General features: G+C 61.9%; 50 protein-coding genes (2 of these 50 cut by a window edge). 22 read left to right on the top strand and 28 right to left on the bottom strand.

Annotation, left to right across the window (positions count from 1 at the left end; genetic code table 11):
* The 7 genes from NTD81_RS18970 to NTD81_RS18940 form a co-directional block, all read left to right on the top strand.
* Positions 1-1,348: the 3' portion of an aconitase family protein gene (locus NTD81_RS18970; RefSeq protein ID WP_262184298.1), read on the top strand. 401 nt of this gene lie to the left of the window's left edge; 1,348 of the gene's 1,749 nt are visible here — the last part of the coding sequence; its start codon lies off the left edge, out of view; its stop codon occupies positions 1,346-1,348.
* A 3-nt stretch (positions 1,349-1,351) separates the two neighbouring features.
* On the top strand, positions 1,352-2,017 hold the full coding sequence (locus tag NTD81_RS18965) for an amino acid ABC transporter permease (protein WP_262184297.1): 666 nt from the start codon (positions 1,352-1,354) through the stop codon (positions 2,015-2,017).
* A gap of 13 nt (positions 2,018-2,030) precedes the next feature.
* The gene (locus NTD81_RS18960; protein ID WP_262184296.1) at positions 2,031-2,681 is read left to right on the top strand and encodes an amino acid ABC transporter permease; all 651 of its coding nucleotides are present in this window, start codon (positions 2,031-2,033) and stop codon (positions 2,679-2,681) included.
* Entirely contained in the window at positions 2,674-3,396 is a 723-nt protein-coding gene (locus tag NTD81_RS18955; RefSeq protein WP_262184295.1) for an amino acid ABC transporter ATP-binding protein, read from the top strand. Before NTD81_RS18960 ends, NTD81_RS18955 begins: the two co-directional genes overlap by 8 nt.
* 9 nt (positions 3,397-3,405) lie before the next feature.
* A complete protein-coding gene (locus NTD81_RS18950; protein ID WP_262184294.1) occupies positions 3,406-4,434 on the top strand; it encodes a trans-3-hydroxy-L-proline dehydratase in 1,029 nt (342 codons plus the stop codon).
* A 99-nt stretch (positions 4,435-4,533) separates the two neighbouring features.
* A complete protein-coding gene (locus tag NTD81_RS18945; protein ID WP_262184293.1) occupies positions 4,534-5,451 on the top strand; it encodes a dihydrodipicolinate synthase family protein in 918 nt (305 codons plus the stop codon).
* Positions 5,452-5,603: 152 nt separating this feature from the next.
* Entirely contained in the window at positions 5,604-7,187 is a 1,584-nt protein-coding gene (locus tag NTD81_RS18940) for an aldehyde dehydrogenase (NADP(+)) (RefSeq protein WP_262184292.1), read from the top strand.
* A 71-nt stretch (positions 7,188-7,258) separates the two neighbouring features.
* Here NTD81_RS18940 and NTD81_RS18935 read toward each other — a convergent pair whose 3' ends face one another.
* The 3 genes from NTD81_RS18935 to hexR all read right to left on the bottom strand — a co-directional run bounded on the left by NTD81_RS18935 (position 7,259) and on the right by hexR (position 9,543).
* The gene (locus tag NTD81_RS18935) at positions 7,259-8,266 is read right to left on the bottom strand and encodes an Ldh family oxidoreductase (RefSeq protein ID WP_262184291.1); all 1,008 of its coding nucleotides are present in this window, start codon (positions 8,264-8,266) and stop codon (positions 7,259-7,261) included.
* Positions 8,267-8,365: 99 nt separating this feature from the next.
* Positions 8,366-8,578 (bottom strand): PA3496 family putative envelope integrity protein, encoded by a 213-nt coding sequence (locus tag NTD81_RS18930; protein ID WP_262184290.1) that lies wholly within the window; start codon positions 8,576-8,578, stop codon positions 8,366-8,368.
* A gap of 98 nt (positions 8,579-8,676) precedes the next feature.
* A complete protein-coding gene (gene hexR / locus NTD81_RS18925; protein WP_262184289.1) occupies positions 8,677-9,543 on the bottom strand; it encodes a transcriptional regulator HexR in 867 nt (288 codons plus the stop codon).
* A gap of 195 nt (positions 9,544-9,738) precedes the next feature.
* Between hexR and zwf the strand changes: the two genes are divergently transcribed.
* Complete coding sequence (gene zwf, locus NTD81_RS18920) at positions 9,739-11,181, top strand: glucose-6-phosphate dehydrogenase (protein WP_262184374.1); 1,443 nt, start codon at positions 9,739-9,741, stop codon at positions 11,179-11,181.
* Positions 11,182-11,248: 67 nt separating this feature from the next.
* On the opposite strand, the gene NTD81_RS18915 is transcribed toward zwf, so the two are convergent.
* Both NTD81_RS18915 and NTD81_RS18910 read right to left on the bottom strand, forming a co-directional pair.
* Positions 11,249-12,499 (bottom strand): MFS transporter, encoded by a 1,251-nt coding sequence (locus NTD81_RS18915; protein ID WP_262184288.1) that lies wholly within the window; start codon positions 12,497-12,499, stop codon positions 11,249-11,251.
* 67 nt (positions 12,500-12,566) lie between these two features.
* The gene (locus tag NTD81_RS18910; RefSeq protein WP_262184287.1) at positions 12,567-15,452 is read right to left on the bottom strand and encodes a GGDEF domain-containing phosphodiesterase; all 2,886 of its coding nucleotides are present in this window, start codon (positions 15,450-15,452) and stop codon (positions 12,567-12,569) included.
* 219 nt (positions 15,453-15,671) lie between these two features.
* On the opposite strand from NTD81_RS18910, the gene uvrD reads away from it, so the two are divergent.
* From uvrD to NTD81_RS18895, 3 genes are all read left to right on the top strand, one after another.
* On the top strand, positions 15,672-17,867 hold the full coding sequence (gene uvrD / locus NTD81_RS18905; RefSeq protein ID WP_262184286.1) for a DNA helicase II: 2,196 nt from the start codon (positions 15,672-15,674) through the stop codon (positions 17,865-17,867).
* A 36-nt stretch (positions 17,868-17,903) separates the two neighbouring features.
* On the top strand, positions 17,904-18,956 hold the full coding sequence (locus tag NTD81_RS18900) for an ABC transporter substrate-binding protein (RefSeq protein ID WP_262184285.1): 1,053 nt from the start codon (positions 17,904-17,906) through the stop codon (positions 18,954-18,956).
* A gap of 205 nt (positions 18,957-19,161) precedes the next feature.
* The gene (locus tag NTD81_RS18895) at positions 19,162-20,046 is read left to right on the top strand and encodes a Tim44 domain-containing protein (protein ID WP_262184284.1); all 885 of its coding nucleotides are present in this window, start codon (positions 19,162-19,164) and stop codon (positions 20,044-20,046) included.
* Between the two features lie 80 nt (positions 20,047-20,126).
* On the opposite strand, the gene NTD81_RS18890 is transcribed toward NTD81_RS18895, so the two are convergent.
* Positions 20,127-20,675, bottom strand: coding sequence for a hypothetical protein (locus tag NTD81_RS18890; protein WP_262184283.1), 549 nt, complete (start codon positions 20,673-20,675; stop codon positions 20,127-20,129).
* 124 nt (positions 20,676-20,799) lie between these two features.
* Here NTD81_RS18890 and NTD81_RS18885 point away from each other — a divergent pair, with 124 nt between their 5' ends.
* Positions 20,800-21,210, top strand: a complete 411-nt coding sequence (locus tag NTD81_RS18885) for an SMI1/KNR4 family protein (protein WP_262184282.1) — start codon at positions 20,800-20,802, stop codon at positions 21,208-21,210.
* A 46-nt stretch (positions 21,211-21,256) separates the two neighbouring features.
* Here NTD81_RS18885 and NTD81_RS18880 read toward each other — a convergent pair whose 3' ends face one another.
* Together NTD81_RS18880 and NTD81_RS18875 are read right to left on the bottom strand one after the other, a co-directional pair.
* Positions 21,257-21,901, bottom strand: a complete 645-nt coding sequence (locus NTD81_RS18880; RefSeq protein ID WP_262184281.1) for a GntR family transcriptional regulator — start codon at positions 21,899-21,901, stop codon at positions 21,257-21,259.
* 145 nt (positions 21,902-22,046) lie between these two features.
* Complete coding sequence (locus NTD81_RS18875) at positions 22,047-22,814, bottom strand: SDR family NAD(P)-dependent oxidoreductase (RefSeq protein ID WP_262184280.1); 768 nt, start codon at positions 22,812-22,814, stop codon at positions 22,047-22,049.
* A 92-nt stretch (positions 22,815-22,906) separates the two neighbouring features.
* Between NTD81_RS18875 and NTD81_RS18870 the strand changes: the two genes are divergently transcribed.
* The 5 genes from NTD81_RS18870 to NTD81_RS18850 all read left to right on the top strand — a co-directional run bounded on the left by NTD81_RS18870 (position 22,907) and on the right by NTD81_RS18850 (position 27,490).
* Complete coding sequence (locus tag NTD81_RS18870; protein WP_262184279.1) at positions 22,907-24,292, top strand: aspartate aminotransferase family protein; 1,386 nt, start codon at positions 22,907-22,909, stop codon at positions 24,290-24,292.
* An 18-nt stretch (positions 24,293-24,310) separates the two neighbouring features.
* A complete protein-coding gene (locus tag NTD81_RS18865; protein WP_262184278.1) occupies positions 24,311-24,685 on the top strand; it encodes a hypothetical protein in 375 nt (124 codons plus the stop codon).
* Between the two features lie 303 nt (positions 24,686-24,988).
* The gene (locus tag NTD81_RS18860) at positions 24,989-26,356 is read left to right on the top strand and encodes a glutamine synthetase family protein (RefSeq protein WP_262184277.1); all 1,368 of its coding nucleotides are present in this window, start codon (positions 24,989-24,991) and stop codon (positions 26,354-26,356) included.
* Between the two features lie 113 nt (positions 26,357-26,469).
* Entirely contained in the window at positions 26,470-26,946 is a 477-nt protein-coding gene (locus NTD81_RS18855) for an acyl-CoA thioesterase (protein ID WP_262184276.1), read from the top strand.
* Between the two features lie 76 nt (positions 26,947-27,022).
* A complete protein-coding gene (locus NTD81_RS18850; protein WP_262184275.1) occupies positions 27,023-27,490 on the top strand; it encodes a DUF3301 domain-containing protein in 468 nt (155 codons plus the stop codon).
* Positions 27,491-27,651: 161 nt separating this feature from the next.
* On the opposite strand, the gene blaOXA is transcribed toward NTD81_RS18850, so the two are convergent.
* The gene (gene blaOXA / locus NTD81_RS18845) at positions 27,652-28,413 is read right to left on the bottom strand and encodes a class D beta-lactamase (protein ID WP_410017183.1); all 762 of its coding nucleotides are present in this window, start codon (positions 28,411-28,413) and stop codon (positions 27,652-27,654) included.
* Positions 28,414-28,483: 70 nt separating this feature from the next.
* On the bottom strand, positions 28,484-29,446 hold the full coding sequence (locus NTD81_RS18840) for a CobW family GTP-binding protein (protein ID WP_262184273.1): 963 nt from the start codon (positions 29,444-29,446) through the stop codon (positions 28,484-28,486).
* 111 nt (positions 29,447-29,557) lie between these two features.
* On the opposite strand from NTD81_RS18840, the gene NTD81_RS18835 reads away from it, so the two are divergent.
* Positions 29,558-29,932, top strand: coding sequence for an NADH:ubiquinone oxidoreductase (locus NTD81_RS18835; protein ID WP_262184272.1), 375 nt, complete (start codon positions 29,558-29,560; stop codon positions 29,930-29,932).
* Between the two features lie 150 nt (positions 29,933-30,082).
* Here NTD81_RS18835 and NTD81_RS18830 read toward each other — a convergent pair whose 3' ends face one another.
* From NTD81_RS18830 to dksA, 3 genes are read right to left on the bottom strand one after another with little or no spacing between them, the layout of a single operon-like run.
* On the bottom strand, positions 30,083-30,736 hold the full coding sequence (locus NTD81_RS18830; protein WP_262184271.1) for a DUF1826 domain-containing protein: 654 nt from the start codon (positions 30,734-30,736) through the stop codon (positions 30,083-30,085).
* Positions 30,736-31,941, bottom strand: coding sequence for a zinc metallochaperone GTPase ZigA (gene zigA / locus NTD81_RS18825; protein WP_262184270.1), 1,206 nt, complete (start codon positions 31,939-31,941; stop codon positions 30,736-30,738). Before zigA ends, NTD81_RS18830 begins: the two co-directional genes overlap by 1 nt.
* Positions 31,942-31,954: 13 nt before the next feature.
* On the bottom strand, positions 31,955-32,377 hold the full coding sequence (gene dksA / locus NTD81_RS18820) for an RNA polymerase-binding protein DksA (RefSeq protein WP_262184269.1): 423 nt from the start codon (positions 32,375-32,377) through the stop codon (positions 31,955-31,957).
* 72 nt (positions 32,378-32,449) lie between these two features.
* Between dksA and folE2 the strand changes: the two genes are divergently transcribed.
* Positions 32,450-33,373: a GTP cyclohydrolase FolE2 gene (folE2, locus tag NTD81_RS18815; protein ID WP_262184268.1), complete on the top strand. Its 924-nt coding sequence runs from the start codon at positions 32,450-32,452 to the stop codon at positions 33,371-33,373.
* On the opposite strand, the gene NTD81_RS18810 is transcribed toward folE2, so the two are convergent.
* A complete protein-coding gene (locus NTD81_RS18810) occupies positions 33,374-35,293 on the bottom strand; it encodes a DUF2207 domain-containing protein (RefSeq protein ID WP_262184267.1) in 1,920 nt (639 codons plus the stop codon).
* 1 nt (position 35,294) lies between these two features.
* Complete coding sequence (locus NTD81_RS18805; protein WP_262184266.1) at positions 35,295-35,855, bottom strand: LemA family protein; 561 nt, start codon at positions 35,853-35,855, stop codon at positions 35,295-35,297.
* Between the two features lie 123 nt (positions 35,856-35,978).
* Here NTD81_RS18805 and NTD81_RS18800 point away from each other — a divergent pair, with 123 nt between their 5' ends.
* Both NTD81_RS18800 and NTD81_RS18795 read left to right on the top strand, forming a co-directional pair.
* Positions 35,979-37,853: a DUF294 nucleotidyltransferase-like domain-containing protein gene (locus NTD81_RS18800; protein WP_262184265.1), complete on the top strand. Its 1,875-nt coding sequence runs from the start codon at positions 35,979-35,981 to the stop codon at positions 37,851-37,853.
* A complete protein-coding gene (locus NTD81_RS18795) occupies positions 37,850-38,572 on the top strand; it encodes a 3'-5' exonuclease (RefSeq protein ID WP_262184264.1) in 723 nt (240 codons plus the stop codon). The genes NTD81_RS18800 and NTD81_RS18795 overlap by 4 nt, the downstream gene beginning before the upstream one ends.
* A gap of 36 nt (positions 38,573-38,608) precedes the next feature.
* Here NTD81_RS18795 and NTD81_RS18790 read toward each other — a convergent pair whose 3' ends face one another.
* From NTD81_RS18790 to NTD81_RS18750, 9 genes are all read right to left on the bottom strand, one after another.
* Positions 38,609-39,910 carry a cytochrome c gene (locus NTD81_RS18790; RefSeq protein ID WP_262184263.1) on the bottom strand — a complete coding sequence of 434 codons (1,302 nt, stop codon included), beginning with the start codon at positions 39,908-39,910 and terminating at the stop codon, positions 38,609-38,611.
* Complete coding sequence (locus NTD81_RS18785) at positions 39,907-40,380, bottom strand: (2Fe-2S)-binding protein (protein WP_262184262.1); 474 nt, start codon at positions 40,378-40,380, stop codon at positions 39,907-39,909. The genes NTD81_RS18790 and NTD81_RS18785 overlap by 4 nt, the downstream gene beginning before the upstream one ends.
* A gap of 9 nt (positions 40,381-40,389) precedes the next feature.
* Positions 40,390-42,576, bottom strand: coding sequence for a xanthine dehydrogenase family protein molybdopterin-binding subunit (locus NTD81_RS18780; protein WP_262184261.1), 2,187 nt, complete (start codon positions 42,574-42,576; stop codon positions 40,390-40,392).
* A gap of 323 nt (positions 42,577-42,899) precedes the next feature.
* Positions 42,900-43,067 (bottom strand): hypothetical protein, encoded by a 168-nt coding sequence (locus NTD81_RS18775; RefSeq protein ID WP_262184260.1) that lies wholly within the window; start codon positions 43,065-43,067, stop codon positions 42,900-42,902.
* Positions 43,068-43,198: 131 nt separating this feature from the next.
* The gene (locus NTD81_RS18770) at positions 43,199-44,860 is read right to left on the bottom strand and encodes a BCCT family transporter (protein WP_262184258.1); all 1,662 of its coding nucleotides are present in this window, start codon (positions 44,858-44,860) and stop codon (positions 43,199-43,201) included.
* Between the two features lie 300 nt (positions 44,861-45,160).
* The gene (locus NTD81_RS18765) at positions 45,161-45,661 is read right to left on the bottom strand and encodes a GNAT family N-acetyltransferase (protein ID WP_262184257.1); all 501 of its coding nucleotides are present in this window, start codon (positions 45,659-45,661) and stop codon (positions 45,161-45,163) included.
* Positions 45,662-45,766: 105 nt separating this feature from the next.
* The gene (locus NTD81_RS18760; protein WP_262184256.1) at positions 45,767-48,037 is read right to left on the bottom strand and encodes a TonB-dependent receptor; all 2,271 of its coding nucleotides are present in this window, start codon (positions 48,035-48,037) and stop codon (positions 45,767-45,769) included.
* A complete protein-coding gene (locus NTD81_RS18755) occupies positions 48,034-49,278 on the bottom strand; it encodes an MFS transporter (protein WP_262184255.1) in 1,245 nt (414 codons plus the stop codon). Before NTD81_RS18755 ends, NTD81_RS18760 begins: the two co-directional genes overlap by 4 nt.
* Positions 49,265-49,654, bottom strand: a complete 390-nt coding sequence (locus NTD81_RS18750; RefSeq protein ID WP_262184254.1) for a hypothetical protein — start codon at positions 49,652-49,654, stop codon at positions 49,265-49,267. The genes NTD81_RS18755 and NTD81_RS18750 overlap by 14 nt, the downstream gene beginning before the upstream one ends.
* A 152-nt stretch (positions 49,655-49,806) precedes the next feature.
* Between NTD81_RS18750 and NTD81_RS18745 the strand changes: the two genes are divergently transcribed.
* Entirely contained in the window at positions 49,807-50,757 is a 951-nt protein-coding gene (locus NTD81_RS18745) for a helix-turn-helix transcriptional regulator (protein WP_262184253.1), read from the top strand.
* A gap of 6 nt (positions 50,758-50,763) precedes the next feature.
* On the opposite strand, the gene NTD81_RS18740 is transcribed toward NTD81_RS18745, so the two are convergent.
* From NTD81_RS18740 to NTD81_RS18725, 4 genes are all read right to left on the bottom strand, one after another.
* The gene (locus NTD81_RS18740; RefSeq protein WP_262184252.1) at positions 50,764-52,170 is read right to left on the bottom strand and encodes a TolC family protein; all 1,407 of its coding nucleotides are present in this window, start codon (positions 52,168-52,170) and stop codon (positions 50,764-50,766) included.
* Between the two features lie 28 nt (positions 52,171-52,198).
* The gene (locus NTD81_RS18735) at positions 52,199-54,343 is read right to left on the bottom strand and encodes a peptidase domain-containing ABC transporter (protein ID WP_262184251.1); all 2,145 of its coding nucleotides are present in this window, start codon (positions 54,341-54,343) and stop codon (positions 52,199-52,201) included.
* A gap of 10 nt (positions 54,344-54,353) precedes the next feature.
* Positions 54,354-55,622, bottom strand: a complete 1,269-nt coding sequence (locus NTD81_RS18730) for an HlyD family secretion protein (RefSeq protein ID WP_262184250.1) — start codon at positions 55,620-55,622, stop codon at positions 54,354-54,356.
* An 88-nt stretch (positions 55,623-55,710) separates the two neighbouring features.
* Positions 55,711-57,054, bottom strand: partial view of a calcium-binding protein gene (locus NTD81_RS18725; RefSeq protein WP_262184249.1) — the 3' portion only. 123 nt of this gene lie beyond the right edge of the window; the window shows 1,344 of its 1,467 coding nt (coding positions 124-1,467); the start codon falls outside the window, past its right edge; it ends in the stop codon at positions 55,711-55,713.

The raw sequence follows: 57,054 nt of genomic DNA, 5'->3' as shown, positions 1-57,054 counted from the left end.
CTGCCTGCTGCTCGACCCGCAACTGGCGGTGCCAGCGGCCCCTAACAGCCAGCCCGTGGCAGCCCTGACACTCAGCGCTGCCGACCACGCCATGCTCGCCGGCGAGCAGGGCCGCGCCAAACAGGTGGCGATGCAGCTGGTGGTGAAGATGGCCGAGCTGTACGACGCCGAACAGTTGCTGGATGTCAGCCAGGCGCATATCGACGGCTGCATCTATACCGGCGCGGCCAGCGTGCGCTTCGCCCAGCAGTTGGTCGACTGGGGCGCCAAGGTCTGCGTGCCGACCACGCTTAACTCGATTTCCGTGGATCAGCGGCAGTGGCGCAGCCTCGGCATCGCCGCCGAGTTCGGCGAGCCGGCCAGCACCTTGGGCGATCTGTATATGGCCATGGGCGCGAGCTTAAGCTTCACCTGCGCGCCCTATCTGCTCGACAGCGCGCCAGCCTTTGGCGAGCAGATCGTCTGGGCCGAATCCAACGCAGTGACCTACGCCAACAGCGTGCTCGGCGCACGCACCCTGAAGTACCCGGACTTTCTCGATATCTGCATCGCCATCTGTGGCCGCGCGCCGGATACCGGCAGCCATCAGGCCGCCGGACGCCACGCCACGGTGCTGATCGAAGTACAGCTGGACGAAGCCATCGACGACAGCTTCTGGCCGCTGCTCGGCTACCACGTGGGCCTGCTCAGCAATATCGACATTCCGCTGCTCATGGGCCTGGCGCACAGCGCGCCGAGCCTGGATGACCTGAAAGCCTTTAGCGCGGCGTTCGCCACCACCTCGGCGGCGCCGATGTTCCATATCCACGGCGTCACCCCGGAGGCTCCCGACGCGCCCAGCGCCTTGGGCGGCCAGGCGCCGCTGCGCCATTACCGCCTTAGCAGCGGCGACCTGCTGCCCAGTTGGCAGGAGCTCAATAGCGCGCGCAGCAGCGACGTCAGTTTGGTCGCCATCGGCAACCCGCATTGCTCGCTGAGCGAATTAGGCCAACTGGCCCAGCTCTGTCAGGGCCGCCGTTGCCACCCCGACAGTGCCTTAGTCATCACCTGCGGGCGCACGGTGTATCAACAGGCCGAAGCCGCCGGTTATATCGCCACCCTGCAAGCCTTCGGCGCTTGCCTGATCAACGACACCTGCTGGTGCATGTTGGGGGAACCGGTGGTGCCCGTGGGCAGCCGCAACCTGATGACCAACTCCGGCAAATACGCCCATTACGCCCCCGGCCTGGCCGGGCGCGCGGTGCACTTTGGCCACTTAGCTGCCTGTATCGAAGCGGCCTGTAGCGGCCACAACCACGCCCAACCGCCAGCCTGGCTGGTGCAACCTCAATCCTTAGGAGATCGCTAAGCGATGCTTGATTACTCCTTCCACTGGCGCCAGGCATTCCGAGCCTTGCCCGAGATGCTCTCCGGGGCCTGGGTGACTCTGGAGACCGCCGCGCTGACGATGATCTTAGGCACTCTGATTGCCTTACTGCTGACGGTCATGCGCCAGTTGCGTAACCCATTCTTACGTCACTTCGCCAACACCTGGGTATCGATTGCCCGCAACACGCCTTCGCTGTTTCAGATTTACATCCTCTACTTTGGCCTTGGCACCTTGGGCCTGCATGTCAGCTCGTGGTTTGCCCTGGTCGCCGGGATCACTTTTAACAACGCCGGTTACCTGGCCGAGAACTTCCGTGGTGGCCTTAAAGCCGTGCCGGACACGCAGATGCGCGCCGCCCGCTCACTGGGCATGAGCGCCTTCCAGGCCTACCGCATGATCATCTTTCCGCAACTGCTGCGCATCGTCTTCCACCCGCTCTCCAACCAGATGGTCTGGGCGGTGCTGATGACCTCCCTGGGCGTAGTCGTGGGCCTCAACAACGACCTCACCGGTGTCACCCAAGAGCTCAATGTGAAGACCTTCCGCACCTTTGAATTCTTCGCCATTGCGGCGGTGCTGTACTACCTGATCTCCAAAACCATCGTCATCGTCGCCCGGCTCCTGGCCTGGCGCCTGTTCCGTTACTAAGGGAGGACTGACCATGTTCGAAACCAGCTTCTCTTATAACGACCTGCTGTTCATGCTCAAGGGCGCTTGGGTCACCCTCCAGCTCACCGCCGGCGCCATGCTGATTGGCACCCTGGCCGGGGTGGTGTTAGGCGTACTGCGGGCCATTTGGCCACGCGCCACCTTGCCCGTGGCGTGGGTGCTGGATGTGTTTCGCAGCGTGCCGCTGCTGATTCAATTCGTCCTGTTCAACGCCCTGAACAGCATCATTGGCTTGGGCTTTAGCGCCTTCACCGTCGGCTGCGTCGTGCTGGGGGTTTACGCCACCGCGTTCTGCACCGAGATCGTCTTAAGCGGCGTCTTGGCAGTGCCGCCTAACCTGCGCCGCGCTTCCCGTTCGCTGGGCATGAGCTACCTGCAGGACCTGCGTTATATCGTCCTGCCGATGGCCTCGCGCGTGGCCTTCCCCGGCTGGCTCAACCTGGTGTTGTCGGTGATGAAGGACAGCGCCCTGGTCATGTGGATCGGCATCGTCGAGCTGCTGCGCGCCTCGCAAACCATCGTCACACGCATTCAAGAGCCGCTGCTGGTGCTGTGCATTGCCGGCCTTATTTACTACGTCATGAGTCTGGTGGTGGCCCAACTGGGTGATCGCCTGGAGAAAAGGTGGCAGGAAAATGATTGAGATTAACAACGTCCATAAATCCTTCGGCGACCTCGAGGTCATCAAGGGCGTTAGCCTGACGGTGAACAAGGGCGAAGTGGTGTCGATCATCGGCGGCTCGGGCTCGGGCAAATCCACCTTGCTGATGTGCATCAACGGCCTCGAGTCGATCCAGCAAGGCAGCATCCGCGTCGATGGCCAGGAAGTGCACTCCAGCAGCACCGACCTGAACAAACTGCGGCAGAAAATCGGCATCGTGTTCCAGCAGTGGAATGCCTTCCCGCACCTCACCGTGCTGGAAAACGTCATGCTCGCGCCGCGCAAAGTGCTCGGCTTAAGCAAGCAGGAAGCCGAAGCCATCGCCGTCACGCAGCTGCAACACGTAGGCCTGGGCGACAAGCTCAAAGTGTTCCCCGGCAAGCTCTCCGGCGGCCAGCAACAGCGCATGGCGATTGCCCGCGCGCTGGCGATGAACCCCGACTACATGCTGTTTGACGAGGCCACCAGCGCCCTCGATCCGCAGCTGGTGGGCGAGGTACTGGACACCATGCGCAAACTCGCCGAAGACGGCATGACCATGGTTCTGGTGACCCACGAAATCCGCTTTGCCCGCGATGTTTCGGACCGCGTGGCGTTCTTCCGCAACGGTCTGGTGCACGAAATCGGCGCGCCGGAACAAGTCATCGGCAATCCGCAAAAAGCGGAAACCGCCGACTTCTTAAAGTCTGTGCTGTAGGGACTGGCCATGCGCTCAAGCAAGCTTATTCATGTAGTCAGTTGCCATGCCGAAGGCGAAGTCGGCGACGTGATTGTCGGCGGTGTGCTGCCGCCACCGGGCGACAGTCTGTGGCAGCAATCACGCTGGATCGCCGAAGATCAGCAACTGCGCAACTTTATCCTGAATGAGCCACGCGGCGGCGTGTTCCGTCACGTCAACCTGCTGGTGCCGGCGAAAGATCCACGGGCGCAGATGGGCTGGATCATCATGGAGCCAGCCGACACGCCGCCGATGTCCGGCTCTAACTCGTTATGCGTGAGCACCGTGCTGCTGGAAAGCGGTTTGATCGCCATGACCGAGCCACAAACCCATATGGTCCTGGAAGCACCCGGCGGCCTGGTCGAGGTCATCGCCCAGTGTAAAGACGGCAAGGTGCTCAGCGTGGAGGTACAGAACGTGCCGTCCTTCGCTGACCAGTTGGACGTCATGCTGGAGGTCGAAGGTCTCGGCAGCATCAAGGTGGACACCGCCTACGGTGGCGACAGCTTCGTCATCGCCGATGCCCAGGCGTTGGGCTTTAGCCTGAGCGCCGATGAGGCGGCGGATTTAGTCGACGTCGGCATGCGCATCACCCAGGCGGCCAACCAGCAGTTGGGCTTTGTCCATCCGCTCAATCCAGACTGGGATCATCTGTCGTTCTGCCAGATCGCCGCGCCCGTGAGCCGCGTCGATGGCGTGCTGAGCGCAGCCAATGCGGTGGTCATCCGCCCCGGCAAGATCGACCGCTCGCCGTGCGGCACCGGCTGCTCAGCGCGCATGGCGGTGCTGCATGCCAAGGGCCAGATGCGCGCCGACGAGCGCTTTATTGGCCGCTCGATCATTGGCTCGGAGTTTCATTGCCGCATCGCCGGCCTGACCGAAGTCGCCGGGCGCCCAGCCATTCACCCTTGTCTGTCCGGCCGGGCGTGGATCACCGGCACCCATCAACACATGCTCGACCCTAGCGATCCGTGGCCGCAAGGCTATCGCCTGGCCGATACCTGGCCTAACGGTTAAGCCCAACCCAAGACTGATTAGCCGTACTGAAGTTTTTTAATCGGGCGCAGTTTGCCCACCACCAAGCGTATACGAAATACCTTTAACCTGGAGGTTTCCATGAGCAAACGAGTTAATTGGAGCGGTGTATTCCCCGCCGTTACCACCCAGTTCAACGCTGACTTCTCGATCAACCTGGAAGAGACCCACAAGGTCATCTCCAACGTCATCCGCGATGGCGTCTCGGGCCTGGTGGTCTGCGGCTCGGTGGGCGAAAACACTTCGCTGACCACCGAAGAAAAAATCGCCGTGACCGAAGTCGCTGTCGACGCTGCCAAAGGCCGCGTCCCGGTGATCTGCGGGGTGGCTGAGTTCACCAGCGTGGCCGCCGCGAAAACCGCCAACGCGGTGCGTAAAGTCGGGGTCGACGGCGTCATGCTGATGCCAGCCCTGGTGTACGGCTCCAAGCCTTACGAAACCGCCGAGCACTACCGCTACGTGGCGAAAAACGCCGACGTGCCGTTGATGGTGTACAACAACCCGCCAATCTACAAAAACGATGTCACCCCGGACATCCTCATCTCCCTGGCCGACTGCGACAACGTGGTGTGCTTCAAGGACAGCTCCGGCGACACCCGCCGCTTTATCGATGTGCGCAACGAAGTGGGCGACCGCTTTGTGCTGTTCGCCGGCCTCGATGACGTGGTGCTGGAAAGCCTGGCCGTGGGCGCCGAAGGTTGGGTCTCGGGGATGAGCAACGTGTTCCCCAAAGAAGGCGAAACCATCTTCCGTCTGTGCAAGGCCGGGCGCTTCGCCGAAGCCATGCCGATCTACGAATGGCTGATGCCGATCCTACACCTCGATGCCCGCGCCGACCTGGTGCAGTGCATCAAGCTGTGTGAAGCCATCGCCGGTCGCGGCAGCGAGCTGACCCGTCCGCCGCGCCTGCTGCTGCGTGGCGATGATCGGGCGCACGTCGAGGCGATCATGGCCAAGGCCCTGGCCAACCGTCCGCACCTGCCGGATGTCGGTCTGTAATGCCCCGTCTGGCCATGGGCAGGCGGCATAAGCCAGCCCATGGCCAATGATCTACCCGGCCTGCCGCGCTGCCTCGGTGTTGAGTCAGCGCGGGCGGGCCGTTGTTGTTTACCCCGCCAGGCCAGCCTGCCTGGTACGCACAGGAGCCCAGCATGTCCACCGACATCGGCCAGAACATTATCGCCGGGCGTTACAGCCCTAACGCCGGCGCCCTGCTTCAAAGTCTCGACGCCAGCAGCGGCGAAGCCTTGCCCTTCACTTTCGGCCAAGCCAGCGCCGCCCAGGTCGATGATGCCGCGCAAGCCGCAGCCGCCGCTTACCCGCTGTTTCGCAGCCTGAGCAGCACCCGCCGCGCTGAATTTCTTGACGCCGTGGCCGCGCAAATCGATGCCTTAGGCGATGACTTTGTCGCCATCGTCTGCCGCGAAACCGCCCTGCCCGCCGCCCGCATCCAAGGTGAACGGGGCCGCACCAGTGGCCAGATGCGTTTGTTCGCCCAGGTGCTGCGCCGTGGCGATTTCTACGGCGCACGCATCGACCGCGCCCTGCCTGAACGCCAGCCACTGCCGCGGCCGGATTTGCGCCAGTGCAGCATGGGCGTCGGCCCGGTGGCCGTATTTGGCGCCAGCAACTTCCCGCTGGCCTTCTCCACCGCCGGTGGCGACACCGCCGCGGCCTTTGCTGCCGGCTGCCCGGTGGTATTTAAGGCCCACAGCGGCCATATGGCCACCGCGGCTCTGGTGGCTGCCGCAATTCTGCGCGCCGCCGAGCAAACCGGCATGCCGGCTGGGGTGTTCAACATGATTTATGGTGCTGGCGTCGGTGAGGCGCTGGTCAAGCACCCGGCGATTCAGGCCGTGGGCTTTACCGGCTCGCTCAAAGGCGGCCGCGCCCTCTGTGACATGGCTGCGGCGCGGCCACAGCCGATCCCGGTATTTGCCGAGATGAGCTCGATCAACCCGGTGCTGGTGCTGCCCGCTGCGCTGCGCAGCCGTGGCGAGAAAATCGCCCGCGAACTGGCCGACTCGGTGGTGCAAGGCTGCGGCCAGTTCTGCACCAATCCAGGCCTGGTGCTGGGCATCAGCTCGCCCCAATTCAGCCTGTTTACCGCCAACCTGATCCACGAAATCAGCCAGCGCCCACCACAAACCATGCTCAATGCCGGCACCCTGAAGAGCTACGAAAAAGGCCTGGCGGCGCTGCACGCCCATGCCCAGGTCAAACACCTGGCCGGCCAAGCGCAAGAGGGCCAACAAGCGCGGCCGCAACTGTTCCAGGCCAATGTGCAGATGCTGATCGACGCCGATGAGTTGCTGCAGGAGGAAGTGTTTGGCCCGGTCACCGTGATCGTTGAAGTGGCCGATAAAGCCGAGCTGCTCAAGGCCCTAAGCGGTCTGCGCGGACAACTGACCGCCACCTTTACCGCCGATGCCGAGGACTTAAGCGAGTTCGCCGAAGTGCTGCCACTGCTCGAACAAAAGGTTGGCCGCGTGCTGTTTAACGGCTACCCGACCGGGGTTGAGGTGTGTGATGCAATGGTTCACGGCGGGCCTTATCCGGCGACTTCCGACGCCCGTGGCACCTCGGTGGGCAGCCTGGCCATCGCGCGTTTTCTGCGCCCGGTGTGCTACCAGAACTGCCCGGATGAGCTGCTCCCCGATGCCCTGAAAAACGCCAACCCGCTGGGCATTGCCCGTCTGGTCGATGGTCAGAGCAGTCGTGAGGCGCTGAGCTAAGCCTAGGATTAGGCCTCTGTCATAGGCGGCATAAGGCTCATAGCGCTTACGCCGCCTATGATTTATCAGCCTTAGCCGCGCAGGGCCAGCAGGTCCTGATAGAGGCTGTCGGCGATCTCCACCCCTTCCTGCAACGTCTTGGCGCGGGCGCTGTAACGGCGCTGCGACGGCAAGCGTGCGCCCTGGCCTTGGATGGCGGTAAACAACTGCTCCGCACGCTCTAGATGTTCATCCACCGCCGCGCCCAAAAAGCGTTGCGGGTCCAGCGCGATGATGAGTTCGCCGTGGTACGGCAAGGCCTTGCAGCCTTCATCCACGACACTGGACTCCAGACTGGTGAGGTCACCAATCAACGGCCCGGCGATCAGTTCGATCATCGCCGACAGCGCCGAGCCCTTGTGCCCGCCGAAGGTCAGCATGGCGCCGTGATCGAGCACCTCAGTGGCGTCGTTGCTTGGCTGACCAACACGGTCGACCCCCCAGCCGTCCGGCAGGGCTTTGCCCGAGCGCCGATGCAGCTCGATTTCGCCACGGGCCACGGCGCTGGTGGCGAAGTCGAAAATAAACGGCTGGCTGCCCTTGCGCGGCCAGCCAAAGGCCAACGGGTTGGTGCCGAACAACGGCCGGCTGCCGCCGGTGGGGGCCACGTAGGCTTGGGTCGGATTACAGGCCACGGCCACCAGACCTAAGTCGGTCAGGGCTTCCATCTCCACCCATAGCGCGGAGAAGTGCACACAGCGGTTGATCGCCATGGCGGCGATGCCATTGGCCTTGGCCTTCTCGGCCAACAGCGGCAAACCCACGTTAAAGGCTAATTGGGAGAAACCGCCACGGGCATCGACGCGCACGATGGACGGCGCCTGGTCGATCACCTCCGGGTCGGCGTCGGCGACCACCTTGCCTGCGCGCAAGGTCGCCACGATGCCCAGCAGGCGCCACAGCCCGTGGGAGGTACAGCCGTCGCGCTCGCCGGCGACCACGGTGGTGGCGATGGCTTGGACAAAGGCTTCGCTAAAGCCGGCGTGGCGCAGAATATCGCCGGCCAGTTGGTGCGCTTCGGGCAGAGACAAACGGGTCATAACAGGCTCCTTGCATTCGACCCGTTACAGTGCCGCGCCTGCTGCCCCTAGGCTTGATCACTTTGCCCGCTAGTTATGACGAATTCGGCATAACCCCGTTCAGTTCGCCAACCCCTCTAGGCGGCTGGACCCTGCACTGATTTTGCCGCCAATCAGCTCCGGGAAATCCCACAAATGCTCCTGCAAGCGGCGCTGCTCGGCATAGGTTTCAATCGCCCGGCGGTATTCCATGCGGCGTTGATCAATGACTTTACGGCGGTTTTGCTTAGCACTGGGGATGAATGCTTGGGTGTTTTCGGAGGAAACAGACATCGCGGCGACTCCCAACAGGTTGTAGGAGCCACAGCATCGACGCTGTAGATGACGGTTTGATTGCTGAGCAATACCGCTCAGCCAACCGCCTGCGCGGGTCAGTCTTCCGTGGTTTTGTGCGCTTTGGGCGACAGACGCAGGCTGCGCAAGCTGCGTTTAACGCTCTTGAGGTGATTGACCAAGCCCGGGCCACGGGCCATGGCCACGCCCATGGCGAGCACGTCGATCACCACCAAGTGAGCAATACGCGAGGTGAGCGGCGTATAGATCTCGGTATCTTCCTGCACGTCGATGGCCAGGTTGACCGTAGCCAGGTCGGCCAGCGGGGTTTGGCTCGGGCACAGGGTAATCAGCGTCGCGCCCGTTTCACGGACCAAGTTGGCGGTGATCAGCAGGTCCTTGGAGCGCCCCGACTGGGAAATGCAAATCGCCACGTCGGTGGGCTTCAGGGTCACCGCGCTCATGGCCTGCATATGCGGGTCGGAGTAAGCCGCAGCGGTGAGCAGCAAGCGGAAGAACTTGTGCTGGGCATCCGCCGCCACCGCGCCGGAGGCACCAAAGCCGTAGAACTCCACACGCTGGGCATTGGCGATGGCGCCAATGGCTTGCTGCAGGGCTTGGGTGTCAAGCTTCTCGCGCACTTCCATGAGGGTGTGCAAGGTGGTGTCGAAGATCTTCAGGCTGAAGTCAGCCACCGAATCATCTTCGTGGATCGCAAACTGACCGAAGCTGGCACCAGCGGCCAGGCTTTGCGCCAGCTTGAGCTTGAGATCCTGAAAACCACTGCAACCAATCGCCCGACAAAAACGCACGATGGTCGGCTCGCTGATGCCGACACTGTGGGCCAGCTCCGCCATGGAGCTGTGCATAACCGCAGCCGGATCAAGCAGCACGTGATCAGCGACTTTCAACTCAGATTTTCGCAGCAGGCTTCGCGATTGGGCGATGTGTTGCAACAGATTCACAAATTTAAGCTCTACATAAGTCAGACGAATGTCTGACAAGGTCAGACGAAACCCTCAAGCGTGCCGCATGGCTCACCTATCTGGGCTATGATCGGCGCACCACGGGATGTAGTGACTTTGTAGTTATACTACAAGGACGCGCGCCCCGCACGGCTAAACCGAGTTGGAGTTGTGCTCTTGAGTATCCCTTGCGACATGCTGGTGTTTGGCGGTACCGGCGATTTAGCCCTACATAAACTGCTGCCGGCGCTCTACCACCTGCATCGTGCCGGACGTCTGCATGCCGACACCCGCATACTTGCCCTGGCTCGCAGTCAGCAGAGCCGTAGCACCTACCAAGCACTGGCCGAACGCCACTGCCGCGCGCAAGTCGCTCGCAGCGAGTTCGACACTGACACCTGGGCCAGGTTCGCTGAGCGTTTGGATTATTTACCCATGGACGCCAGCCAAAGTGCCGACTTTGGCCGCTTGGGCAAGCACCTGGGGACGGCCCAAGACCGCGTGCGCATCTACTACTTGGCCACCGCGCCGAGCCTGTTTGAAGACATCGCCTCGCACCTGAAGATCGCCGGTCTGGCCGGGCCCAAAGCGCGCATCGTGCTGGAAAAGCCCATCGGCCATTCGCTGCAATCGGCGCAAGCGATCAATGCCGCCATCGGCGCGGTGTTTGATGAGTCGCGGGTGTTTCGCATCGATCACTACCTAGGCAAAGAGACGGTGCAGAACCTTATGGCCCTGCGCTTTGCCAATGCCCTGTTTGAGCCAGTGTGGCGCACCGGGCATATCGACCATGTGCAGATCAGCGTCGGCGAAACCCTAGGCGTGGAAAACCGTGGCAGCTATTACGACCAAGCCGGGGCGATGCGCGACATGGTGCAAAACCACCTGCTGCAACTGCTCTGTCTGGTGGCGATGGAAGCGCCAGTACGCTTTGATGCCGAGTCGGTGCGCAACGAGAAGGTGAAGATCCTCGAGGCGCTCAAGCCGATCACCGGCCTCGATGTGCAGGACCAGACCGTGCGCGGCCAATACACCGCCGGCAAGATCGGCGGTCAGGAAGTGCCGGCCTATTACTTCGAGCGCAACGTCGATAACGACAGCGACACCGAGACCTTTGTCGCGATCCAGGCGCAGATCAACAACTGGCGCTGGGCCGGCGTGCCGTTTTACCTGCGCACCGGCAAACGCCTGGCGCGCAAAACCTCGGAAATCCTGATCCAGTTCAAGCCCGTGCCGCACCAGTTATTCGGCAATGGCGAAGCCAACCGCCTGCTGATTCGCCTGCAACCGGAGGAGCGCATCAGCCTGCAACTGATGGGCAAAAGTCCGGGCAAGGGCATGCGCTTGCAGCCGGTGGAGCTGGATCTGAATCTGGCCGATGCGTTCCAGCAACAACGGCGCTGGGATGCTTACGAGCGCTTGCTGCTGGACGTGATTGAAGGCGACTCGACGCTGTTTATGCGCCGTGATGAAGTGGAGGCCGCGTGGCGTTGGGTCGATCCGATTATCCAGGGCTGGCACGACCACTACCAAAGCCCCCGGCCTTATGCCGCCGGCAGCAATGGCCCGGAACAGGCCGATAACTTGCTCGAGCGCCATGAACGGCATTGGGCTGAGCCGCAAGATCCGCAGTACTAAGCCAGGCCAGGCGGGTGCGGCGCTGCCCCGTCCAGCGGCGCGCGCCCATGCCGGTTTGAGCAAACGGCTAAACGCCGCCGCGCTTACGGAAATAACCCCACACCAGTAGCAACGCCAGGGCGCCCAATAGCCCCGCCGCGCTAAACAGCGCCTCGTACCCCAAGCTCTTGGCCAGCACCCCGCTGGTCGCGCCGACCAGGCCGGCCAACAGCAACTGCACGCTGGCTTGCAGGGTAAAGTCGGCGCCTTCGTGCTCACGCCGGCACTGCTGCATCATCACGGCAAACAGAGCGACGCTGGACATCCCATCCGCCGCCTGCTCAAACAGGGTCACGGCGTAGACCAAGGTCACGTCGCTGGCCTGATTGACCAACAGCGCCATGGCGCCGATGCCCAGCGCTTGCAGCAGGCCAAAGCCAAGCAACGCCCGCTGCGCACCGATACGCGCATACAGCAAGCCGCCGAGCAGCGCGCCAGCGATGCCAGCCAGGGTGGTGAGCAGCGTCAGCTGGCCCAAGGCCGCGCTGCCCCACTGACCATCCACCAGCATCGGTTTGATCATCGGCGAGCCCAGCGCGTCGCCTAACTTAAAGCTCAGCAGCACCAGTAGCCACAGGCCCATGCCGGGCTGACGCAGCAGGCCGCGGTAATGCTGCCAAAGCAGTGCCGGGCCAGCGTTGCTCTCTGCGGCTGAGGCATTAAAGGGCAGCTCGCGGGGCTCGTTAAAGCGCGCAATCGGCACCGTCATCAGCACCAGCAGCAACGCCACGATGGTCAAACTCAAATGCCAACCGAGCGGTTCGATCAGCAGCAAGAGGCCACTACCGCTGACCAACATGCCGACCTTATAGCCGCCCACTTGCAGACTATTGCCCAGGCCGCGCCAGCGCTCCGGCAGCAAGCGCACGGCCAGGCCATCGGTGGCGATGTCCTGGGTCGCGGCGGTGAGATTGATCAGCAGCAAGAGGCCCAGCAGCAACCCTATCTGCTGGCCGAATAAATACTGTGGATTCAATAGCGCCAAGGCCGCGACCAGGCTGACCACCGTCAGCTGCAACGGCACGATCCAGCCCCGCCGATGACCCAGCCGGCGGCTGGCCAGGCGATCCACCCAAGGCGCCCACAGCACCTTGAGCAGCCAAGGCAAGGCCAGCAGTTTGAGCAGGCTGATCAGGGCCAGGTCGACGCCATGTTGGCGCAGCAGCACCGGCAAGGAATGGGCAATCAGCCCCGAGGGCAAACCCTGGGCGCAATACAGTGAGGCCAACAGCACGATGCTGCTGCGGCTAAGCGAGCTGGGCGCGGCGGAGGTCGACATAACAGTACTGGCCTTGGGCGAAACGGCGACAGTAACGGCAGCTTAGGCGGCAAACAAGCGCCTGGCCCTACACCTCTTGCTCCGTTTGTTGGGCAAGCAGACGGGCAAACTGCTCGGCCTCCAGCGGTTTGCTGATCAGATAGCCCTGAACCTCATCGCAGCCCTGGGCCTTGAGGAAGTCCATTTGTGTCTGATTCTCCACGCCTTCGGCCACCACCTTCAGCTCCAGGCTGTGGGCCATGGCGATAATGGCCCGGGTGATCGCCGCATCTTCGCCACCGGGCGTGAGGTCGCGGATAAAGCTCTGGTCGATCTTCAGATAGTCCACGCGGAAGCGCTTCAAATAGCTCAGCGACGAATAACCGGTACCAAAGTCATCAATCGCCAGCTTCACCCCCAGCTCGCGCAGCTGACGGAACGCGCTGATCAGGCTGTCGACGTTATCCAGCAACTGGCTTTCGGTCAGCTCCAACTCCAGGTAATGCGGCGCCAGACCGGTTTCCTCCAGCACCTGACGGACCAGACTGAGCAGATTGCCCTGACGCAACTGATGCACCGACAAATTCACCGACACGCGAATCTGGCTTAAGCCCTGGCGCTGCCATTCACAGACCTGCAAACAGGCCTGGCGCAGGACGAATTCGCCGAGGGCGCTGATCAGCCCGGTCTCTTCCGCCAGGCCGATAAACTCCCGCGGCGGCACCAAGCCCAGTTGCGGATGCCGCCAGCGGACCAAAGCTTCGGCGGCGTCCAGGCTGTCGTTGGCGAGGTTCAGCTTGGGCTGGTAGAACACCTCTAACTGGCCTTCGGTGATGCCTTTACGCAGTTGGTTTTCCAGCTGCAGGCGTTGCAGGCTAAAGGCTTGCAGGTTGTCGGTGAAGAACTGGAAGCAGTTACCGCCCAAGTGTTTGGCGTGCTGCATGGCCATATTCGCCTGGATCACCAAGGCCGAGATTTCCCGGGCGTTATCCGGCAGCAGGCTAATGCCCAAGGATGCGCTGATCACCAGCTCATGGCCTTCGATCTGCATCGGTGCGCGCAGCTTGCTCAGCAGGTGGCTAGCCAAGCGCGTAAGGCTGGCGATGCTGGCGTTGGTATCGATCAGAATGACAAATTCATCGCCGGACAAGCGCGCCAGGGTATCGGCCTCGGGCAGCGCCTTGGTCAGGCGGCGACTGACCTTACGCAGCAGCTGGTCGGCAACTTCATGGCCGAGGCTCTCGTTGAGCAGCTTGAAGCGATCCAAATCGATATGCAGCAAGGCGATGCTGCGCCCGTTTTGCCGCGAACGCTGGCTGGCCTCGTGCAGCCGCTCGCGGAACAGGCTGCGGTTGGCCAGGCCGGTGAGCTCGTCGTAGTGCGACAGGTATCGCAGGCGCTCTTCCACTTCCCGGCGCTGCGACAGGTCGGTAAAGAAGCAGACGATATGGCTCAGTTGCGAAGCGCTGTCGTGGACCATCTGTACTTGCAGCCACTGCGGGAACAGCTCACCGCTCTTGCGCGCCTCGATCAGCTCGCCGCGCCAGGCGCCGCTGCTCTCTAATTCCTCGCGGATCTGCTGGTACTGGCGCAGGCTGGCGGTGCTGCCAAACAGCTTAAGCACGCTTTTGCCCAGCACCTCTTCCCTGCCGTAGCCAGTCACTTCGCTGAAGGCCTGATTAACCGACAGCACCCGGTAATCCGGGCCCAAGATAAGGATGCCATCGCTGGTCGCCTCAAACACCGTGGCGGCCAACTGCTGCTGTTGCTCCTGCAACTTGCGCGCGCTGATATCGCGACGCGTGCCGAGCATGCGCAGCACCCGCCCGTTGTCGTCGCGCTCAATGGCGCGGCCACGGTCCTCGACCCACACCCAATGGCCTTGGGCATGCTTGACCCGGTACTCGACCTGATAGTCGTCGCTGTGGCCCTTCATATGATCGACCAAGGCCCGTAGCAGCAGGTTGCGGTCCTCAGGGTGCAGACGCGGCTTGAGATCGCGCAGCATATGCTGCACCTCGCTGGACTCCAGGCCGAAAATTTCCAGCAGGCGCGAGTGATGCACTTCATCGCTGCGCAGGTCCCAGTCCCACAGCCCCAGCTCGCTGGCTTCGATGGCCAGGGCTAAGCGCTCACGGCTTTTGCTTAAGGCATTGCTGGTTTTATCCAGCTTAAGGGTGCGCTCCACCACCCGCGCCTCAAGGTCGGCATGGGCCTCACGCAGTTCAGCTTCGGCGCGCCGGCGCTGACCGACTTCGCGGGCCAACTCGCTGTTCAGCGCATCCGCTGCCGCCTTAGCCTGCTGCAGGTTGGCGATCAGCGCCTGGTTGTGGAAACGCTGCAACAGAGTGTTTTGCACCAGCTGATTGACCTGCCAGGTGATCACCAGCAACGCCAGCAACAGCACGGCCGCCAGAATCCCCCAACTCAGCGCCAAGGCTTCATCGCCCAGCAGCAGATAAGCCAGCACCGGCAATAAACAGGGCAAGACAAAGGTCAGAAAAGCGCTGTAACTCACGGCGTAGGCGACACTGGCCGACAGCACGGCGGCAGCGATCAGGCTATAGACCAAGGACTGCTGGAACAGGTCTTGCGACGGCACCAACACCACGGCGGCAAAGCCCAGGGTCAGCCCCGAGGCCGCCGCACCGAGCAATAACAGCAGATGCCAACGGGCGTGGGCCTGGTGGCTGAGCGCCGCCTGACTGAAGGCGCGCACCTGAATCACCCGCACCATGGCCAGGATCAGCAACCACAATGACCAGCAGAACAACGCCCACAGCGGTAATTCATTGCTCAGCAACACGCTACAGAGCATGCCGCTTAGGAACATAAAGAAGGTGGGCACCAGCGAGCCCTGATGCAGCATGCGCGTGCGTTCAGCGGCGATCTCGGTGGCGAAAAATTGCTCCGCCTCGCGGCCAGAAGTGGCCCGCAGCGCAGAGCTAACAACGGGTGGTGTCGCAACAGGCATAGGCGATTTTCTTGTAATGGGTGCCTAATCGTCGACGCAGAGTAATCGAGCCAGCGCTCTAGCCCAAGCCTTCCAAGCAAAAAATCTAGCCCGGCAATGGCTTTACCTCGCATACCTGAACGCAATCTACCGCGCAGCGATAGCACTTAACAATTACCTGGGCGAAATTCGCCGATCAGCTGGTTTGCCCTGCCCGGCCCCTCCCCCTAGAATGCGGCGATGCAAAATAGCCCAGAACTTCTCCTCGCTTCCCTCAACGACGCCCAGATCCAGGCCGTGGCCGCGCCACTTGGCCGCCAGTTGGTCTTGGCCGGTGCCGGCTCGGGTAAAACCCGCGTGTTGGTGCACCGTATCGCCTGGCTGATCCAGACCGAAGATGCCTCGCCGCATTCGATTCTGTCGGTGACCTTTACCAACAAGGCCGCCGCCGAGATGCGTCACCGTATCGAACAGATGCTCGGCCACAGCCCGGCCGGGATGTGGGTCGGCACCTTCCACGGCCTGGCCCACCGCCTGCTGCGTGCGCACTGGCAAGAGGCCGGCCTTGTGGAAAACTTCCAGATTCTCGACTCCGACGACCAGCAGCGCTTGGTCAAACGGGTGATCCGCGAGCTGGGGCTGGATGAGCAGCGCTGGCCGCCGCGCCAGGCGCAGTGGTTTATCAGCGCGCAAAAAGACGAAGGCCTGCGCCCGCAACATATCCAGCCCGGTGGCGATTTGTTCTTGGCCACCATGCTGAAGATTTACGAGGCCTACGAGGCGGCCTGCGCCCGCGCCGGGGTCATCGACTTCTCCGAGTTGCTGCTGCGCGCGCTGGACTTGTGGCGCGACAAGCCGGGCCTGCTGGAGCACTACCAGCGGCGCTTTAAGCACATTCTGGTGGACGAGTTCCAGGACACCAACGCCGTGCAATACGCCTGGCTGCGCCTGCTCGCCAAGGGCGGCGAGAGCCTGATGGTGGTTGGCGATGACGATCAGTCGATCTACGGCTGGCGCGGCGCGAAAATCGAGAACATCCGCGAGTTCAGCGACGACTTTGCCGATGCCCAGATCATTCGCCTGGAGCAGAACTACCGCTCCACCGCCGGCATCCTCAAGGCGGCCAACGCCCTCATCGCCAATAACCAGGGGCGCCTGGGCAAAGAACTGTGGACCGAAGACGACGACGGCGAGCCGCTGAATCTGTACGCCGCGTTTAACGAGCAGGACGAAGCCCGCTACGTGGTCGAGTCGATCGAGGATGCGCTGCGCAAAGACGGCCTCAAGCGCAGCGAAATCGCCATTCTGTACCGCTCCAACGCCCAATCGCGGGTGCTCGAAGAAGCCCTGCTGCGGGAGAAAGTGCCGTACCGCATCTATGGCGGCCAGCGCTTCTTCGAGCGCGCCGAAATCAAGAACGCCATGGCCTATTTGCGCCTGCTCGACGGCCGCGGCAACGACGCGGCGCTGGAACGGGTGATCAACGTCCCGGCGCGCGGCATCGGGGAGAAAACCGTCGAGGCGATCCGCGACTTTGCCCGCCAGCACGAGCAATCGATGTGGCAGGCGATCATCCTCATGCTGGCCAACAAGGCCCTGCCGGGCCGCGCCTCCGGAGCGCTGGCCGGGTTTATCGAGCTGATCGAAAACCTCGCCGCCAAGACCCAGGACATGGCCCTGCACCTGATGACCCAAACGGTGATCGAGCAGAGCGGCCTGATCGCCTATCACCAGGCGGAAAAAGGCGAGAAAGCCCAAGCCCGTATCGAAAACCTGGAGGAGCTGGTCAGCGCCGCGCGCGCCTTCGATAACGAAGAAGACGACGAGCTCAGCCCACTGCAAGCCTTCCTCACCCATGCGTCGCTGGAAGCCGGCGATACCCAGGCGGCGGAGAACGAGGACAGCATCCAGCTGATGACCCTGCACAGCGCCAAAGGCCTGGAGTTCCCCCTGGTGTTTTTGGTCGGCATGGAAGAAGGCCTGTTCCCGCACAAGATGAGCCTGGAAGAGCCCGGCCGCTTGGAAGAAGAACGCCGCCTGGCTTACGTGGGCATCACCCGGGCCATGCGCAAACTCTTTATCACCTACGCGGAAACCCGCCGCCTGTACGGCGCCGAGACCTACAACAAGGTGTCGCGCTTCGTCCGCGAGATTCCGCCGCAGTTGATTCAGGAAGTGCGTTTGTCCAATAGCGTCAGCCGGCCTTTTGGTGGTGTCAGCCGCAATACCAGCACCAGCAGCAGTTCGATGTTTGCCGGCAGTGCCGTACCAGATACGCCGTACAGCCTGGGCCAACGCGTGCAGCATGCGCTGTTCGGTGAAGGCACTATCCTCAATTTCGAAGGCGCAGGCGCCCAAGCGCGGGTGCAGGTCAACTTTGAGAACGAAGGCAGCAAGTGGTTGATGCTTAGCTACGCCAAGCTTGAGGCGCTGTAAGCCCTGGCCTGCCTGACCTAACAGAGGAGCGCCGGGATGCGCCGCTGCTTACTGCTACCTAGCCTGCTACTGCTCCTGTGGGGTTTGAGCGCCTGCGATAAACCACCGGCACCCGCCCAACAGTGGCACTGGCAGATGCTCAGTGCCTGGCCGGCGCATTCCGCTGAGTTCGCCGCAGCCGAGCGTTTGGTCGCGCAGGTGGCGCTGATGAGCGCCCAGCGCCTGCAGATCAGCGTCGTCCCGGCCAGCGATGAAGTAACGCCCCGGCAAATTCTCGCCACACTAGCCAACGGCACGGTCCAGCTGACTTACGGCAGCCCAAACGCCTGGCAGACGGATGCACCTGGCACAGCCTTTAGCAACGCCATCCCCTTTGATCTGAGCGTGCCACAACTCAATGCCTGGCTGAGCCAAGGCGGTGGTCAGGCGCTGTGGGCGGCGAGCTATCAAGACCCGCAGATTAAGCCGCTAACCGTGGCCAGCGCCCCGCCCACAGGCGGCTGGAGCAAGGTTGAGATCAAGTACCTGGGCGACCTTCACGGCCTAAGGATTGCCAGCACCGGTAACACGGCCGAACTGTGGCGCCGCCTGGGTGCCAACAGCAGCCAGCACAGCGACCTACAACGGCTCAATGGCCTGCGCAGAGGCGAGTTAGAGGCCAGCAGCGGCGGCGGTTTAGTCCATGATCAAGCCTTGGGCCTTGGCCAAGTGGCCGCTTACTTCTACCTCGACTGGCCAAATCCACCGGCGCTGCTGGAGCTGCTGGCCAATCAAGCCGCCTTCGCCGATTTGCCGGAGGATCTGCAAGCCATTTTGCTGCAGGCCAGTCGTGCCACGAACCAAGAGCTGCTGGACGGCGCCACCTACAGCAACGCCATCGCCCTGGATGAGCTGAGTAAGAGTGGCAGCCAGATTAAGCAGTTGCCCGCCGCGGTACGTGCCGCCTTGCAACGGCACAGCAGCCAATTGCTGAGCGAGCAGGCGGCGCAAAGTGAACTCAACGGGCGCCTATGGGCCTCTCTGCTGGCCTTCCAGGCGCTACTGCGGCCGGGCATGCCAGCGCAAGCGCCAACGGCCCTGCAACCCTGAGGCTAAAGCGCCGGGCACTGGCGACCAACGGCGTTAAAATGCCCCGTTGGTCGTTTTATTCAGCCCCCCAGCTGTGCCCATATGTGCCCAGCCACGGGCTTTGCGCCGAGCTAAAGCAAAAGGTCGAAACATTCTATTGCTGGCCAGCCACTTGACTGCCGGGCAAGATGTCCGACGAAGATCCAATAACCAAGAGACAGCTACTATGCAGCGTTTCCTCACTTTGGCCATGGCCCTGTTCCTCAGCCTTGGCATGATGACCGTCAGTTTCGATGCCGAAGCCAAACGTATGGGCGGCGGCAAATCCTTTGGCGCCGCACCTAGCCATCAAACCCGGCAACAAGCCCCGAGCACGCCGAGCGCGGCGCAAGCTGCGGGTCGTGCGCCGGCGGCTGCCAGCGGTGCTTCGCGTTGGTTAGGCCCACTGGCCGGCCTGGCTGCCGGTGGTCTGCTGGCGTCGATGTTTATGGGCGATGGCTTTAGCGGCCTGCAGTTTATGGACATCCTGATTTTCGGCGTGATCGCCTTCTTGCTGTTCCGCTTCCTCGCGGCGCGTCGGCAGAAAGCCGCTGCCTCGGCCAACCCACTGCGCACTGCAGGCCCCGTCGCGGCCAATGGTGCACCGATGGAGCGGGAAATCCCGAATAACGCCGGTAACAGCAATATCTTCGGCAACAGCATCCCAGCCAGCAGCGCGCTGATCAAACCTGTGATCAACGCTCCGGCTTGGTTCAACGAAGAAAACTTTATCAATGCCGGTCGCGAGCACTTCCTGAGCTTGCAGCAGCATTGGGATGCCAACGAGATGGACAAGATTGCCGAGTTCGTCACCCCGCAACTGCTCGAATTCCTGCGCCGCGAGCGCACCGATCTGGGTGATGGCTTCCAGTCCACCTACATCGAAAACCTTGAAGTGCAGCTCGACGGCGTGGATGACAACAGCGACAAAACCGTTGCCACCCTGACCTTCAGCGGTATCTCCAAGACTTCGCGCTTCGACCAAGGCGAGCACTTCAGCGAAAGCTGGCGTCTGGAGCGTGCGGTCGGTGACAACCAGCCATGGCTGGTGGCCGGTATCCGCCAAAACTAAGGCGTATCGCACAGCTAAAAACGCCGCTGGGTGCCCCCCAGCGGCGTTTTTTTATGCCCGGCGGTTGGCTAGCGACTCGGTTATTTAACGGCCTTCTCGCCCCAGGCCTTGATCGCTGCGCTGCGTTTTTTGCTGCTGGCTTGGGCGCGGTCGATCACCTCCGTGTAATCCGCCAGCCAACTGCGCGAACCGGCCAGCATATTGGCCAGGTCGCGCATGCCCAAGCGCAGACCATCCAACACCTGCTGGTAGTCCTGCTCTTGGGCCTGCAAGACCTGGCTGACTTGCGCGATGGTGTCGGGGTTCTCCAGCTTGAACAGCTGCGCTTCTACTTGCCGCGCCTGCTGGCTGGCGGCTAATTGCTCTTGATGAGTCAGCGCCAGTTGTTGCTCGACCAGCTGATGCTCCAGACGCTGCACCTGCTGCTGCAAACTGTGCAGTTGCGCACCTTCATCGGCGCGCCACAGGTGGTAAAAATTAAAGCCGACGCTGACTAACATCAGGCTGCCCAAGGCCACACTTAGGCCGAGGATAAAACGGCGATTACGCTGGCCAGCAGCGGTGAGCAGATCAAGACGTTGCTGCTCACTAAGCTCCCCATCCTGAGGCTGTTGTTCTCGGCTATTCATGCCAATTCCCTATGAATTAACTGACTAAGCATCAAAGGCGTCGATGGTAGCACTGAGACAGCTGTTTTACTGAGCCCGGTCTAGGGTATAAATCGCTCCCGAATCAGTCGTACAGAGGCATCCCGTGGAAGAAGTCATCGAACAGTTGCGCGAACTCAACGAGCCGGTGCCCGTACCGTTGGATTTGCCGGACGAAGAAACCTTGGTGGAGATCCAGGAGCAGATCCTGATCCACCTGCCCTATGACCTGCGCGAGTACCTGCTGCAAGTCAGCGACGTGGTCTATGGCCGCTACGAGCCGGTCACCGCCAGCGACCCGCAATCGCACACCTACCTGCCGGAAGTGGCCGCCACAGCCTGGTCCTTAGGCGTACCGCGCGAGCTGGTGCCGCTGTGTGAAGACCAAGGCGACTACTACGTGGTCGAGGAAGACGGCACCGTGCTGCTGTGGGAAGCCGACACCGGCGAGATCAGCGAAGACGAGACCTGGGAGTCGGTGTGGCACTGGATTCGTGACGTCTGGCTGGAAAGCTAAGCCGCTGCCCCTGAGCGCCAGGCGCGCTCAGGGCCGCTACAGTCAGTTATTGCTCATGCTCGAGTCGCTTCAGCAGAAAGCGGGTGAAATAAATCAGGTCCTGCTCCATGGCCTGGCGCGCACCTTGGGCATCGCCACGGTGAATGGCGGCCAAGCATTGCCCGTGAAAATCATTGAGCTGCGTATCCAACTGGGCTGCATTAAACAGCCGGGTAAAAAACGGTCCGACTTGTAGCCACAGGGTTTCGATACTGCGCAGCAGCACCGGATTGCCGCAGGCGCGGTACAGGCTCAGATGAAACTCGCTGTTGGCTTGCAGATAAGCCGCCAACTGGCGCTGGGCGATGGCCTCCTGCATGCGTTCCAAGCACTGCGCCAACTGGCTTAGCTGCGCACTGTGCAGGCGCGGCGTGGCTAACTCCACGGCCAGCCCCTCTAGGCTTATGCGCACTTGGGCGATGTGCTGATAGCGCTCGGCGGTCATCAACGGCACCCGTACCGAGCGCTGCGGCGCGCCTTCCAGCGCACCTTCGGCGACTAAGCGCTGCAACACGGCGCGCACCGGCATGGCACTGGTGCCCCACTGCGCGGCTAGGTCGCGAATTTTCAAGCGCTCGCCAGGCACATACACGCCACTTAACAACGCTTGGCAAAGCCCTTGGTAGAGCGGCTCCTGCAAATTATCGGGCATGATCTCAACGTCCTGTCGCTGGTGGGGCAGGCAGTTGTGCGAGGGTGAGGGAACAATTACGCATGGCATCTCCAAAAATGTCTTATTTGCATCATCTGCCGGCGCCTGGTGGCCGCCGCGCAGGTCTTCAATCACGGGCGCACAGCTAAGGCGCCTTGTTCTCGATCAGCGAGTTGCCGCCATCCACCACCAGCACTTCGCCGGTGATATAGCTGGCCTCGGCTGAGGCTAAAAAACCGACCAGCGCCGCCACTTCCGCCGGCCGCCCGGCACGGCCCATGGGCGTGTACTCGGCGGCGCGCAGCTCATGCTCGGTACTTGAGGCGGTGGCAATCCAGCCCGGCGCCACGCTGTTAACCGTGATGCCCTGCTTGGCTACTTCAAGCGCCAAGCCCATACTCATGCCCAACATACCGGCCTTGGCCGGGGCATAGGCGGCCTCGCCGGGATTGGCACCACGGCTACCGGTGGTGGAGCTGATATTGACGATGCGTCCATAGCCGCGTGCCTGCATGCCCGGCAGCACGGCGCGGGTAAGCAGAAAGGCGCTGCTGAGGTTGCGCGCGATGGACAGGTTCCACGTCGCCAGGTCCATCTGCGCCAGCTCGGCAAACGGCTCCGGACTGCCCTGCATGGCCATGCCGGCGTTATTCACCAGCACATCCACCCGCCCCCACTGCTCGACGGCCCAGCTAGCCAAGGCGGCGACTTGCTGTTCAGCGGTCAAATCGGCACATACAGCCCGCGCCTCGATGCCAGCGGCGCTCAGCTCCTGCGCCCGCTGCAGGACCCGTTCACTGCTGGCCGTGAGTAAGACGCGCAGGCCCATTTGCCCCAACCGCTGGGCAATGGCAAAACCGATCCCGCTGTCGCTCCCCGCGCCGCTGACTAACGCCACCTGCTTAACTTGCATGGACTGCACCTTGCTCTGAGGCCCGGAAATGGCCGCTTGTTTTATTTGTGATCACAAAATAGCATGAATAAAAAACGATAAAGGTACTCAGCATGACCGCCAGTGGTATTAGCCCAGCTGCCGTTGAAGTCTTCGCGCAGAAACAGCGCCAGCTGTTTTTGCAAGCTAATCCCAAATCTCAGGCGTTGGCCGAACGGGCGCGCCAATCGTTGTATGGCGGCGTGCCGATGCACTGGATGGCCGACTGGTCGACGCCCGTGCCACTGTTTGTCGAACGGGCTAAGGGCGCGCGCTTCTATGACGTCGATGGCCACGAGTACATCGACTTCTGCCTGGGCGACACCGGCAGCATGTTCGGCCACTCGCCCGAGCCCATCGCCCAGGCCATCGCCGAGCAAGGCAACCGTGGCCTGACCACCATGCTTCCCGGCGAAGACGCGGTAGTCTGTGGCGAGCTGCTGGCCCAGCGCTTCGGCCTGCCCTACTGGCAAGTCACCGCCACCGCCACCGATTCCAACCGCTATGTGCTGCGCTGGGCGCGCGCCATCACCCAGCGCAAGACCCTGCTGGTGTTTGACGGCTGCTACCACGGCACGGTGGACGACGTGATGGTGCGCGACCGCGACGGCACCACGGTGGCGCGCAGCGGCCTGATCGGTCAGGCCTATGACCTGACCCAATACAGCCGCTCGATCCCCTTTAACGATGTGGCCGCGCTGGAAGCCGCCCTGGCCCAAGGCGATGTCTGCGCCTTGTTGTGCGAGCCGGCGATGACCAATATCGGCATGGTCCTGCCAGAACCTGGCTTTATGCAGCAGTGCCGCGAACTGACGCGCAAGTACGGCAGCCTGCTGATCATCGACGAAACCCACACCATCTCCACCGATATCGGTGGCTGCACCCGGCTCTGGCATTTAGATCCGGACTTCTTTGTGCTGGGTAAGCCAATTGCCGGCGGCGTGCCGTGCGGCATCTTTGGTTGCAGCGCCGCGATGGCCGAGCAGATGAACCAGGCCCGCCAACGCGCCAGCGCCAATAGCCATGGCCATAGCGGCATGGGCACCACGCTGTCGGCCAACGCCCTGGCCATGCACTGCATGCGCGCCAACCTGGAACAGGTGATGACGCCGGCCGCCTACGCGCACATGCTGCCGCTGGCCAAGCGCCTGGCCGATGGTTTCCGGCAGTTGATCAGTAAGCACCAGCTCAAGTGGTCGGTGACCGAGCTGGGCGCGCGCAGCGAGTTTCAGTTCTGCGCGGTATCGCCGAAAACCGGCGCCGAGGCCGAGGCGGCGTTCCACGACGAGCTGCAAATGGCCCTGCACCTGTACCTGATCAACCGCGGCATCCTTATCACGCCGTTCCACAACATGACCCTGTGCTGCCCCAGCACCAGTGCCGCCGATGTGGATAAGTTAATCAGCACCCTGGATCAGGCCCTGGACGAATTGCTGGCCATCCCCGGCGCCCGCGAATAGCCGTCGAAGTATTGGTGGATGGCTTCGTCCATCCACCCTACCAAGGCCGCGCCGCAAACCCGTAGGGTGGATGACGCTCTTCTCATCCACCAAGCCAGCAACACCGAATTACCGGTGAATGGACAAGCCATCCACCCTACGCATGCAACACCGCAACAGCGCCGCAAACCCGTAGGGTGGATGACGCTCTTCTCATCCACCAAGCCAGCAACACCGCGTTATCGGTGGATGGACAAGCCATCCACCCTACGCATGCAGCACCGCAACAACGCCGTAACCCGTAGGGTGGATGACGCTCTTCTCATCCACCAAGCCAGCAACACCGCGTTATCGGCGGATGGACAAGCCATCCACCCTACGCATGCAACACCGCAACAAGGCCGTAACCCGTAGGGTGGATGACGCTCTTCTCATCCACCAAGCCAGCAACACCGAATTACCGGTGGATGGACAAGCCATCCACCCTACGCAATGCAACACCGCAACAACGCCGTAACCCGTAGGGTGGATGACGCTCTTTTCATCCACCAAGCCAGCAACACCGCGTTACCGGTGGATGGACAAGCCATCCACCCTACGCATGCAGCACCGCAACAACGCCGTAACCCGTAGGGTGGATGACGCTCTTTTCATCCACCAACAAGCAACACCGAGCCCAAGCGCCGGCCACCCACAACGTCATCGAGAGACCGCATCATGCAATTTGCCGCCCCCCAGGAAGCCCGCGACTTCCTCGCCGCCAACCCGCAGGTGCGCAGCATCGAGCTGATCCTTATCGATGCCAACGGCGTGCCGCGCGGCAAGCTGTTGCACCGGGATGAGCTGTTGGCCATCTATGAAAATGGCCGACCGTTGCCCAGCTCGATTCTGGCCCTGACCATTCGTGGGGAAGACGTGGAAGAAAGCGGCCTGGTCTGGGAAGTGGCCGACGCCGACTGCTGGACTTATCCGCTGCCCGGCAGCCTGACCCTGCAACCTTGGCGTAACACCCCCACCGGCCAATTGCAGGTGAGCATGCACCCCACCCAAGGTCTGCCCGCCGCCCCGGCCGATCCCCGGCATGTATTGGTGCAGGCCATCGAGCGGCTTAAGGCCGACGGTTATCACCCGGTGATGGCAGTGGAGCTGGAGTTTTATCTGCTCGATCAACAGCCCGACGCCGCAGGCCGGCCGCAACCGGCGGTGCAAGGCAACGGCATCCGCCCGCAAGCGCCACAGGTGTATGGGGTAACCGAACTGGAGCAATTGCAGCCGTTTCTCGATGATCTCTACGCCGCCTGCGCGGTGCAACGCCTGCCGGTGCGCACGGCGATTTCCGAGTACGCCCCCGGCCAGCTGGAGCTGACCCTGGAGCACCGCTTCGACGCCCTGCAAGCGGTGGATGAAGGCGTGCGCTACAAACGTCTGGTCAAAGGCGTGGCCAACAAACACGGGCTGCATGCCTGCTTTATGGCCAAACCCTTTGCCGATTTGGCCGGCAGCGGCCTGCATTTGCATGTCAGCCTGGCCGACGCCGCCGGCAACAACCTGATGGCCAGCGCCGATCCCCAGGGCACGCCGCTGCTGCGCCATGCCATCGGCGGCATGCTCGCCACGCTGGACGATGCGCTAGGGATTTTCTGCCCCCACGCCAACTCCTTTCGCCGCTTCCAGGCCAACAGTTATGCGCCGCTGGCCAAGAGCTGGGGGGTAAATAACCGTACTGTGTCACTGCGCGTGCCCGGCGGTCCGGCGCACAGTCGGCATATCGAACACCGCATCTGCGGCGCCGATGCCAACCCTTATCTGGCAGCGGCGGCGATCCTCGCCGGGATTCATCACGGCATCCAACAGCAAATAGATCCGGGTCCGGCCATTGTCGGCAACGGCTATGCGCAAGCGCGGGACACCCTGCCCACCGACTGGCTCACGGCGCTGCGCAATCTGGAGCAGTCGAGCTGGGCCAAACAGGCCTTGGGCGAGGACTTCCTCAAAGTATTTTTGTCGATCAAATGGGCAGAAATGCGCCAGTTTATGGCCGAAGTCGGCGAGCAAGACTGGCGCTGGTACCTTACTCACGCTTAGCTGAAAGCCACGCAGGTCGTGGCTTCGCCCACGGCCTGTAGCCCAAGGGGCAACTTATTCGCGGCCATAAGCACTAAGCTAGGCCCCCCTCAGCCTGATATGAGCCTTATTCTATGGAACCTATTAACAGCCAGCTGTCGATGACTGTGCTGATGACCCCGGACATGGCCAACTTCTCTGGCAAGGTCCACGGCGGCACCCTGCTTAAGTACCTCGACGAAGTGGCCTACGCCTGCGCCAGCCGCTATGCCGGGCGCTACGTGGTGACCCTGTCGGTGGATCAGGTGATCTTCCGCGAGCCGATCCAAGTCGGCGAGCTGGTGACCTTTCTCGCCTCGGTCAACTACACCGGCCGCACCTCCATGGAGATCGGCATCAAGGTGGTCACGGAAAACATCCGCGAGCGCTCGGTGCGCCACACCAACAGCTGCTTCTTCACCATGGTCGCGGTGGACGATCACGGCAAATCCGTGGAAGTGCCGCCGCTGCTGCCGGAATGCGCCGATGGCCTGCGCCGCCAGCGCAAAGCCATACAGCGCCGGGAGATCCGCAAAGAGCTGCAAGAGCGTTACAAATCCCTGGGTGATTAATGAGCAATATCGACGCATTGGCAACAAACCGGGCATGACGATGGAGTAAGCTCTGGCCATTGTTGCGGGAGCCGCCATGATTGATTTGTTCGATGTATTTCTGCTGATGTTGTTCGCCACCTGCTGCGCCTGGCTGTGGCATGCCCACGGCCTGCGCGAGCGGGCACTGCAGTTGGTCAAGCAGCACTGCGCCAAGCTGGAACTGGATTTGTTGGACGAAAACGTGGCGCTGCGGCGCATCGGTTTTGTCCGCGACGGCCAGGGCCACAAGCGCTTTGCCCGTGTCTATGGCTTTGAGTTCACCGTCACCGGCGAACAGCGCCACGATGGCACCATCACCATGTTCGGCAAGCATGTTGGACGCATCGAACTGGCGCCCTACCCCATGCTGCACAGCGTCGATAACAGCGCCAGCGTGATCCCGCCAAGCCCTGAGCTTAACCCCGGCCACAGCTCTAACAGCGACCACCGCGGCAAGGTGATCGAACTGGCCCAGTGGCGCCGCGAGCACAGCAAGCCCAACGACTACCAGTCGCTGCACTGAGCCCTGGGTTCTGTCCAAAAAGTCTCCCCGCGAAGATCAGGCAAGGCAAACAACGGTGAGCAACGGACTGCGCGCGCATTCGCCTTTACCAGTGGTAAATCAGCATTGCGAAGCGATTTTTAACGCCGCCTGATCGAGCGCAGGCACTTTTCGCACAAAGCCTAAAGCAAGCCCAACGCACGCAGGCTGGCCTTGCCCAAGGCGATACGCTGCGGCCCCTGCTCGATATCATCCATCGGCATATTCAGGGCAAAGCTATAACGCTTGTCGCCGTGTTCCAGCCAGCCGACCCACCAACCTACGCCCGGCTGCTGCGCCGTCGACCAGCCAGTTTTGCCATATAGGCGCCAATCAGGGCCTTGTTCCAGCAAACAAATCTCGCGCACCACGGCTTGCTGCTCGGCGCTAAACGGCAGTTGATCATCCATCAAGCGGGCGAGGAACTGGCTTTGTTCAATGGCGCTAATGGCCAGCGGGCCGCGCACCCAGAAGTTATCCACAACCGTGCCAACCTGGCCGTTGCCGTAATCCAGCGCCGCCACTTGCGCGGTCATCCGCTTAAGGCCCACACGCCGCGCCAGCTCTTGGTACACCGGGTAGTTGGAGACTTGGATGGCCTCGCGCAGGCCCATGTCTTTTTCCCAACTCTTGAGAAAGCGCGGCTGACCGTCATAACGGAAAACTTCATCGACACTGCTCACCGCCCCGCTGCCGAGACCAATCAGGCTGTTGGGGATTTTAAAGGTCGAGGCCGGGACAAAACGCTGCTGCGCCCGCGCCTGATTAGTGCCGACTAACTGCGTGCTGCCCAGCTCATACACAACAAAAGTGCCCGGCACCTTGGCCTGGGCGAACAACTGCGCCACGCCAGGGCTATCGCGCCACTGTAAGTCCTGCGCCTGGGCCAAACCCAGGCCCGCCATCAATAGCGCAGCCGTAATGATTCTCTTCAAAGCTGTTGCTCCCTAAACCTTGGTTCGGGCATTTGGACCGCTATAACCGGCAGGCGTTAAACGCCACCTGCAACGCCGCGGCATCTTGCGCCTCGGCGAAGATCAGCTCTAGGCGCGAGTCGCTGCGCCACGGGCTGCTTTGCCAGTGTAAGGGCTGAGCATTTACAGCATTGGCCGCCAGCCAGCCGGCGTTGCTATTGAGCACCAGCTTGGCGCGTCGCCAGCCCAAGCTGTTCAACCATAGCTGCACGCGCATCAACTCAAACTGTTGGCTGGGATGCCAGCGCCAACCGATGCTCCAGCCTTCGGCCTGCTGTTGCTGCAAGCAGATCGGCTGCTCGGGACTGCGCCACAAGGTTTTCAGCTCGGGCTCAGCCGGCGGCAGGTGATCCACAGCATCGACCGTAGTGGTTTGGCTGCTATAGCCGGGTAGCTGGTGCAGCTCGATGGCGCCCTGCACGGTCCATAGCAGCGGCCTTGGCGGCAGTTGCGCGGCGACTTGCGCACGGCTTGCGTCATCCAGCCGCTCGGCTTTGTTGAGCAGCAGCAAGCCGGCGCTGGCTAAGGTTTGCGCTTGGCTGTCGGGCAATGGCTCGCCGGCGGCCAGGGCTTGGGCATCCAGCACCAGCAACGCGGGTTGCACGGCCAGCACGCCAGCCCAAGGGGCGTCGCGCAGTTGCTCAAGCAATTGCAGCGGATGACCCAAGCCCGAGGGTTCGATAAACAGGCGCTGCGGTTTGGCCTTGCGCAGCAGCCGCGTCAGGCCCACCTGAAACGGCACGCCGTTGACGCAGCACAGACAGCCGCCGGCCACCTCGCCGAGACTGATGCCTTCATCGTCCGTGCTCAGCAGCGCCTGATCGAGGCCAATCAAACCAAACTCGTTAATCAGCAGCGCCCAGCGCTCGCCACTGGGGCGCTGCGCCAACAGCTGCTTAAGCACACTGGTTTTACCGGCGCCCAAAGGCCCGGCGATCACGTGGGTGGGGATGTTGTGCAGCATCGGACACTCAAGGTGTGAAGAGGTGGAAGCATTCTAGCCGTGCCGAGCCCTGCACATACGCATAAAGCCGGCCGTGCTAGAGTCGCCAGCCATTTTTCGCGGAGATTAGCGATGCGTGTTGCTCTGCCGCTTGCGCTGTTGCTCTGGGCTGTCTGCGCCAGCGTCAGCCAAGCCTGGGCTGAGGCCTGTGTGGTGCACAGCCAATCTGAACGTCTGGATGTTAAGGTCTGCCAGCAAAACCGCAGCATCCCTGCCCGGCTGTTTCATGACGGCTTCTGCCAGCCACAGCTCAAAGACCAAAAAGTCGCCGTGGAGTTTATGCCTCAGTGTCCCGGCGGCGCCTTTGGCATATGCGCCAATGCCCAGACCCAAGGCACGCCCTATCGACAGGACGTGCACTACTACGGGGTGGCCAGCGACGCCGCTTACCTCAAGCCCTTTTGCGAGCAGCAAAGCCAAGGCCAATGGCAAACGCCCAAGCCATAGTCACACGCAGTAACAAAAATGTAACAGCACAATGGTTTATTAGCTCCCGGGTGCTCACCGGGCATGCTAAGTAAGTCCCGGTGTTATCAAGCCGCGTTTATACGCGGCTTATTTTTGCCTACCGTTTTTAATAGGTGCGATAAGCGCGGCTTAGGCCAGCCAATCCAAGGTCAACAATAAGCGCCGTTCACCCGCTGCCGGTTGCGGTGAACGATGGATTAACCCGGCGCCCTCATTGCCAGCCCACTTCTCACCCTTGGCCAACAACACCTGCCCGGCCAGCGCCTGCTGGATCAGCCTGGCGTCAGTCGGCTCAGCATGGGCCTGACCCAATTGCCGGCGCGCCATCACCCCCTCGGCCAACCACTGGGTGCCACAGCCGGCATAGCTGGTGATCAGCCGCACCGGGACGTGATCGACATGAAAACGCGGGCACATGGCCTTATCCAAAATCCTCAGGCGCAGGCCAATGCGCTTGGGGCTAAACAGGCAGGCGTAGGCATTGGCCAGCCAGGTCAGATCGCAGACAAACGCCGCATGGCCGGGCAAGTCGCAATAGCGTTCGAGCAAGCCGTTAAGGTCGCTGGCGACAATCTCGGTGCTATGCGGATTAACCGCCAGTTGCCGCGTATAGGCCAGCGGTTCGCCCTGGGCCAGCAAGGCCTCGACGAAATCGCTGATCTGTACCGGCAACTGCCGTTGCCACAACGCCAGATTGACTTCATCCAGAAAAATGTCGCCCAACACATCAATCTGCTCACTGGCCACCTGGCGCAGCGGCGCGCGTAATAATTCAGCGAGCATCAGGCGGCCTCCTCGCTATACCAAGGGCCGAACGGGTCCGCCAAGGATTGCCAACTGGCCGCCCCCTGGGCCATTTCCGCATCCGTCAGCAGGCACTGATCCAATTCAGCGTTAAGCCGGGCGAAGTCGATATGCTGACCGATAAACACCAGCTCTTGGCGGCAATCGCCGCATTCGTCCTGCCACTGCTCGGCGATGCTCTGCAGGCTCTGTTCATCCTGCGGCCACTGGCTCTTCGGCACAAAGCGCCACCAGCGGCCGGCAAAACCATGGCGCAGAATGCCGCCCGCCTGGGACCAACTGCCGGCGTCCTGATACTTGCTGGCCAGCCAGAAATAGCCCTTGGAGCGCAGCAAGCGACCATTGCTCCAAGGCTGGTTGATCCACTCGAAAAAGCGCTGCGGATGCAGCGGCCGGCGTGCCCGGTAGACGCTCGAGGCGATGCCATACTCCTCGGTTTCCGGCACATGTTCGCCGCGTAATTCCTGCAGCCAGCCCGGTGCCTGGGCGGCGCGCTCGAAATCAAAGCGGTGGGTGTTGAGTACCTCATGCAGCGGCACCTGGCCCATGCTCATCGGCACGATGCGCGCCTGTGGGTTGAGCTTGGCTAACATGGCCAGCAGCTCTTCGCGCTGTTGGCTGCTGATCAAATCGATCTTGCTGACCAGCAGCACATCGGCGAACTCGACCTGATCAATCAGCAGATCGCTGATCGAGCGCTCGTCTTCCTCACCGAGGCTTTCACCACGGCTGGCGAGGCTGTCAGCGGCCTGCAAATCGTCGACAAAGCTCAGCCCATCGACCACCGTCACGAGGGTGTCGAGGCGCGCCAGATCGGACAGGCTGCGGCCCTGCTCATCACGGAAGGTGAAGGTTTCGGCCACCGGCAGCGGTTCGGAAATACCGGTGGATTCGATCAGCAAATAATCAAAGCGGCCACTGCTGGCCAGGCGGCTGACTTCTTCCAGCAGGTCTTCGCGCAGGGTGCAGCAAATGCAGCCGTTGCTCATCTCCACCAGCTTTTCTTCGCTGCGACTTAGGCTGACATCGCGCTGCACCGCGCTGCCGTCGATGTTGATTTCACTCATGTCGTTAACGATCACCGCGACCTTCAAGCCGTCGCGATTTTTCAAAATGGCGTTGAGCAAGGTGCTTTTGCCAGCACCTAAAAAACCACTTAACAGGGTTACAGGTAGACGTTGCATAGGCGTATCTCCATCAGGCTTGGCGCTGGTGTTTCTCACGTTGTTCTTGGCGCTCTTTGGCTTCGATGCACAGGCTGGCGGTGGGCCTAAGCAACAGGCGCGGCAGGCCAATTGCCTCGCCGGTGGCCGTGCACCAGCCGTATTCGCCACGGGCCAGGCGCTCGAGGGCTTGGTCGATCTTGTCGAGTAGCTTCTTCTCCCGCTCCAGCAGGCGCAGTTGCCATTGCTGCTGCTCTTGGGCGCTGCCGATATCCGCCACATCGCTGTGCGGCTCGGCCTCGCGCAGGCTGAGCATCTGCTCCTCAATGCGCTGCATCAGCTCGCTGCGCTCGCGATGGAGTAGCTGGCGGAAAAACTCCTGCTGGGTGGGGTTCATGTAGTCCGCCGCCGGCTGCGCCAGCAGTTCAGCGACGGTTAAGGAGGCTTGGGCATTCATCGACGGGCACTACTCAGAATTCGTTATTGTTATAACATAACATTTAACTTTTACCCTGAGAGCCCTAATCGGATGAACGCAACCTCTGCACTGTCGTCAGCCTCAGCTCAGCCCCGGCCAATGCCGGATATCGCCAGCCAAGCGCCCAGCCACAGCACGCCCTTGTCTTGGGTGGGTATGGAAAATATCGCCCTGCCTCTGCAACTGGCCGGGCAAAGCCTCAGCGCCCAAGCCGACATTGGCGTCGACCTGATCACTGCCCAGGCGCGGGGGATTCATATGTCGCGCCTGTATCTGGCCCTGCAAGAGTTGCCGCAGCAGACGCTAGACGTGCCCAGCCTGCGGCAGTTGTTGCAGCGCTGCATCAGCAGCCAAGACGGGCTGGCCCAGCAGGCCTTGGTTAACCTGCGCGGCGAGCTGCTACTCAAGCGCCCAGCCCTGCTCAGCGACCTGCACGGCTACAAGATCTACCCCGTGCAAATTCGTGCGCGCCAACAGCCATGGGGATTTCAGGTGGAGCTGGGGGTAACGATCACCTATTCATCCACCTGCCCATGCTCTGCGGCCCTGGCTCGCCAGCTGATTCAGCAGCGCTTTTCTGCGGACTTTACCGGTGAGGATTTACCGCATCAGCAGGTCTTGGACTGGCTCGGCACCAGCGCCGGCATCGTCGCCACGCCCCATAGCCAACGCAGCTTCGCCAGTCTCAGCGTGCGCCTGAACGAGGACACCTGCGAGTTGCCGCTACTGGCCTTAATCGAGCGTGCCGAAGCCAGCCTCGGCACCGCGGTACAGACCGCGGTTAAACGCGCCGATGAACAAGCCTTCGCCCTGGCCAACGGGCAGAACCTGATGTTCTGCGAAGACGCCGCGCGACGCCTGCATCAAGCCTTGCTGCAGATGCCGGGGCACGCGGCGTTCAAACTCAAAGTGGTCCACGCCGAAAGCCTGCACGCCCACGATGCCGTGGCGCGCAGCCGGCATAACTGGAGCTGATCACCAACCCCCGCCACCGCCACCACCGCGCCCGCCACCGGAGAAACCACCACCGCTCGAACCACCACCTCCGGCGCGGCTCGGTGGGCTTGAGGACAGCGCTGCCACATCAGCCAACCCCATCGCCAAGGCTTTGCTCATGGCCACAGGCGAAACTCGCAGCCCCTGGCTGTGGTACCAGGCTGGCTGGTAGTCGGGCTGGCTGGCATCCGTCAGACCGCGATTGAGCACCGTGGCAAAGCGCTCGGTCCACTGCTCTTCCACCCCCAGGGCCATGGCATAAGGCAGGTGCATCTCGTAATGAGCAATCGTCATCGCCGGCGCCTTGCCGGCCATGGCTAGCACCTCGGTTTCAGCGAGGCTCAGGTAATCGCGATAACCCTCAAGCTGATCGAGCAGTGCCCGCCCCTCTTTGCTTGGCGCTGGCAGCAGTATGCGATAGACCAGCACCAGCAATAGCAGGCTAGACAGTAGGAGGGTGATGGGCAGGGTCGAGCTAGTACCCAGGATGTGCAAGCCGAAACTAACCGGCCAGCACATCAGTAAGGCAAACAGCCCGGGAATGATCCGCCCCCTCCAGGTGCTGGCGCTGCAAGCGACTTTAACCAGCAGGATCACCGCCAGCGCGAACATACCGGCAAACAGCAAACCTCCTGCAGTAGCCATGAAATCCACTGCATCAACACTGAGCAGCAGCATGAGCAACGCGCCGGCCACGGCCGCGACCACCCCGCTCGCCCACCAACCCAGATTGGCCGTATACCACTTGGCGCTGTGCACCTGTAAATAGCGTTTCAGGCGAGCCATGGCTGCCGCCAAGCGCGGCTCGAAAGTGTGCGCAATTTCCAGCGGCTCCTGTGCGTTGCTATCAGCAAACAACGCGTTGCACATGTGCTGTGCATGATCGGGTAACAGGCTTAACGGCGCAGTGCCACGGGTCAGGATAAAGCTCTTGCCCGGGTCTTCTTCAGCAATGCTCAAGTGTCGGCTAATCGCCATCTGCGTAAGCCAGGTGCTTAGCGCTTTGGCCGCACTGAAGCGCCCGCCGAAACCACGATGCCAGAGGTAGCCAGCCATGGCCGGGGGCATCCCATCGGGCGCTTGGAACAGCGGCACGACGAGGCCCTTGGCCGGATCGCGGCCCACTCTGCGCCACACCAGGTGATAAAAAATGCCTAGGCCCAGTACCGTCAAGGCGCCCACCAGCAGACCCAGGTTGTCGCCCAGTACGTGCACTAAACGCGTACTGGTAGACGGCCGGGCAATCACCCCGGCAGGCCACTCCAAGGCCACCGTGAGGCCCTGATAACTGCCCAGCGGCGCGTTGGTTTTCAGCCGCACCCAGTTGTCTTGCTGCTCCAACACTTGATAAGCCTGCTCTGTAGCGCCGCTACTGCCGGTGTAGGCATGCAGGTTGCTGATCTGAACTCCCGCGGGTAGCAGCACTTCAACCGAGGCGTTGGCGATGGGGAAGCTCCACTGGTTGCCGGTGACGTTCCAGTACAGCTCGTCAGTGTCGGCATGCCACAACAGCGCCCGCTCGACCTGATAGCGCAGCTCATAACTGTATTCCCCCGGCATCAGCACGACGTTGCTGGCGCCGAGATAAAAGCGCTGCCAGGAGCCGTTGCGCTCGCTGCGTACCGGCTCGTACAGATCGTCCCGGGTCACGCTCAACAGCGTTACCGGCGCGCGGTGCAGCAGGCCGTATGCCTCGCGGTAACTCAGGGGCACATCGCGATAAATACCGCGCTTAATCTGCTGGCCCTCAGCACGTACACGAATGCGCTCGGTGACGAGCAGCTTGCCGTCGGCGAGCACCTGCAGAGTCACGCTGAAGTCTTCGATGGTTTCCCTGGCGCTGGCCCACGCGGGCAGCAGCAACAGGCATAGGGCGAATGTGCGCAGGATGGCGTTCATCTCACAGCTCCACATTCGGCGCAGCGGCCTGGGCCGGATCGCTGAGGCTGAAGAACTCGCCGGGGGTAAAGGCCAACGCCTTGGCTAACAGGTTGCTCGGCACGGACTCGACCAGCACATTGAGCTCGCGCACCGCGCCGTTGTAATAACGGCGGGCCATTTGCAGATGTTCTTCAACCTCGACCAGATTGCGCTGTAAATCGAGCAATTGCCGATCCCCTTTAAGCTCGGGATAGGTTTCCACCAACAGCCACAGGTTGTGCAGGTCGCGGCCTAAGTTGGACTCCACCGGCGCGCGTTGTGCCGGCGGCGCAGCGGCCAACTGAGACGCCTGAGTACGGGCCTCCACCACGGCAGTCAGGGTGCTGTGCTCATACTTGAGGTACTGCTTGACGCAGTTGACCAAGGCCGGCACTAAATCGGCACGGCGCTTGAGCTGCACCTCGATACCGCTCCACGCCTCGGCCACCCGCACGCGGTTAAACACCAGGCGGTTGTAGTAATAAATCACCCCGCCAAGCACCAGCAGCCCCACTGCCAATGCGATCCATCCTCCCTGCATAGCCTGTCCCCTCTCTGTAGCCGTTGTGCTAATTGCCAGACATTGCCGGCACCTCTTTGCCCTGCCCCGGTCTAAGCTCGTTCTGTGTGCCTATCCTTAGGCGGTGCCCCCGATGGAACGCCCATGCAAATCGAAATTCTGGAAATCCGCGATCACCTCAGCCGCTTTGTACCCTTTGCCGATCTGCCCGAAGACAGCCTGAATCTGATCGCCGGGCAAATTGAAGTGGCGTACTTCAAGGCCGGTAGCGACATCCTCCAATACGGCGCGCCGATCCACGAGCTGCACTATGTGCGCAGCGGCGCGGTGGAGATTTACCGGCGCAGTGGCGAGCTGCATAACCGCTTAAGCGAGGGCGACATCTTTGGTCAGGTCGGCCTGCTGCGCAGCAACAAGGTGCGCTTTCCGGCCAGGGCCATCGAAGATAGCTTGATTTACTTTATCCCCGCCGCAGTGTTCGCCCAGCTTTGCCAACAGCACGATGCTTTTGCTGAGTTTGTTGAAGCCGAGGGCCAGTCGCGCCTGAAGTCGGCGGTGGAAAGTCAGGGGCAGGCCAGCGAGCTGATCAAGCTCAAGGTGCAGGCGCTGATTTCCCGCGAGCCGGTGTGTGTCAGCAGCGACACCTCGGTGCAGCTCGCCGCCCAGGTGATGACCGCCGAGAGCGTGTCGTCACTGGTGATCACCGCGCCCGCGCCGGATAACCAGAACATGGTCGGCATCCTCACCGACCGCGATTTGCGCACCCGCGTATTGGCCGCCGGCTTAGCCTCAGGCAGCCCGGTGAGCCAGGTGATGTCGCCCGACCCGATCACCATCCAGAGCCACGACAGTGTGTTCGCCGCCATGCTGTGCATGCTCAGGCACAACATCCATCACCTGCCGGTGGTGCAACAACGGCGGCCGATTGGCTTGATCAGCCTGTCCGATATCATCCGCTACGAGTCGCAAAGCAGTCTGTATCTGGTCAACGCGATCTTTAACCAGAACAGCGTGGAAGGTTTGCAGAGCCTGCTGCCGGATCTGCGCGCAAGCTTTGTGCGCCTGGTTAATGAGCAGGCCACCGCGCAGATGATCGGCAGCGCCATGTCCGGGATTGGCCGGGCCTTTTGCCAACGCCTGCTGCAACTGGCCGAGCAGGAACTGGGGGCGCCGCCAGTGCCTTACTGCTTTATGGTCAACGGCTCGATGGCCCGCGATGAGCAACTGGTGGTCACCGATCAGGACAATGCCCTGGTGCTGGATGACCGCTTTGACCCGGCCCTGCACGATGAGTACTTCGCGCAGCTCGCGCAGTTTGTCAGCGATGGCCTGGCCGCTTGTGGCTACAGCTACTGCAAGGGCGGGATCATGGCCAGCAACCGCCAGTGGCGCCAGCCGCTGAAGCAATGGCGGCAATACTTCAGCCAGTGGATCGAGCAACCCAACCCGCGCACCCTGCTCAACAGCAGCATTTTTTTCGACTTAGAAGGCATCTACGGCCAGACCGAGCTGGTGGATGAGCTCAAGCAACTGCTGGCGCAGAAAGCCAGCAGCAGCCCGGCGTTTCTCGCGGCCATGGCGCGTAATGCACTGAACCGCACGCCGCCTCTGGGCATCTTCCGCAACTTTGTGATGGAGACCGATGGCCGCCAGAAGCACATCATCAACCTCAAGGGTCGCGGCACCGCGCCCCTGACCGACTTGATCCGCGTGCATGCATTGGCCTGTGGCAGCCAGGCACAGAACTCGCTGCTGCGCCTGGACGCCATCAGCAAGACCCAGCTGCTGCAGCCCGAGGCTCTCGACAAACTGCGCTACGCCCTGGAGTTTTTAAGCAAGGTGCGTATCCAGCATCAGGCCCGGGCGGTGAGTGAGGGCAGCGAAGCGAATAACTACATCGAGCCGGCCCAGGTCAGCGCCAGCGAACGGCACAACCTCAAAGAAGCATTTCAGGTGCTTAACCATGCGCAGAAATTTATGCGCTTCCGCTATCCGGCGCAGCCTGGGCAAAAGCCATGATCCGCTTAGGCCCAGCTCCGCCACCCCTGCTCGACTGGCCGCAGCGCATGCAGACCCTGGCCGAGAGCGCCCAGCACCCCAGCCTGAAGGCGTTTTATCAGGTCGGCACTTGCGCGCTGGATACGCCACTTGAGCACGTGCCGCTGCTGGCCTTGGATGTGGAAACCACCGGCTTGGACGCCCAACAGCACGCCATTGTCAGCCTGGGTTTGCTGCCCTTCACCTTGCAGCGCATCCGCTGCGCCGAGGCGGCTTATTGGCTGGTGAAACCCGAAGGCGAGCTGCACGATGCCTCGGTGACCTTCCACCACATCACTCACAGCGATATCCGTCACGCACCGCGCATGCAGCAGATTCTCGATCAACTGCTCAAAGCCATGGCCGGCCGGGTAATGGTGGTGCACTACCGCCATATCGAGCGCAATTTTCTTGAGCAGGCGGCGCGTCAGTGTTTGGGCGAAGGCTGGCAATTCCCGCTGATCGACACCATGCAACTGGAGGCGCAGTTGCATCCCACACGTTACTCCAGCTGGTGGCATCGTCTGCGTGGCCGGCCACCGCTGTCGCTGCGCCTGGCCGATAGCCGCGGGCGGTATCACTTACCGAGCTATCAGGCGCACCATGCCCTGACCGACGCCCTGGCCTGCGCTGAGCTGTTGCAAGCGCAGGTGAGCACACACTTTGGCCCACACACCCCAGTCAGCCAGTTGTGGAGTTGATGCCCATCACCACCGGGCGTGGTGATGGGCTCAGCCCTAGTTACGCTGCTGCGCCACCATGGCGGGGGTCACGCTGCCCTGCTTAGCGCCAAACTGGGAGACCACATAGTTGGCCATGGCCGCGATTTCGACGTCACTGTGACTTTGGCCAAACGCTGGCATGGACTCATGGCGGCCACCAATATTGATGTGCGTGCCATGCAGAATGGCACTGACCACGCTGCGAGCCTGGGGATCATTGCTGGCGGTGCTACCCAACAATCCGGCATAAGGGGTTTGCCGGCCCTGGCCGTTCCACATATGGCAACCCGCGCAATTTTGCGCAAATAGGCGTTGGCCAAAATCATCCTTATCTTGGGCGGGTACGACCACACTGGCAGCCAAGGCGCCCTCAGGTTTGAGATTGACCGCCACCGACTCGTCCCCAGCTAGGGCGGGAATATCACGCAAGTAAGTCACCAGCGCCTGGATATCGCTCGGTACTAGGTACTGCAAGCTGTGTTGGATCGCCTCGGCCATGGGCCCCGAAGCGCTGCTGCGCCCTGGCGCGTGACCGGTCGACAGGTATGCGGCCAATTGCTCGTCACTCCAGCCCCCAATGCCGCTTTGTGGATGGGGGGTGATATTGAACGCGAGCCAACCTTGCACCACCTCACCGGCCAGATACTCACTAGGTTTCATGGCAAAGGCCAAATTGCGCGGCGTATGACACTCACCACAGTGGCCCAAGGCCGTGGCCAAATAAGCGCCACGGTTCCACTGTGGGCTTTTGTCAGGGTTAGCGGCGAAACGGCGGTTATCAAAGAAGCCTATTTTCCAGAGCGCCATACCCCAGCGCTGGTTGAACGGGAACGGCAGCTCAAGGGGTTTGTTCGGCTGTTTAACCGGCGCCAGGCTGAACAGGTACGCCTTGATCGCCAACACGTCATCCCGGCTCATCGCCGCATAGGAGGTGTAAGGCATCGCCGGATACAGATTGCCTGCCGGACCGACGCCATCGCGCACGGCCCGCACAAACTGGTCATCAGTCCAGGTACCAATGCCGGTCTCGTGATCAGGGGTGATATTGGTGGCGTACAGCGTGCCAAAGGGCAAGTCGAACGGCAGGCCGCCGGCATAGGGCTGTCCCCCTGCCTGCGTATGACACGCCACACAGTCCGCCGCCTTGGCCAGGTATCGACCACGGCTCACAAGCTCAGTGAACTGCGCCGGCGCACCGGCAATGGGCGCTACCGGCTCTGGTCCGGCCGGGCGCAGCAGCACGTAGGACACATAAATCGCCATTAGCACGGCCAGGGCCAGTACTCCCCCGATCAGGTTTTTGCCTGTGCGGCTCATGACGAACGCCCCTCATCCAGCGCGCCGGATGCTTGATGGATGGCGGCGCGAATGCGCACATACGTCGCGCAGCGACAAACATTGCCAGCCATCGCCGCGTCTATATCGGTATCGCTGGGCTTGGCTTGGTGAATCAGCAGGGCACTGGCGCTCATGATTTGCCCGGACTGGCAGTAGCCACACTGCACCACATCCAGATCGACCCAAGCTTGCTGCACGGCCTGGCCCACAGGTGTCGCCCCGATGCCTTCAATGGTGGTGAACTGCTTACCCTGCGCCGCCGCCATAGTCATGGCACAGGCGCGCACGGCCACACCGTCCATGTGCACCGTGCAGGCCCCACACATGGCCATGCCACAGCCATATTTGGTGCCGGTTAAACCGGCTTCGTCACGCAGGAACCACAGCAGTGGCATGTTCGGATCGCCAGCAAAAGATAGCTCTTGATCATTCACGGTCAGCTTAATCATGGTATGTCCTTATACGCTTAGTCTTTGCAAAGGCAGGCTCATAGACGTGCGGGGCAAGCCCAACAGGGCCAAGGCATTGGCCACTGCGGGAGCAATCACCGGTACGCCCAGCTCGCCGACCCCACTGGGGGCCTCGTTGGAATCGACGATGATCACTTCGATCTCTGGCATCTCATCGATACGCAACACGCGGTAGTTGTGGAAGTTCGACTGCTCGACCACTCCCTCTTTGAGACTGATATTGCCGTACAGGGCAATGCTCAAGCCGTAACCGATACCGCCTTCTATCTGCGCCCGTACCACGTCCGGGTTGACCACCACGCCGCAGTCCACGGCACACCAAACCTTGTGCACGCGCGGCAAGCCGCCCTCGCCCAGCGACACCTCAACAATCTGCGCCACCGCGGTGCCAAACGCCTTGGCCACGCCGACCCCGCGGGCGCGCCCGGCGTTCACGCCCGGGCCTTGCCAGTTGGCCGCCTTGGCCACGGCGCGCAGCACCCCGGCCTCGCGTGGTGCCTTGTCCATCAGGGTCAAGCGCCCCTCGACCGGGTCTTGGCCACTTTCATGCAGCAGATGGTCAATAAAGCATTCCACCGCATGACTGGTATGGGTGGCCGCCACGGAGCGCAGTGAGGAAGTGGGCACCTTGCCCGGCACGATGTGCGCGGTGCAGCGGAAGTGCTCGATGTCGTAGGGAATCTCGCTGGCACCTTCGACCATCATGCTATCGATGCCGTTGACCACTAAGTTGTCCATGACACTGTGCTGTGCCCAGGAATGGGCAGCGATGGTATTGCTCCAGGCCACGACCTTGCCGTCACGGATGGCCCCGCGCAGACGGTGCAGGACCATCGGCCGGTACCAGCCCCCTTGCACATCGTCCTCACGAGTCCACACCACTTTGATGCCATGCCCAGGCCCGATGGCTTTGGCAGCCGCGGCCATATCGGCGACCAGGTCCGGGCCCAGCGTCGGGTTGCCGAGGTCAATGCGCCGGCCAAAGCTGCCGCCAGCGAGAATCGTGGTGATCTCGACTTTTTCGGGGGGCAAATCGAACAGCGCGCACAACTGCTTGTGATCAATCGTCTGAATCTGGCAGCCGTAGCGCGCCTTAACGCTCTGACCATCCCAAAACAGATAGCCGCCCAGAGGCTCCATCGGCGCATGGGCCACGTAAGGAAAGCTGTACTCGACCTCAAGCACCTTGTCGGCCGCGTTAAGAGCTTCATCGGGCGTGCCGCGCAGCGTGGCGACCGTCCCCGGCTGCTGGGCGATCTGCCGAAACTCGGCAAAGATCTCCTCGGTGCTGCGCATTTCCGCTTGGCTGTGGTCCCACTCAACCTTGAGCTTGCTCCGCCCCTGGAGCGCAGCCCAGGTGCCTTTGGCATACACCGCCAGGCCCATCTCGACCTGTTTCACCGCCACCACGCCGGGTACTGCCAGCGCTTGGGTGGCGTCGAAGCTGCGCAGTTTCGCACCAAAACGCGGCGCCTTACTGAAGGTCACCGTGAGCATATCCGGCTCGTGGATATCTTCGGAGAACTGCGCGCTGCCGTTGGTTTTACCCAGGGAATCGATGCGGTGAACGCCGTTTTGTTTGCCGATCAGGCTGAAGTTAGCGGGGTTCTTCAGCGTTAGCGTGGCCGGGTCCGGGGCACTCAAACGTGCGGCCTGCGCGGCGAATTGGCCGAAGCCGGCTTCGCGGGCACTGGCGGCATGGCGGATGCGGCCTTGCTCGACGCTGATCTCCTGCGCGGGCACCTGCCACTGCGCAGCGGCGGCCTGCACCAGCATGGCCCGGGCCATGGCGCCCATACTGCGCATCTGCTGGTAGGCGTTAGCGACCGAGGAGGAGCCCCCCGTACCCTGATAGCCAAAGGTCAGGTTCTGGTACAACGCAACGTCTGCCGGCGCGGCCTGCACGCGCATCTGCGCCCAGTCGGCATCCAGCTCTTCAGCCACCAGCGTGGCCATGGCGGTGTAGACCCCCTGACCGATTTCCGAATGCTTACTGAGCACGGTAACAAGGCCGTCTTCGCCAATCTGCACGAAGGCATTCGGCATGAATGTGCTGCTGCCCTGCCCTCCAGCCTTGGCCTGTAAACCTTTAACCGGCAGGCAGGCGGCAATCACCAACACACCGCTGCTCACTAGAAACTGACGCCGCGACAGCGAACCTACAGATCGACTCATCAACTATCCCCATTGTTATGGTTGTGCATGCAACGGCAGAAATCTGCGCCTTGCCACACACCCTTATTGCATTCCATTTGTCGGACATAATAATCGTTGGATCGTCTGAATGGCGCGCTCATCGATATGTGGTAGCGATACCAGCGCGCCACTAAGCGCAGGCAGCAGTAGCCTGTGCACGAAAACCTGGGGGTAATGGGCGATTGCATGGGTGGTGCAGACGGGGCCCGGACAGCGCGAGGAAAACATCCCCTCGCAGCTGCGGCCAAGGTGGCGCGGCTGGCGCCGGCAGAAGTGATGACGCGCGAGGCCGCGCGGCTGATTTACAACTGTAAGCCTAAGTAGATGCGATAGCCGATGGTGCCGAGCATGATCACGCCACCTATCCCTAACACCGCGATCCCCCATTCGTGCTCACGGCGACTAAAGCCCACCATCAAGAAGATAAAGCCGACGACCAGTACGGCCAGCATGGTGTTGATTTCGTCCATTGCACTCCCCTTAGCGACTACGGCGTTATGCCCAATGCTATTCACAGCATAGTCGCTCGTGCATAAGCAGAAGTTGTCCTAGGACAAACTTTAGGCCACCCGCGCGCCCTCAAGCGCGCGGGTGCCAGGCTTTAGCGCGGCTCGCTAAGCAACCCTTTGACGATGGCGACGCAGCCCACCAGCAGCACCAACGTGAAGGGCAAGCCGGTGGACACGGCCATGGCCTGCAAGGCCACCAAGCCGCCGCCCATGAGCAAGGCAATGGCAATCACCCCCTCGATGCTGGCCCAGAAGATCCGCTGCACCACCGGCGCGTTGACCTTGCCGCCGGCGGTGATGGTGTCGATCACCAAAGAGCCGGAGTCAGACGAGGTGATAAAGAACATCACCACCAAGATGATGGTGACGAACGAGGTGATCGCGGTCAGCGGTAACTCATGCAGCAGGGCAAACAGCTTCAGCTCCAGTGCCGCATCCGTCACCCCTTGCAAGCCACTGGCGACTTGCTCGAAAGCCGTGCCACCAAAGGTGCTCATCCACAACACCGAGACCAGCGACGGCACCAGCAGCACGGCGACCAGGAACTCACGCACGCTGCGGCCACGGCTGACCCGCGCGATAAACATGCCCACAAACGGCGACCAGCTAATCCACCAGGCCCAGTAAAAGGCCGTCCAGCCTTGGCTGAAGTTGGCATCCTCACGCCCCACCGGGTTAGACAGCGCCGGCAGATAACTTAAGTACGCACCCAGGTTTTTCAGCGTACCGCTCAAGATCATCCAGGTCGGCCCGGCGAGGATGACGAAGGCCAGCAGCAGGAAGGCCAGGCCGATATTGATCTCCGAAAGAATACGCACGCCCTTGTCCAGGCCGGACAATACCGAGCCTAAGGCGACGAGGGTGATGGCGACGATCAGAATGACCTTGGTGGTGTTATCCGCCGTAATCCCAAACAGCTGCTGCAAACCGGCGGCGGCTTGTTCAGCGCCAATGCCTAAGGAAGTGACCAAGCCAAACAGGGTGGCAAACACCGCGAGGATATCGATGATATGCCCCGGCCAGCCCCACACCCGCTCGCCGAGAATCGGGTAGAAAATCGAGCGAATCGCCAGGGGCAAACCCTTGTTGTAAGAGAAGATCGCCAGCGACAAGCCGACGATGGCGTAGATCGCCCACGGATGCAGGCCCCAGTGAAAGATGGTCGCGGCCATGGCCAAGCGCTGCGCTTCCTGCACATTACCCGCCGCGCCGCCCAAGGGCGCCCAGTCGGTACGCACGCCGTTTTCCATGGTCACGCCGCCTAAAGCGGCGCTGTAATGCGACACCGGCTCGGCCACGCCATAGAACATCAGACCGATGCCCATGCCGGCGGCGAACAGCATGGCGAACCAGCTCAGGTAGTTGAAGTCCGGAGTGGCTGCGCTACCGCCAATGCGCACCCGGCCCAGGGGCGAGACGATCAGGCCCAGACACAGCAGCACGAAGATATTGCCGGCGCCGATAAAGAACCACGCCATATGGTGGGTGATCCAGTCGCGCAGGGCGCTGAACAGCGGCTCCACTTCGTTTTGCAGGGCCAGCGTCAGCACCACGAACAGCAGCGCAGTGAGCGCCGAAATGATGAATACCTTGCCGTGAATATCCAGCGAAATGGAGAACTGGCCTTTGATGTTGTCCTGGCCAATCACGTAATCGGTGTCGATCAGGTTGGCTTGCCCAGTCGGTGCGGGAATCCCATCAGGCGACGGCGCCGCAGTGGGCGTGGGATGGTCTGATGAGTGCTTAGGCTCCATGTAGATTTTCTCCTTGTGCAATTTCCACGCAAGCCGGACGGCCTGTTTGTCTGGCTGTTAACGCCGAGTCAAAACTCAGGTTAGCAGCCCGCTGCGGCCTGTGCCGGCGGTGGCTTGAGTGACGGCAGCCGCAGCTGCCCTCGGCGGGTTGGACAGCCGTGGTGCACGGCTGCAATTGGCGCGCTGGTCAACACGGCCAGGCATGGCGATCAGTCCGGCAGCAAGGCCGGATGAGCCGGGGGTAAATCCCACCATCCAGGGGTGTGACCCCTTTGATAGCCAATCAGTTGCATCGGATCTTCAATCCAGCTGCTCCTCGCCCTCCACTTGGCGGTACAGCTGCAAGCCACGGGCTTGGTAGTTGGCCAACGCATGGGGGTGATCGACCGTGCAGGTGTGCAGCCACACCCGCTGGGTGCCGGGCCAAGCCCAAGCGGCGTGCAACGCATGGCTCAGCAAGGCACCGCCCCAGCCTTGGCCGCAAAAGCGCTCGAGCAAACCGAAGTAGAGAATTTCCACGGCGTCATCGCGGCGCAGCAGCTCGTAGTAACCGACGATACCGCCCTGCACATAGGCCACCCACGTGCGGTGATTAGGCTGCTCAATCAGCGCCTGCCACTGCCCATCGCTCCACTTGAGGTTGTCGGTCCAGTGCCATGGCGCCCCGACCCACTGGTAGAGAAAACGGTTGAACTGATACTGCTTGAGTTCACACTCGCGCACCTCCAGCTCAGCCGGCAACGGCTTGCCGCGAATCTGCGCAGCGCTGTGCATCTCCAGGTAATACGTGGTGATGACCATACTCGCCTCCTTGCACGAAGGCCCTAAGCCTACCGCAGGCAGCACCGTGCGGCGAGCCCGGCGGACCTAGGGCCAGGCCGGGCTCAGGCACACTGCCGACAGAACCTAGTAGTCGATGGCGTAGCTCAGGGCAAAGGTGCGGCCCTGGGCTGGCAGGCTCGAGAGCTTGCCGTAGGTGGCCTCGGCTTGCTGGCTGTAGACCGTTTTGTAATCGCGGTCGGCCAGGTTGTAGATGCCGGCGCTGGCGGTGCCGCCCAAGAACGGCGCATGGCCGATCAGATCAAGCACGGTGTAGCCCTGGATCTTCGCCGTGGGGGTGGCGCGGATCGACGAGCTGACCTCGGCATGCTGGGCATCGTCGTAAGCGCGGTGGGTGCCGCCCACGGTCAGTGCTTGCAGACGCACGCCGTAGTCATCCCGGAAGGTCCAGTCGCTGTACAGCGTGGCTTTGAGCGGCGACACGCGGAAGGCGTCCAGCTCGCGCCAGGAACCGCCAGCATCCTTGTACTCGCCACGGGTGTACGCCAGGGTACCGCCGACGCTCCAGCTCTCGCTCAAAGGCAGTTGCAGATTGCCCTCGGCGCCCCAGATCCGCTCATCGGTGTCGGCCACCGAAACACTGTAATCACGGTTGAACTGCACCACTTTGTCCGAGGTGTTGTAGAAAGCCGTAACCCCGGCGGTGAGGCCCGATTCGGCAATCACGCGCCAGCCCAACTCGTAGTTATTCACCTTGATCGGCTCGATGTTGCCGCTATCAATGGCGAAGCTCGGGCCGACGTCGCGCAGCATGCGCTGGGTGTCCGGCAGGCTGAAGCCTTGGGAGAAGTTGGCGAACAGCTGATGCTCATCGCTGAGCTGATAGAGCAGGCCCAAGTTGTACAGGTTCTGGCTGTGTTTGACGTTGCCGCCGGCCATGCGCTGAGCCTGATAGCCCGGCACGATGTCGGCGGTAATCGCCTCGGTGTAAGGCGTCGAGGCCGACACATCATTCTTGATGATCTGGTGGCGGATACCGGCTTGCAGGCTCAGGCGCTCGCTGAGGTGGTAATCGCCTTGCAGGTAGAAACCGGTGTTGCTGATCTCCACGTCCGGGCCCATGGCGTATTGGTTGCCGGGCACATAGTTCAAGCCATTACTGGCGATAAAGCTGGGAATGGCATAGGACTGGCCGCTCTGGCTGTCGTTCTCACGTTCGTAGTCCACGCCGTAGGTCAGGGTCAGATCACGCCCAGCCAGGCTGAAGCCCTTCTGCAGGGCGGTGCGCACACCCCACACGTCGATATCGGTGTTGGACTGCATGGCCGCGTAGGTAAAGCGCCCCGGCAACGCCGCATGAGGGATCACCGACACGCTGGGGAACCAGCGCCCTTGCTCCTTGCGCGTGTACGCCTCGACGGTCAGTTGCTGGCCGCCGAACACGTCCTGGTGCTGATACTGGGCGTTAGCGCCGTAATGCTTGGTGCGCGGCTGGGCGCTCAGGTTAAGGCCCTTGACCCCTTGCAGGCTGGGCTCGAAGGTGGCCGGGGTAAACAACGCCGCCAAGCCCGGACCGTAGTCGGGGCCGTAATCGCTGTCTTGTTTATCGTCATAAAAACGCGCGCCGAGGCTGAGCTTCTGGTTGTCGTCGAGCTGCCAGCTGAGCCGGCCATTGAAGTCGACGCTGCGCGTGTCCTGGCGATCAGTTTGGGCGATTTCCGGGCCGACGCGGTTGCCGTGGGCATCCTGAATCTCGCCCTGCTTCACATAGCTGATGCCGGCAAAACCGCTGACATCGCCCTGGTTGAAGGTCATGGTCTGGGTGGCGTTATAGGCCATGGCGTCATGCTCAGGATGATCGGCGCTGCGCACGCCAACCTCAGAGCTAAAGCCCAACGCCGAACCATCGCCCTGACGGGTGACGATATTGATAATGCCGCCGGTGGCGCCGGCGCCGTAGACGCTGCTGGAACCAGAGACCACCTCGACGCGCTCGATCATCGCCGGGGTGATGCTGTTGAGCTGACGTGAGCCGTCGCGCGAGCCGGTCATGGGCACGCCGTCGATCATCACCAGCACCGCGCGACCACGCATGGTCATGCCGTAGTTACTGGTCGTGCCGGAGCTGGGCGCCAACGACGGCACCAGTTGCCCGAGCACGTCAGCGGTGCTGCGCCCGGGAGCGCTTTGCTTCACGATGTCCTCACGCTCGATGCGGTACACCGTGCCGGCGATCTCGGCCAGGCTCTGGCTGCTGCTACGGGCGCTGATCTGCAGCGGCGCCAGTTGCTGGCTGGCATCCTCTGCCTCGGCGGCGTAGACCGGAGCGCTGATGGCCAGGCTCAGCAGCGACAGCTGCAAGGTGGACGGAACATTTCGCACGGACCAAAGGCTCATAGCGCTCCCCTATTGGAATCAAGTGTGTAGTGGCAGATTTTTTTGATAATCAGTTGGCTCAGCAGCACGCTCACGATCGACACGCCCGCCAGCAACCAATAGAACCAGGCGTAGCCCAAACCCTTGGCCAACACCCCGGACAGCGCACCGCCGAGGAAGTAAACCAACAGCTCAAAGCACACCAGCAAGGTGAAGTCGGTGCCGGCCTGTTGCGGGCTGCACAGGCGCATAAACAAGGCGTACAGGCTGGTCATGGCCAGATACCGCACGGCGAGCAGCGCCAGCACCAACAGCCCAAACCATGGCGAGGCGGCGTAACTCACGCCTGCGCTGAGCACCAAAGCAATCAATAAATAAAGCCCTGTGCGCAGCCAGCCGGCCTGCAGCAACAGGCGCTCGGCAGGGCGATGTTTGAGCACCCGCGCCGCGCCTACAGCCGCCAACAGACCGACCAAGGCACCGAGCACCGAGAGCAGCACGCCGATCTGACTCAGGCTCCACTGCTGGTCAATCAGCAGCGGGCTGAGCATGGCCATGGCCGGCGCTTCCACCAGCCGATACACCACGATCAGGACAAAGGCCCAGAGCATCTCCGGGCGCTTAAAACTGCTCACAACGCTTGGCCGCTGCCGCTCATCGTGAGTCCGGGCGCCCTCCTGCACGGCGCGGATGGCCAACATCGGCAGCGCCGTCAGCAGGGCCAGACAAAGCAGCGCCGGTTGCCAGCCATAACGCTGATACAGCCACAGCACGCCGGCACCACCCACCATGCTGCCCAGGCCCACGCCAATGCTCTGCGCCATGCTGCCCAGGCGGTAAGCGCTGGGCGCCAGCGACTCAACGGTGTAGCCGTCGATGGCGATGTCCTGGGTCGCCGCCCATGTGGAGATCCACAGGCTGATGGCGATAAACACCCACAAACCCTGCTCGAAGCCGCTTAAAGCCAACAGCAGCACGCCGCCGACCAGCGCCAACTGAGTCAGCAGCAGCCAGGTTTTGCGCCGGCCGAGGTGTTTAACGTGATAGCGATCAATCAGCGGCGCCCACAGAAACTTGAACGCCCAAGGGATGTACAGCAGCGACAGCATGCCGATCCAACGCAGGTCGACGCCCTGGCTGCGCAGAATCGCCGGCAGCGCCACGGTAAAGAAATACAACGGCAGCGCATGGGCCAGGTACAGCGTAACGATCACCGTCAGCTCCAGGCGCCCCGGGGTGGCCCCCGCACTACGCGGCTGCATGTTGCACCAGCATCTGCTGCATCACCCACTGGTAGGCGGCGCTGCGCTCCAGGGTCACCGCATAGGGCACGCCCCAGGCCGCGTGCAGGGCTGGGGTATCGAGGCGCGCTTGCTCGGCCGGATCGTGGGCGATGCGCACGATGCCCCGGCAATACTGGCGAAAGGCGTTCTTGTACTGCTTGTACCAAACCGCCTGAATGGCCCGGTAATCCTCGGCGAAGTCGCTGTGCTCGCGGGTGCTGGCGATGAAATAGAAGTCTTCCTGGCGCGCCAGCAAGGCGTCGATCTGCGCCAGCCACTGGCGGATTTCCGCAGCGCTGACAAAGCCGTGAAACACCGCCTCGACCAACGCGGCCTGGTTAAGCTGCAACCCCATGCTCGATTCCTGAATAGCCATAAATAACCAGTTGTGTCCGGCAGCTAGAATGCCAGTACCAATTGTCTACATGAGAATAATTCTGAATACTGTTGCCCGCTTAGGCGAAAACAAGCAAAACTTAGCCGCGACGAAATTTTTCAGGACCTGCCATGCAAGCATTCACCAGCGGACAACTGCGTGCCGCCGCCAGCGCCTTAGGCGGTGAGGTGCGCTTTGCCCAGCCTGTGGCCGATGAGCACAGCGTGCTGCTCGGGACGCAGCAGGTGCAGGTGCTGCAAAGCGGGCTGGTGCTGTACCTGAGCCAAAGCCAGGATCTGCTCGATAACCACAGCCAGAACCTGCTGCTGCCGGGGATTACCGCGAGCTTTTTGCTGCATGGGCAAACCGAGCTCAACCTCGGCCAGCAGCGTTGGCAGTTGGATGCGCGCAAGCCGCAGCAACGCGCCATGTTGCTTAATCTCACCGACGGCGCCGTGTTTAGCCGCTGCTGGCAGCGTGGCCGCGAAGAGCGCAAGGTCAGCCTGAGCTTTAGCCGTGAGTGGCTGGCGCAGTTCATCCACAGCAGCCCGCAATGCGCCAGTCGCTTTGCCCAGTTCAGCCTGGCGCATCTGGATCACCTGCCCTGGCAACCCTCTCCGGTCATCGTCCAACGCGCCCAGGCGCTGCTGAGTCAGGCCCAGGGCAATGGTTTGATCCAGCAGATGCAGCGCGAAAGCTTCGCCCTGGATCTGGCCAGCGAGATTCTGCAAAGCGTTGAGCAGCCCAGTGGCGGCAAACGCTTAAGCCAACATCTGCAACAGTGTCTGGTGCGCTTAAAAGACTGGCTCGACAGCGGCGAGGCTAACCAGCTGAGCATCGCCGAGATGGCCAAGCGCTTGGGCAGCAACCCGGTGGATTTGCAAAACGCCTTCCGCCAACGCCACGGCAGCACCATCGCCGCCTACCTGCGTCAGGTGCGTTTGCAGCAGGCTTACCAAGCCTTGCGCCAGCAGCACATGAGTGTGGAAGACGCCGCCAGCCTGGCCGGCTATGAGCACGTCAGCAGCTTTAGCAGCGCCTTTAAACGCCAGTTCGGCTACCCGCCATCGCAAATCCGCTAGCCTGTCCTAGTCCAGCGTCCAAAACCCCAAGCGCCCCAAGCTCGCCGCCAAGCCTAAGCGTGAGGTCTGCCAGCTACTGAGGCTTTGGATGTGTTGCTGCTGGGCGGCGGTGTAGGCGGTCAGGCCGTTAAGCATCTCGATCATGCTGCCGACACCGGAGCGATAGCGCCCCTGCACCACCTCCAGCGCTTGCTGAGACTGCTCCACTAGCTGCTGGGTGCGCTCAAGGCTTTGCGTCTCCACGCTCAGTTGCTGATAGTTGGCCCACAGTTGCAGCGCCACCTCCTCCTCGGTTTGCGCCACCTCGGCCTGGCTCGCCTCGAGTAAGGCCTGGGCATTGCGGATTTGGTAGTTACGCGAAAAACCCTCAAACAACGGCAGCGACACCTGCAAGCCAATGCTGCGCTCGCGGCTTTGGTAATCGCCAGCGAGCTCCTGACCCTGACGGTTGCGCTGCCAGCCCAGCTCGCCGGTCAGGGCAATGGTCGGCATGCCGGCCGCGCGCACTTGCTCGACGCCCGCCTCGGCAGCCTTGACGCGCGCTTGTGCGGCCAGCAACGCCGGGTGTTGCTGGCGGGCCTGGGCCAGCAGTTTATCCACCGCCTGGACAAACTCACGGCCACCGACCTGGCTCAGCTCGCTGCCCAGTTGCAGCGGAGTTTGCGCCGCCAGGCCCATGCGTAAGGCCAGCACACCGAGCGCGGCAGTCAGCGCGCCTTGATCGCGAACCTGCTGCAAGCTGGCTTGGGAAAACGCCGTTTGCGCCTGCAAGCGATCCGACAGCGCCGCCGCCCCGGCTTTGTATTTGGCATCGGCGGCCTCCAGGTTTTGCCCGGCCATTTCGGCGATCTGGGTGGAAGCCTGCACGCTGCGCTGCGCCGCCAACGCTTGGTAATAGGCGCTGGCCGCTCGCAGAAAGGCCTCTTGCAGCACCCGATCCTGATTGGCGTTGGCCGCTAGCAATAACTGCCGCGCCTGGCTCAGGGCCGCTTCGCGCTGACCAAAATCAAACAGCACCCAACTCAGTTGCAGGTTGGCATTGTCGCGGCGCAAACGACCCTCGCTGGAGTCGTATTGCGCCTCGTCATAATCCACCGCGCGCTGCCCGGTGCTGCTGCCAAGCTGGCCATCCAGACGCGGCAGATAGGCCGCCTGATTGACCCCGGCCATGGCCGCCTGCGCCTTGGCACTGGCCCATGCCAGACGGGTTTGCGGGTCATAGCAGAGGCTGCGTTCAATCGCCTCGGCCAATAGCAGAGGCTGCGAAACCGCGCCAAAGTGGCACGGCAAGGCGCTGCCATCGCTGTCGTAGGCCGCTTGCCCGGCGTGACCATTGGCCGTGGCAAACACATCCACGGCCAAGGCCTGGGTGCTGAGCAGACTCAGCAGGTACAGCCAACGCACTATCGCCATGGTCTGACTCCCATCGCCATCGCGGCCCCTACCACGAGCCGGCGCGCGCATCGGGCGCGGCCAGCGGCGGCTCACTGAGTACGCGCCCGGCGTGCAGGCGAATCACCCGCTGCGCCGAGGCGATGGTTTGCGGACGGTGGGCGACCATCACCCGGGTCATCGGCAATTGGCTGATGGCCTGATTGACCCGTGCCTCGCAGGCCACATCCAAGTGACTAGTGGCTTCGTCGAGAAGCAGAATCCGCGGTTTTTTGTACAGCGCCCGGGCGAGCAAGATCCGCTGTTTTTGCCCACCGGAGAGCACCGTGCCCATGTCCCCGACCAGGGTGTTGTAGCCCATTGGCATAGCCACAATTTCCTCATGCACGGCAGCCATCTGCGCGCACTGCAGGACCCACTCGAAGTCGGCTTGCGGGTCGAAGAAACTGATGTTGTCGCGCAGTGAGCCGGCAAACAGCACGTCGTCTTGCAGCACCGTGCCGATCAACTGGTGCAGGCCATCCAAACCCAGTTGTTGCAACTCCACGCCCGCCACCAGAATCTGCCCACGACTGGCCGGCAGCACGCCTAACAACAGGTTGAGCAAGGTGCTTTTGCCGCACCCGGAAGGCCCGACGATGGCCACCGATTCGCCGGGATTAATCTGCAAGTCCACCTGCTCTAGCACCCAAGGTTCTTGCTCGGCATAGCGGTACGCCAGGCCACGGATCTCGATGCTCGCCTGATGCTCCGGTAAGCCACTCAGATCCACCTGGCTGGCGCTGTGCTCGGGCTCATGCAAGACGATATCGGCCAAGCGCTCGCCCTGCAGATTGAGCATGCGCAGCTCAACGAACTTATCGATCAGGCTGGCCACGCGGTTATCGAACTGCGACTTGTACATGGTGAACGCCATCAGCACGCCGACGCTGAACTCACCGTCCATCACCATGCCCGCGCCGAGCCAGATCACCAGCAGGTTCTCGATACCAAACAACAGGCCGTTGAGTTGCTGATAAAGCAGCTGCAGCTTCTGCACCCGCAGACCCGCGTTGATCTGCTCGACCAACAGCCCCAACCAGGCCGAGCGCCGTTCCTCTTGGCGCTGGAATAACTTCAGCGGACGAATGCCGCGCACGGTTTCGAGGAAGTGACTTTGCTGCTGCGCGGCATGAATGATTTGCTCCTCACTGGCACTGCGCAGCGGGGCAAACCACAGCCAGCGGCCCAGGCCATAGAGGACCATGGCGATGATCGCGATGGCAGCCAAGGTCGGGCTGTAGAGCAGCATCATGGCCAAGGTGGCGAGGGTCATCAGGCCATCGAGAATGGCGGTGAAAAACGCTGAGGTGAGGGTCTGCTGGATGCTGTCCACCGCGCCAAAACGCGACACCACATCGCCCAAATGACGCTTCTGAAAATACTGCAACGGCAAGCGCAACAAGTGGCTGAACACGTTGGCGCGCCACTGCACACTCAAGGTGGTGCTCATGTACATCATGACCCACGCGCGCACGCCGCTGACCGCCTGCTGCATCAGCAGCAACAGGCCAAAGCCGATGACCAAGGTGCTGAGCAAATCGCGGTCGGCGCTGACGATCACATGGTCGATGGTCCACTGCAAAAAGAAGGGGCTGAGCAGGGCAAAGACTTCCAGGGTCAGCGCCAACGCCAGCAATTGCAGCAGCGAACGGTACAGCCCGGTGACCCGCCCGAGCAGGCCGCGCAGTTTCAGCCGGGGCTTGGCCGCTTGCGGGGCAAAACCACTGTCGGGCCACAGTTCCAGAGCCACGCCGGTAAAGCTGCGCGCCACCTCTTCATAGCTCAGGCGGCGCAGACCGTGAGCGGGATCGTGCAGGGTCAGGGTGCGCCCATTGATCGCCTTGAGCACCACAAAATGGTTGAAGTCCCAGTGCAGCACACAGGGCAGTTTGAGCTGGCTCAGGCCCGGCATATCCAGCTTCACCGGGCGCGTACCGAGGCGCATCTGTTGAGCGGCCTGCATCAGCTGCTTGAGGGTCATGCCCTTGAGCGACAGGCTAAAGCGTTGGCGCAGCTCGCTGAGGCTGCTGTGATAGCCGTGGTAGCCGGCGACCATGGCCAAACAGGCCAGACCACATTCAGTGGCTTCGGTTTGCAGCACCAGCGGCAGGCGGCGGCCCAGACGCAAAGCAAGGGCGTCGAGAAAAACCATGGGGGCTTCCTTAAAGTTTGCCGGTCAGGCTGTAAAGCGGCTCGAGCACCCACTCATAGAGGCGGCGCCGTTCTTGCAAAATATCGGCTTCCAGAAGCATGCCGCTGTGCAGCTCCTGGGCCTTGCCATAGGCCTGCACGCTCTGCCGCTCCAGGCGCACTTTCAGCGCATACAGCGACTCGCCACTGGCCGCACCTTGCGGCACTTCACCGAGCAAACTGCGCAGCTCATCGGGGCTAACGGCACTGTGGGAGATCGATTCGACCTGACCGCGATACTGGCCAAACTTCTGGTAGGGATAGGCTTGGTAGCGGATCAGCACGGCATCGCCCGGCTGGATAAACCCCACCGCGCGACTCGGTGCATACAGCTGCGCTTGCAGCTGGCTGGCCGCCGGCAAAATGCTCAGCAAGGTGCGGCTGCTGTCGACGCTCTGGCCCACTTCGGCCAACACCGCACTGGCCACGCCAGCGGCCGGCGCAGTGATCAGCACGCTGCGCTGCGCCTCGTTTTGCGCCAGCTCCTGGGCGATGCCGGCCAGCTGCCGTTGCAGCTGCGCCAGCTGATTGGCCTGGCGATTGGGCAGCGCGGCTAGGTCGTTTTGCCGCTCCTGCAACTGCTGCTGCATGGCGCTGCGCTCACGCTCCAGGCTGTGCAAGGTCTGGCGTTGGCCAAGCAGTTCAGCCTGGCGCTGCTGGAATTGATCGGTGGCGATATAGCCCTTCTCCAGCAAGCCCTGATAGCGCTTGCTGGCATCATCGGCCAGGGCCACCAGGCTGCGCTGGCTGCTGCTTTGCTGCTCGAGAATTTCAAGCTCACGACTGAGGCTGGCGACCTTGCTGGTCAGGCTGCTGCGCTCTTCTTCATGCAACAGCCGGGTCTTCGCCAACTCCTCTTTCAGAGAGCTGGCACGCTCCTGCAAATGCAGGCTGATGGTCGCTTGCAACGGATCGGCACTGGCAGCAAAGCGCTCGCTGGAGAGCCGCAACAACGGCGCGCCTTGTTCAACCGCCTGGCCTTCGCGGACGAACTTCTCCACCACGATGCCGCTTTGCGGGCTGTGCACTTTGATCTGCCCGCCCACCGGCAACAGTTGCCCAGTCACCGTGCTGCGCTTGGTATAGCTGGCAAACAGCATCAGCCCCACCACCACGCTGGCCAGCAGTAAAGCCAAGCCAGCAAAGAGGCTGAAGGACGCTGGGCGGATCAACACAATTTCACCCAGCCACTGCGCCTGCTGGGCTTCTAACGCTTGCTTGCGAAAAAGCTGCTCGCTCACACACACTCCATTGCATTGCGCCTGCCTGAGCAGATTTCATCACCCCTAAGCCAGTCCTCGCCGCCTAAGGCCACGAGGACTGACAGCCTTAGGCCAGGATCAGATCAGCCTGCACGGCTTGGCCGATCAGGTTAATGGCGAAATCGGCTTGTCCATCGCCGCCGAAGTCGACCCGTACCTGGGTGTTGTTTTTGTCATCGGTGCTGAGCACGATCTGCCCGGCCTGGGCATCAAACTCATCAGCGAAGGCGAACTTGCCGCCGCCGTTGATAAATTTGCCCAAGCCAGACAGATCAATGCGATCTTCACCGCTGGCAAAGTCGAGAATGAAGTCGGCTGCCGCCACGGTTGAATCACTCACCTCGGTGTAGATAAACAGGTCGCGGCCCTGTCCACCGACCAAGGTGTCGGCACCGGCACCACCAAACAACTGATCGTTGCCACCGCCACCAAACAGCTGATCATTGCCGGCATTGCCACGCAGGATGTTGGCGCTGTCGTTGCCAATGATGATGTTGTTCAACTCGTTGCCGGTACCATTGATCGCACCGTTACCGGTCAGGTAGAGGTTCTCGACGTTGGCACTGAGGCTGTAGCTGACCGACGCTTGCACGCTGTCGATGCCTTCGCCGCGGTTCTCGAACACCTGGTCGCCGACGTTATCGACGATATAGGTGTCGTCGTTGCCGCCACCGTAGAGTTTGTCCCGACCCAGGCCGCCATCCAGCACATCGTTACCGTCTTTACCGAACAGCGTGTCGTTGCCCCAGCCGCCGGAAATATGGTCATTGCCGGAACCGCCTTGCAGCACGTCGGAGAAGATCGAGCCCTTAACCACCTGATCGGTCTTAGGTGCTTCCCAGATCCCTTTGAGCAGCAGGTCCAGGCTGTTAACCACCGTCTCAGGATTACCGCTGAGCAGCTCCTTCACAAAGCGCAGACCGCCACCCACGTTGGAGAACAAGGCAGTCACCACACCGCCGAGAGACCCGAGCAGACCCACTTCAGCCGGCGACGGGAACTTCACGTAGTTCTCGCCGAAGCCCAACGGCGGCGGGAATACATCGCCAATCACCCCGGCCCAGGCACTGCGTGGTAACCCGAGGTTGTCCAGCGCCTGGCTGACGTCGGTGGCCACCACGTCCTTGGCGGCGGGCATGCCACCGGCTTGCACGGAGTCGAGGATGACCAGCTTGGCCAAGTTGTCCGAGGCCGCCTGGAACTGCTCCTCGGTAATCGGGGTGCCCTTCAAGGCGCTAGCCGTGCGGGTCGAGCCGCGCACAAACTCAGCGAATACAGAACTGTCGCCGGCGTTAATCCCTACGACGTCACTGATCCAGCTTTCCAGCTTGACCAACTCACGGGCTTTTTCGTCGCCAAACAGATAGATAAAAGTAGGCTGGCCGTTACCGGCATAAGCCACCCGCGCCTC

Source organism: Pseudomonas sp. 5P_3.1_Bac2 (assembly GCF_025465995.1).
Classification (GTDB): domain Bacteria; phylum Pseudomonadota; class Gammaproteobacteria; order Pseudomonadales; family Pseudomonadaceae; genus Aquipseudomonas.
Note: the sequence above shows the minus strand (reverse complement) of the source record. Positions and strands in the feature narration are given on the sequence as shown.

Coding starts and splice junctions, on each gene's coding strand:
- NTD81_RS18965 (WP_262184297.1), top strand. CDS start 1,352: ATGCTTGATTACTCCTTCCACTGGCGCCAGGCATTCCGAGCCTTGCCC.
- NTD81_RS18960 (WP_262184296.1), top strand. CDS start 2,031: ATGTTCGAAACCAGCTTCTCTTATAACGACCTGCTGTTCATGCTCAAG.
- NTD81_RS18955 (WP_262184295.1), top strand. CDS start 2,674: ATGATTGAGATTAACAACGTCCATAAATCCTTCGGCGACCTCGAGGTC.
- NTD81_RS18950 (WP_262184294.1), top strand. CDS start 3,406: ATGCGCTCAAGCAAGCTTATTCATGTAGTCAGTTGCCATGCCGAAGGC.
- NTD81_RS18945 (WP_262184293.1), top strand. CDS start 4,534: ATGAGCAAACGAGTTAATTGGAGCGGTGTATTCCCCGCCGTTACCACC.
- NTD81_RS18940 (WP_262184292.1), top strand. CDS start 5,604: ATGTCCACCGACATCGGCCAGAACATTATCGCCGGGCGTTACAGCCCT.
- NTD81_RS18935 (WP_262184291.1), bottom strand. CDS start 8,266: ATGACCCGTTTGTCTCTGCCCGAAGCGCACCAACTGGCCGGCGATATT.
- NTD81_RS18930 (WP_262184290.1), bottom strand. CDS start 8,578: ATGTCTGTTTCCTCCGAAAACACCCAAGCATTCATCCCCAGTGCTAAG.
- zwf (WP_262184374.1), top strand. CDS start 9,739: ATGCTGGTGTTTGGCGGTACCGGCGATTTAGCCCTACATAAACTGCTG.
- NTD81_RS18915 (WP_262184288.1), bottom strand. CDS start 12,499: ATGTCGACCTCCGCCGCGCCCAGCTCGCTTAGCCGCAGCAGCATCGTG.
- NTD81_RS18910 (WP_262184287.1), bottom strand. CDS start 15,452: ATGCCTGTTGCGACACCACCCGTTGTTAGCTCTGCGCTGCGGGCCACT.
- uvrD (WP_262184286.1), top strand. CDS start 15,672: ATGCAAAATAGCCCAGAACTTCTCCTCGCTTCCCTCAACGACGCCCAG.
- NTD81_RS18900 (WP_262184285.1), top strand. CDS start 17,904: ATGCGCCGCTGCTTACTGCTACCTAGCCTGCTACTGCTCCTGTGGGGT.
- NTD81_RS18895 (WP_262184284.1), top strand. CDS start 19,162: ATGCAGCGTTTCCTCACTTTGGCCATGGCCCTGTTCCTCAGCCTTGGC.
- NTD81_RS18890 (WP_262184283.1), bottom strand. CDS start 20,675: ATGAATAGCCGAGAACAACAGCCTCAGGATGGGGAGCTTAGTGAGCAG.
- NTD81_RS18880 (WP_262184281.1), bottom strand. CDS start 21,901: ATGCCCGATAATTTGCAGGAGCCGCTCTACCAAGGGCTTTGCCAAGCG.
- NTD81_RS18875 (WP_262184280.1), bottom strand. CDS start 22,814: ATGCAAGTTAAGCAGGTGGCGTTAGTCAGCGGCGCGGGGAGCGACAGC.
- NTD81_RS18870 (WP_262184279.1), top strand. CDS start 22,907: ATGACCGCCAGTGGTATTAGCCCAGCTGCCGTTGAAGTCTTCGCGCAG.
- NTD81_RS18865 (WP_262184278.1), top strand. CDS start 24,311: ATGGCTTCGTCCATCCACCCTACCAAGGCCGCGCCGCAAACCCGTAGG.
- NTD81_RS18860 (WP_262184277.1), top strand. CDS start 24,989: ATGCAATTTGCCGCCCCCCAGGAAGCCCGCGACTTCCTCGCCGCCAAC.
- NTD81_RS18855 (WP_262184276.1), top strand. CDS start 26,470: ATGGAACCTATTAACAGCCAGCTGTCGATGACTGTGCTGATGACCCCG.
- NTD81_RS18850 (WP_262184275.1), top strand. CDS start 27,023: ATGATTGATTTGTTCGATGTATTTCTGCTGATGTTGTTCGCCACCTGC.
- blaOXA (WP_410017183.1), bottom strand. CDS start 28,413: ATGGCGGGCCTGGGTTTGGCCCAGGCGCAGGACTTACAGTGGCGCGAT.
- NTD81_RS18840 (WP_262184273.1), bottom strand. CDS start 29,446: ATGCTGCACAACATCCCCACCCACGTGATCGCCGGGCCTTTGGGCGCC.
- NTD81_RS18835 (WP_262184272.1), top strand. CDS start 29,558: ATGCGTGTTGCTCTGCCGCTTGCGCTGTTGCTCTGGGCTGTCTGCGCC.
- NTD81_RS18830 (WP_262184271.1), bottom strand. CDS start 30,736: ATGCTCGCTGAATTATTACGCGCGCCGCTGCGCCAGGTGGCCAGTGAG.
- zigA (WP_262184270.1), bottom strand. CDS start 31,941: ATGCAACGTCTACCTGTAACCCTGTTAAGTGGTTTTTTAGGTGCTGGC.
- dksA (WP_262184269.1), bottom strand. CDS start 32,377: ATGAATGCCCAAGCCTCCTTAACCGTCGCTGAACTGCTGGCGCAGCCG.
- folE2 (WP_262184268.1), top strand. CDS start 32,450: ATGAACGCAACCTCTGCACTGTCGTCAGCCTCAGCTCAGCCCCGGCCA.
- NTD81_RS18810 (WP_262184267.1), bottom strand. CDS start 35,293: ATGAACGCCATCCTGCGCACATTCGCCCTATGCCTGTTGCTGCTGCCC.
- NTD81_RS18805 (WP_262184266.1), bottom strand. CDS start 35,855: ATGCAGGGAGGATGGATCGCATTGGCAGTGGGGCTGCTGGTGCTTGGC.
- NTD81_RS18800 (WP_262184265.1), top strand. CDS start 35,979: ATGCAAATCGAAATTCTGGAAATCCGCGATCACCTCAGCCGCTTTGTA.
- NTD81_RS18795 (WP_262184264.1), top strand. CDS start 37,850: ATGATCCGCTTAGGCCCAGCTCCGCCACCCCTGCTCGACTGGCCGCAG.
- NTD81_RS18790 (WP_262184263.1), bottom strand. CDS start 39,910: ATGAGCCGCACAGGCAAAAACCTGATCGGGGGAGTACTGGCCCTGGCC.
- NTD81_RS18785 (WP_262184262.1), bottom strand. CDS start 40,380: ATGATTAAGCTGACCGTGAATGATCAAGAGCTATCTTTTGCTGGCGAT.
- NTD81_RS18780 (WP_262184261.1), bottom strand. CDS start 42,576: ATGAGTCGATCTGTAGGTTCGCTGTCGCGGCGTCAGTTTCTAGTGAGC.
- NTD81_RS18775 (WP_262184260.1), bottom strand. CDS start 43,067: ATGGACGAAATCAACACCATGCTGGCCGTACTGGTCGTCGGCTTTATC.
- NTD81_RS18770 (WP_262184258.1), bottom strand. CDS start 44,860: ATGGAGCCTAAGCACTCATCAGACCATCCCACGCCCACTGCGGCGCCG.
- NTD81_RS18765 (WP_262184257.1), bottom strand. CDS start 45,661: ATGGTCATCACCACGTATTACCTGGAGATGCACAGCGCTGCGCAGATT.
- NTD81_RS18760 (WP_262184256.1), bottom strand. CDS start 48,037: ATGAGCCTTTGGTCCGTGCGAAATGTTCCGTCCACCTTGCAGCTGTCG.
- NTD81_RS18755 (WP_262184255.1), bottom strand. CDS start 49,278: ATGCAGCCGCGTAGTGCGGGGGCCACCCCGGGGCGCCTGGAGCTGACG.
- NTD81_RS18750 (WP_262184254.1), bottom strand. CDS start 49,654: ATGGGGTTGCAGCTTAACCAGGCCGCGTTGGTCGAGGCGGTGTTTCAC.
- NTD81_RS18745 (WP_262184253.1), top strand. CDS start 49,807: ATGCAAGCATTCACCAGCGGACAACTGCGTGCCGCCGCCAGCGCCTTA.
- NTD81_RS18740 (WP_262184252.1), bottom strand. CDS start 52,170: ATGGCGATAGTGCGTTGGCTGTACCTGCTGAGTCTGCTCAGCACCCAG.
- NTD81_RS18735 (WP_262184251.1), bottom strand. CDS start 54,343: ATGGTTTTTCTCGACGCCCTTGCTTTGCGTCTGGGCCGCCGCCTGCCG.